Source organism: Pseudomonas sp. TH10, from assembly GCF_016651255.1.
Taxonomy (GTDB): domain Bacteria; phylum Pseudomonadota; class Gammaproteobacteria; order Pseudomonadales; family Pseudomonadaceae; genus Aquipseudomonas.
On the sequence record NZ_JAEKEG010000058.1, the window covers coordinates 1 to 49,379 of the forward strand.

Sequence of the window (49,379 nt, forward strand, 5' to 3'; positions counted from 1 at the left end):
GGTACTGCGCAGTGCTCAGCGCCGGGTGGTGATCGCCAACGCCTATTTTTTCCCGGGCTATCGCCTGCTGCGCGAGATCCGCAATGCGGCCCGCCGGGGCGTGGAGGTCAAACTGATCCTGCAAGGCCAGCCGGACATGCTGGTGGCCAAACTCGCTGCACGCATGACCTACGACTACCTGCTCAAGGCCGGCGTGCAGATCCACGAATACTGTCAGCGCCCGTTGCACGGCAAAGTCGCGCTGGTGGACGAAGAATGGAGCACCGTCGGTTCAAGCAATCTCGACCCGTTGAGCCTGTCGCTGAACCTGGAGGCCAACGTGCTGATCCGCGATCGCGCCTTCAATCAGCAATTGTTCGAGCGCCTCGAAGAACTCAGCCAAAACCACTGCAAAGCCATGGACGCCAGTCAATCACCGCGCGGGCGCATCTGGCACATGACCGTGGGCTTTCTGGTGTTCCACTTTCTGCGGCATTTCCCGGCAATGGCCGGTTGGCTGCCGGCGCACAAACCGCGCCTGAAATTGTTTACCCATTCAACCGGGAGTGATCGCCATGAGCAGCGCTGAAACACAGTCGGCGCCGCACGCCGAGAGCCCGGGAAAATCCCGCTGGAGTCGCTGGAAACGGCCACTGACGATGCTGTTTTTCCTGGCGCTGATCGTGCTGTTCACGATGCTCGCCCGCCGCATCGAATGGAATGAAGTGTTCGACACCCTGGCGGACTTCAAGGTACGCACCTTGATCATCGCTGCAGGGCTGACGCTGGTGAGCTTTCTGGTATACGCCTGTTTCGACCTGATTGGTCGCACCTACATACGCCAGGATCTGACCTGGAAACAGATCCTTCCGGTGGGCATCATCAGCTATGCATTCAACCTGAACCTGAGCGCCTGGGTCGGCGGCATCGCCATGCGTTATCGACTGTATTCACGGCTCGGCGTGAGCAAAGGCAACATCGCCAAAATCCTTGGGTTGAGCCTGGCAACCAACTGGTTCGGCTACATGACCATTGCCGGAGTGGTGTTCAGCAGCGGACTGGTGAGCATGCCGCCGGGCTGGAAGATCAGCACCACGGCGTTACAAGGTATTGGTGTGCTGTTGCTGCTGATCAGCGCCGGATATCTGGCGGCGTGCCAGTTCTCCAGGCGCCGTGAATGGTCGATCCGTGGCGTGGAAATCAACTTGCCGTCGCTGCGCATGGCGGTGTTACAGCTGTTGCTGGGCGCATTGAACTGGTCGCTGATGGCGGCGGTGATATTCACGTTGTTGCCGAGCAAACTCGACTATCCGTTGGTGCTAGGGGTGTTGTTGATCAGTGCGATTGCCGGGGTCATCACGCACATTCCGGCAGGGCTTGGTGTGCTCGAAGCCGTGTTCGTCGCGCTGCTGCAACATGAGGCATCGCGAGGCGGTCTGGTGGCCGGGTTGCTGGCGTATCGAGCGATTTATTTCCTGCTGCCGTTGTTGATTACGTTGGTGATGTATCTGCTGGTGGAGGCGAAGGCCAAGTCGTTGCGGATCGAGAAGAAACCGAGGCATTAAGATCAAGAGATCGCAGCCTGCGGCAGCTCCTACAGTTGGAATGTATGCTCTCTGTAGGAGCTGCCGCAGGCTGCGATCTTTTGATCTTCAAGACTGAATAATGCTCAACCGCTCACCCACAACCATCTCGGTAATCCAGTCCACCAGAATCGACGTATAGGCCTGCTGCGAAACCGGTTCACTCAACGCGTGATCGGCGCCGTCGATAATCCGGTGCGTCAGGGAATGCGTCTGCTGGCACGCAGCGCGGTAACTCATGATCGCCGCGTGGGGCACATAGTCATCGGTTTCCGATTCGACCAGCAGAACATCCCCGGTGAATTGCGAACACGCATGCAGCGCGCGATTGCTGTCGGCGCGCACCAGCGTGCTTCGGTAATCACGCAAGTCCGCCTTGTCCAGATCACGTTTGGGGGTGTGCCATTGTTCGTCGCGATACAGCGCCGGTACCCGCAGCGCCAGCCAGCGTACCGGGCGTAAAGAGGTGAGGATCGAAGCCAGATATCCGCCGTAACTGGTACCGACTACGGCAATCGCCGAGGTGTCCAGCGCCGGATGCGAGAGCAGGCGATCGTAGGCCGCCAGCAGATCGCGCAGATTGTCCTCGCGGGTCACCCGGGTCAAGGGAATGCCTGTGCCGCCAGTGTGCCCGCGCAAGTCGAAGGTCAGACACACGCACCCGAGACCGGCAATGCCTTTGGCCCGTTCAAGATCACGCTCCTGACTGCCGCCCCAACCGTGGACGAACAACACCCCCGGCACTTTCGATTTGGGACTGAGAAATGTCCCGCTCATCTGCTCATCATCAATGTCGATTTGAATGCTTTCGCTTCTAGCCGTCATAAGATTTGACCGTTACGTATTTGAGAAGAAATTCGCTGTTCTCGGCCGGGCCGCGGTACACCTCGATGGCATCCGCCGGCAGTGGCTGATCAACGTAGGTTTCCACCGACGACACGCGTATCGCGCGCATCCCCGGATCGTTGACGAAGGACTGCAGGCCCGCCACTTCGGCGCTGCTGGCGCCGCCCATGCGCCAGGATTGTTCGAGCACACCGCTGCGCACCTGCCCTTCTCTGTCCAGGCCTTGGGCGATATCGTAATTGCGCCGCGAAGCGTAGAAACCGGGGTAGGCCTCGTCGGCGGCGCTATCGAACACCTGGGCCTGGCGAATCGCCAGCCGCACATCTTCTGCCAACGGCAACTCGAGCAGGTCTTCGTAGTATCCCCGGACGACCAGCAGGTTTGAACCGCCGTAGACCTGCTCGCCGTGAGCATCCTCGGTCAGGTACTGATCACCGCAGTAGCTGAGCACCTGGTCGCCGATGAAGCTCTGGCCGACGCTGTGGGTGATGACATTTTGCAGATCCTGCTCCAGCACCACACCCTCGCTGAACAAGGACTGGGCATCGGGTCTGGCGAGAATGGTGTCAAATTGCTGGAGGGTTTTGACGACCTCCTGGCCACGACCGGCGCAGGCGTGCACCGGTTTTAACCGGATCGGGCCGCTTTGCAACAGATGCTCCGCTGCGGGACGGGCGTCTTCCAGGGAAAAGACAGTCAGACCGTCCAGCACCACGTTACGCACCCGCTCGGAAAACAACGGTGACCAGCCTTCAGGCGCATAGGCATCGCGACTGAATAAACCATGGCTGATGGCCTTGGTGCAGATGAAATCGTGGTCGACATAGCCGCCCCACAAATCCTCCGGTCCCCTCACCCCCAGTGCCCGAGCGGCCGCCACGCCTACCAGCGTCTGGGTTGGCAATAGATACAGCTCGCGACCGCCGTGTACGCTCGCGTCGTAACTGCCACCGAACTTGAGCCCGAGAATCTGCGCCAGCCAACGAGCCAGCGCGCGGTTGGTCTCCACCTCATGCTGAGGTGCCTGGGCCCGCACGGAGTGCGCGACGACCAGTTTCTTGCGGTTTGTTGGGGTCATGCATCCCCCTTCAATCTGCGCTTGGTGGATGTCGCAGGTCAGGGCTTCTGATCAAGCCTGGTGCCACCTGCTGGATGCCGCCAGTGAATCTTGCGGTTAATCACTCCGACATTCCCCCTGTTCGAGCGTTCAACTCTGGCCAGCGCCGACGCCGAAGCGACTGCGGTAATCACTCGGCGCCAGGCCGGTAATTTTCCTGAACGTGGACCGGAACGCACTCGGGTCTTGATACCCCACCGTCCAGGCAATGTGATCGATCGTGCCGTTGGTGAATTCAAGCATTTCCCGCGCCTTGCCGACGCGCAGATGCTGGCAGTACTCGGTCGGTTTGAGCCCGGTAGCGGCACGAAAACGACGCAGGAAAGTGCGTTCTTCCAGGCCCGCGCGTTGCGCCATTACGCTCAGGGATACCTCGGTCGCGCCTGTGCTTTGCAGCCAATGCTGAACCTTGAGGATCGCCGCGTCGCCATGACTGAGAATAGGTGAGAAGTTGCTGCCGCACTCGCTGGCACTGTCGCTGTGTTCGATCACCAGAAACCGTGCAGTGCCGGTGGCGATGCTCGGCCCGAGCAGCCGATCGACCATGCGCAAACCGAGTTCCGACCACGCCATCAATCCGGCAGTGGTGATCAGGTCGCCGTCATCGACGATGGGCGTATCGGCTTTCAGTTTGATCTGCGGATATTGCTCGGCGAAAGCCTTCGCCGACGTCCAGTGTGTGGTGGCACTGCGGCCATCGAGCAGACCACTTTCCGCCAACATCAGCGAACCGACGCAGACGCCGCCGAGCGTCGCACCACGGGCATGTTGATCACGCAACCACTGCGCAAGGCAGGCCGGCATTTGCGCCGGACTGAAGCCGCCAATTGATGGCGGAATCAACACCGCGAGCAAATCGCCTTCGGAGCCCGGAAGACTGTCGTAAACCCGCGCGGGCGGCTGCTCACCGTCGACCTGCCAATGACTGACCCGCAACACCGGCAATTGCGCGGCCTGATGCTCAGCGGCAATCCGGTTGGCGACTCCGAACAGATCGGTCAAGCCATGCACTGCCGCCATTTGCGCACCGGGGTAAATCAACACGCCCAGTTCAGCCACAGCGGCCCTTTCTGCGCCCATTGTCAGTTTTCCCCTGTCTATTGTCGGTGCGGCCAATCCTCGGAATGCCTGCCACACCCGATACTCCATTGCACACCCAAACACTTCAAGAGGAAACAGTCATGGCCAAGCAAGCACTCATCGTAGTCGATATCCAAAACGACTACTTTCCCCAGGGCAAGTGGCCGCTGGTCGGCGCCGACGCTGCTGCCGACAACGCCGTAAGACTGCTCAAGGCCTTTCGCGATGCCGGTGACTCGGTGGTGCATATTCGCCATGAGTTCACTTCCGACGAAGCGCCCTTCTTCACTCCAGGCTCCGACGGCGCGAAATTGCACCCCAAGGTTCTGAACCGCGCCGATGAACCGGTGGTGCTCAAGCACTTCGTCAACTCGTTCCGTGAAACCGAGCTGCAGTCGATCCTCGACGAGCAAGGTATCAGGGAACTGGTCGTGGTCGGCAGCATGAGCCACATGTGCATCGACGGCATTACCCGCGCCGCTGCCGACTTCGGCTACACCGTCACCGTGATTCACGACGCTTGCGCCTCACGCGACCTGGAGTTCAATGGCGTGACAGTGCCAGCCGCCCAGGTTCACGCCGCGTTCATGTCGGCCTTGGGCTTTGCTTACGCCAGCGTGATCTCGACTGACGAATTCCTCGCAGCCAGCCGCTGACCGTGAAAAGGGCCAGGCCGAATCCTCCGGCCGGCCCTTGCTTTGCCGGCTAAAACAGCCCGACGGGGGAGACTTACCGTTGAAATGCCGGATAATGGCGCCCATTCGTTTAGCCGTATTCTGGTAATCCCGCATGGAAATCAAGGTCAATTTTCTCGACAACCTTCGACTTGAAGCCAAGTTCGACGACTTCACGGTGATCGCCGATCAGCCCATTCGCTACAAGGGCGATGGCTCGGCACCGGGGCCGTTCGACTACTTTCTGGCGTCGTCGGCGTTGTGTGCGGCGTACTTTGTGAAGTTGTACTGCGACACGCGCAACATCCCCACGGAAAACATTCGCCTTTCGCAGAACAACATCGTCGACCCGGAAAACCGCTACAACCAGATCTTCAAGATCCAGGTCGAGTTGCCAGCGGACATCTCCGACAAGGATCGCCAGGGCATTTTGCGTTCGATCGATCGCTGCACGGTGAAGAAGGTCGTGCAGACCGGCCCTGAGTTCATCATCGAAGAAGTCGAAAACCTCGATGCCGATGCTCAGGCTTTGTTGATGCCGGTTGCCGGTTCGGACGCTGGCACTTTCATTGCGGGCAAGGACCTGCCGCTGGAGCAGACCATCGCCAACATGTCGGGCATTTTGGCCGACCTGGGGATGAAGATCGAAATCGCTTCGTGGCGCAACATCGTGCCCAACGTCTGGTCGCTGCACATCCGTGATGCGCATTCGCCCATGTGCTTCACCAACGGCAAGGGCGCGACCAAAGAAGGCGCACTGGCCTCGGCGCTGGGTGAGTTCATCGAGCGCCTGAACTGCAACTTTTTCTACAACGACCAGTTCTGGGGCGAAGAGATCGCCAATGCCGAGTTCGTGCATTACCCGAACGAGAAGTGGTTCAAACCGGGGCCAAAAGACGAACTGCCGAGCGAAATTCTCGACGAGTACACCCTGAAGATTTACAACCGCGACGGCGAGTTGCGCGGCTCCCATCTGATCGATACCAACTCGGGCAATGAAGAACGGGGCATCTGCTCGCTGCCTTACGTGCGGCGTTCGGACGGTGAAGTGGTGTACTTCCCTTCCAACCTGATTGAGAACCTGTTCCTGAGCAACGGCATGAGCGCCGGCAACACCCTGGCCGAAGCCCAGGTGCAATGCCTGTCGGAGATCTTCGAGCGCGCGGTCAAACGCGAAATCATCGAAGGCGAATTTGCCTTGCCTGATGTGCCGGCCGACGTGCTGGCGAAGTACCCGGGTATCCTGGCCGGCATTCAGGCCCTGGAGGAGCAAGGGTTCCCCGTTTTGGTCAAGGATGCATCCCTGGGAGGTGAATTTCCGGTGATGTGCGTGACCCTGATGAACCCGCGCACTGGCGGCGTATTCGCCTCGTTCGGCGCACACCCGAGCCTGGAAGTGGCACTGGAGCGCAGCCTGACCGAGTTGTTGCAGGGCCGCAGTTTCGAAGGTTTGAACGACTTGCCGCAGCCGACTTTGAAGGGCACGCGGTCACCGAGCCGAACAACTTTGTCGAGCACTTCATCGATTCCAGCGGTGTCGTGTCGTGGCGTTTCTTCAGCGCTGCAGCGGATTTCGAATTCGTCGAGTGGGACTTCTCCGGCCAAGGCGAAAACTCCAATGCCGAGGAAGCCGCCACCCTGTTCGGCATCCTCGAAGACATGGGCAAAGAAGTCTACATGGCGGTCTATGAGCACATCGGTGCCAAGGCCTGCCGGATTCTGGTGCCGGATTACTCGGAGATCTACCCGGTCGAAGATCTGATCTGGGACAACACCAACAAAGCCCTGCAATTTCGCGCCGACATCCTCAACCTGCATAACCTCAGCAAGGTCGGCCTGCGCAACCTCGCCCAAGGCCTGGAAAAAAGCGAGCAGGACGATTACACCGAGATCACCACGCTGATCGGCATCGAATTCGATGACAACACCGCTTGGGGTCAGTTGACGATCCTGGAGTTGAAGCTGCTGATTTATCTCGCCCTGCAGCAATATGAAGAGGCGAAAGAGGCCGTGGAAATGTTCCTGCAGTACAACGACAACACCGTTGAACGTGGCCTGTTCTATCAGGCAGTCAACGTCGTGCTGGAAATGAAGCTCGACGAAGACCTGGAACTGGAAGACTACGAGGCTAATTTCCGCCGGATGTTTGGCGACGAGCGAACGGATGCGGCGATTGGTTCGGTGGACGGCAGCGTGCGCTTCCATGGCTTGACGCCGACCAGCATGAAGCTGGAGGGGCTGGACCGGCACCTGCGGCTGATCGACAGTTACAAGAAACTGCACTCGGCGCGAGCCAATGTGACTGCTCTGTCACGTTAACCTTTTAACGGCGCCCACAAAAAAGCGAAGCCATATGGCTTCGCTTTTTTTATTTTGCGGTTCTGAACAAGCTGCGGATCAGAACGGAATATCGTCATCGAAGCTATCGAAATCCGGAGCTGGTTGCGGTGCGGCCTGCTGTGGAGCCGGGGCCGAACGCTGTTGCGGAGCCGACTGCTGCGGACGCGGAGCCTGCTGGCGTGGTGCCGGAGCGGACTGCTGGTAGTTGTTGCCACCGCCTTGTTGGTCGCCCTGTTGTGGACGGCCGCCGAGCAGTTGCATGGTGCCTTGCATGTCGACCACGATTTCGGTGGTGTAACGCTTGATACCGTCTTTTTCCCACTCGCGGGTCTGCAGTTTGCCTTCGATGTAGACCTGCGAACCTTTACGCAGGTATTCACCGGCGATCTCGGCCACCTTGCCGAACATCGACACACGGTGCCATTCGGTCTTCTCGACCTTCTGACCGGTTTGCTTGTCAGTCCATTGTTCGCTGGTTGCCAGACTCAGGTTGGTCACGGCGTTACCGTTAGGCAGGTAGCGAACTTCGGGATCCTGGCCGCAAGTGCCGACCAATATGACTTTGTTAACCCCACGGGCCATAACGTTCTCCTAAGCGCCGCAAGCAGCCTCGGCCGGGTTGTTCACCAGGCGTTCGAGGGTGTCGCGATCCACTAATTCTTTGTCCAGTTTGATGTAAACAGCCGCCTCATCAGCGACTATCACTGCATCTGTTACCCCCACGAGGGCCTTGAGGCGCTCGACCAGACCCGCTTCGCGGATCGCCTCGGGCGACAACGGCAAGCGCAGGCTCGTCACGTAGGGAGGTTCGCGCATGGTAACAGCAAAGGCCAGCCAGATGGCAGCCAGACCGGCGCATCCGAGGAACACAACCGACAGACCGCCATGCTGAAACAGCCAGCCGCCGAGTATCCCGCCGAGTGCCGAACCGAGGAACTGGCTGGTGGAGTACACGCCCATGGCCGTGCCCTTCCCGCCTGCCGGTGAAACCTTGCTGATCAGCGACGGCAATGAAGCCTCCAGCAGATTGAACGCGGTGAAAAACACCACCGTGCCGATCACCAGAGCCCGCAAGCTGTCACCGAACTGCCAGAAGAATAGCTCAGTCAGCATCAGCGTCATCACCGCGCCCAATAAAACTCGTTTCATTTTGCGTTTCTTCTCGCCGTAGATAATGAACGGGATCATGGCGAAGAAGGAAATCAGCAGCGCAGTGAGGTAAACCCACCAGTGCTGCTCCTTGGGCAGGCCGGCTTTTTCGACCAGTGCCAGGGGCAAGGCGACGAAGCTGGACATCAACATGGCGTGCAACACAAAAATGCCCAGGTCCAGGCGCAACAGGTCCGGATGCTTGAGCGTTGGCAGCAGCGCCTGGCGGGCCACACCGGATTCTCGATGCTGCAGCGGACCGGTGGCACGGGGCACCATAAACATCACGATGACGATGCCAAGCAGCGCCATGGCGCCAGTGGCCAGGAACAACCCGGAGAGGCCGAAGGCGCGTGTCAGCAGAGGGCCCACGACCATTGCGACGGCGAATGACAAACCGATGGTCATGCCGATCATGGCCATGGCTTTCGTGCGGTGCTGCTCGCGGGTCAGGTCGGACAGCAGTGCCATGACCGCAGCAGAGATCGCACCGGCACCTTGCAGGATTCGGCCGGCGATCACGCCCCAGATCGAATCGGCTTGAGACGCCAGGACGCTGCCGAGGGCGAAGACGATCAGGCCCAGGTAAATCACCGGCCGGCGGCCAATACGATCGGAGATGATGCCAAACGGAATCTGGAAAATTGCCTGCGTCAGGCCGTAAGCGCCGATTGCCAGGCCTATCAGGGCCGGGGTCGCTCCTGCCAGATCCATGCCGTAGGTCGCCAGTACCGGCAACACCATGAACATGCCAAGCATACGGAAGGCGAACACCAGGGCCAGACCGCTTGCTGCGCGGGTCTCACTGCCACTCATGCGTTCGCTGTGGGGATCGTGCATGGAAAAACCTCATGTGAACCGGCGGCGATTCTACCAGTCCCATCGATTGACAGGGTATATCGCGACGCTTTGCCGCGCATCACCTGACAGACTCTTCATGTAAGAGCAATAACCCGCTCGTTTGATAGTGTGCATCCATCCAGTATTTGCCCGTATACTCCTACGTTTTCGACGCCCGCCGAGCGAGGCCACTTTGGACAAGATCCTGATACGTGGGGCCCGTACCCACAACCTGAAGAACATCGACCTGACCCTGCCACGGGACAAACTGATCGTTATCACCGGCCTGTCCGGATCCGGCAAGTCTTCCCTGGCCTTCGACACGCTCTACGCCGAAGGTCAGCGCCGTTATGTCGAATCGCTGTCGGCCTACGCCCGGCAGTTCCTGTCGATGATGGAAAAACCCGACGTCGACACCATCGAAGGCCTGTCGCCGGCGATCTCCATCGAACAGAAGTCGACCTCGCACAACCCGCGTTCCACGGTCGGCACCATCACCGAAATTTATGACTACCTGCGCCTGCTCTATGCACGCGTCGGTACCCCGCGCTGCCCCGATCACGACATTCCGCTGGAAGCCCAGACCGTCAGCCAGATGGTCGACCTGGTGTTGGCGCAGCCGGAAGGCAGCAAACTGATGCTGCTGGCGCCAGTGATCCGCGAGCGTAAAGGTGAACACCTTTCGGTCTTCGAAGAATTGCGCGCGCAAGGTTTCGTTCGCGCCCGGGTCAATGGCCGGATCTGCGAGCTCGACGAGCTGCCGAAGCTGGATAAACAGAAGAAGCATTCGATCGACGTCATCGTCGACCGTTTCAAGGTGCGCGCCGATCTGCAACAGCGCCTGGCCGAATCGTTCGAGACCGCTCTGAAACTGGCCGACGGCATCGCGCTGGTCGCACCGATGGACGACGAGCCGGGCGAAGAGATGATCTTCTCCGCACGCTTCGCCTGCCCGATCTGCGGTCACGCGATCAGCGAGCTGGAACCCAAACTGTTCTCCTTTAACAACCCGGCCGGCGCCTGCCCGACGTGCGATGGCTTGGGGGTGAAGCAGTTCTTCGACATCAAGCGACTGGTCAATGGCGAGCTGACACTCGCAGAGGGCGCCATACGCGGCTGGGATCGGCGCAACGTCTATTACTTCCAGATGCTTGGCTCACTGGCCTCGCACTATGGTTTCAGTCTGGAAGTGCCCTTCAACGAACTGCCGGCCGATCAGCAGAAATTCATCCTGCATGGCAGCGGTTCGCAGAACGTCGACTTCAAGTACTTGAACGACCGTGGCGATATCGTCAAACGTTCGCACCCGTTCGAAGGCATCGTGCCGAATCTGGAGCGTCGCTACCGCGAAACCGAATCGGCGAGCGTACGTGAAGAGCTGGCCAAGTTCCTCAGCACGCAGTCCTGCCCGGATTGCCGCGGCACCCGCCTGCGTCGCGAAGCGCGCCACGTATGGGTCGGCGAGAAGACGCTGCCGGCGGTGACCAACCTGCCGATTGGCGATGCCTGCGAATACTTCGGTGCCCTGAAGATGACGGGGCGTCGTGGCGAGATCGCTGACAAGATTCTCAAGGAGATCCGCGAGCGCCTGCAATTTCTGGTCAACGTGGGTCTGGACTATCTGTCGCTGGATCGCAGCGCTGACACCTTGTCCGGTGGCGAGGCGCAGCGGATTCGTCTGGCCAGCCAGATCGGCGCGGGCCTGGTAGGCGTTCTGTATATTCTCGATGAACCCTCTATCGGTTTGCACCAACGTGATAACGATCGGCTGCTCGGCACCCTTAAGCACCTGCGCGATATCGGCAACACGGTGATTGTGGTCGAGCACGACGAAGACGCAATTCGTCTGGCTGACTACGTAGTGGATATTGGCCCTGGTGCCGGGGTGCATGGCGGGCAGATCGTCGCTGAAGGCACACCTGCCGAAGTCATGGCGCATCCGGATTCCCTGACAGGTAAATACCTGTCGGGCCGGGTGAAGATCGAAGTGCCGGCCAAGCGCACGCCGCGCAACAAGAAGCAGGTTCTGGCGCTCAAAGGTGCACGCGGCAACAACCTGCGCAACGTCGATCTGGAAATCCCGATTGGCCTGCTGACCTGCGTGACCGGTGTTTCCGGCTCAGGCAAATCGACGCTGATCAACAACACGCTGTTCCCACTGAGCGCCACGGCACTCAACGGTGCGACCACGCTGGAAGCGGCAGCGCACGACAGCATCAAGGGCCTGGAACATCTCGACAAAGTCGTCGATATCGACCAAAGCCCGATTGGCCGCACGCCACGCTCCAACCCGGCGACGTATACTGGACTGTTCACGCCGATTCGCGAACTGTTCGCCGGTGTGCCCGAGTCGCGCTCGCGTGGTTATGGGCCGGGACGTTTCTCGTTCAACGTCAAGGGCGGGCGCTGCGAAGCCTGCCAGGGCGATGGCCTGATCAAGGTGGAAATGCACTTCCTGCCGGACATCTATGTGCCGTGCGACGTGTGCAAGAGCAAGCGCTACAACCGTGAAACTCTTGAAATCAAATACAAGGGCAAGAACATCCACGAAACCCTTGAGATGACCATCGAAGAGGCACGGGTGTTCTTTGACGCGGTGCCCGCGCTGGCGCGCAAACTGCAAACGCTGATGGATGTAGGCCTGTCTTACATCAAGCTGGGGCAGTCGGCGACGACGTTGTCCGGCGGCGAGGCGCAGCGGGTGAAGTTGTCTCGCGAACTGTCCAAGCGCGATACCGGCAAAACCCTGTATATCCTCGATGAGCCGACTACCGGCCTGCACTTCGCCGATATCCAGCAATTGCTCGATGTGCTGCATCGCCTGCGCGACCACGGCAACACTGTGGTGGTGATCGAACACAACCTCGATGTGATCAAGACAGCCGACTGGTTGGTGGATCTTGGCCCAGAGGGCGGCTCCAAAGGCGGGCAGATCATTGCTACGGGCACGCCAGAGGAAGTGGCCGAGATGAAACAGTCTCACACTGGCCACTATCTCAAGCCGCTGCTGATCCGTGATCGGGCCTAAACGCCAGGCATGAAAAAGCCCCTGTCACTTCAGCAGTGACAGGGGCTTTTTTGTATCGGTTGCAATCAGGAAGTGTGAGATTGCAGGTAGTTCTCGAGACCAATCAGCTTGATCAGACCCAACTGTTTTTCCAGCCAGTAGGTGTGATCTTCTTCAGTGTCGTTCAGCTGAACGCGCAGGATCTCGCGGCTGACATAGTCTTTGTGCTGCTCGCAAAGTTCGATGCCTTTGCACAGCGCGGCGCGGACTTTGTACTCGAGGCGCAGATCCGCTTCGAGCATCTCCGGCACCGTGGTGCCTACATCCAGATCATCCGGACGCATGCGCGGTGTGCCTTCGAGCATCAGAATACGGCGCATCAACGCGTCTGCGTGACCTGCTTCTTCTTCCATCTCGTGGTTGATTCGCTCGTAGAGCTTGGTGAACCCCCAGTCCTCATACATCCGCGAATGAACGAAATATTGATCACGCGCGGCCAGTTCGCCGGTCAGCAACGTGTTGAGGTAATCGATTACGTCTGGGTGGCCTTGCATCGCCCTACATCTCCCTGCTTGAAAGGCTGTAGTTTGAACCAACATGACTGGAAGGTCACCCATTTCGCGCAATAAAAGTGAAGATATTCTGAGAAAAGCAGCCTAAATAACGCAAAAACCGCCCAAATGAGGGCGGTTCTGCTTCTCGTTTAGACTTCGTTAATCTGTACGTTGAGTGCCTTTGCGATTGCTTCTCCATACGCCGGATCGGCCTTGAAGAAATGTTGCAGCTGACGATCAACCACGTCGCTGGAAACACCCGACATCGCCGCGCAAATGTTGCTGACCAGCAAATGCTTCTGCTCGTCGCTCATCAGGCGAAACAGCGCACCGGCGTGACTGTAGTAGTCGGTGTCTTCGCGATGATCAAAGCGGTCAGCGGCGCCGCTCAGCTGCAGGGCTGGCTCGGCGTATCGAGGCGCCTGCTTAGGAGCGTCCACGTAGCTGTTGGGCTCATAGTTGGGTGCCGCACCACCATTGCTGCCAAATGCCATAGAGCCGTCGCGCTGGTAAGTGTTCACAGGGCTGCGAGGTGCATTCACCGGCAGATGCTGGTGATTGGTACCTATGCGGTAGCGGTGGGCATCCGCATAAGCGAATACACGGCCCTGGAGCATGCGGTCCGGCGACAAGCCAACACCTGGGACCATGTTGCTTGGCCCGAATGCCGCTTGCTCGACTTCAGCGAAGTAGTTCAGCGGATTACGGTTGAGCTCAAGCTCACCCACTTCGATCAGAGGAAACTCTTTCTGCGACCAGGTCTTGGTCACGTCGAAAGGATTCTCGTAATGAGCAGCCGCTTGGGCTTCAGTCATGATCTGAATGCAAACGCGCCATTTCGGGAAGTCTGCGCGCTCGATCGCTTCGAACAGGTCGCGCTGGGCGTAATCTGGATCGGTACCGGCCAGGCGTGCAGCATCTGCTGGCGCGAGGTTCTTGATCCCTTGTCGGGTTTTGTAATGCCACTTCACCCAGTGACGCTCGCCCTTGGCATTGAGCAGGCTGTAGGTGTGGCTGCCGAAGCCGTGCATGTGACGGTAGCCGTCAGGGATGCCACGGTCCGAGAACAGGATGGTGATCTGGTGCAACGCCTCAGGAGAGAGCGACCAGAAATCCCATACCATCTGTGCACTTTTCAGATTCGTTTGCGGCAGGCGTTTCTGGGTGTGGATAAAGTCCGGGAACTTCAGCGGGTCACGGATGAAGAACACTGGTGTGTTATTGCCAACGATGTCCCAGTTGCCTTCTTCGGTATAGAACTTCAAAGCAAAGCCACGCGGGTCACGCGCGGTATCCGCCGAGCCACGCTCACCGCCAACGGTGGAGAATCGAAGGAAGGTGGGTGTTTCTTTACCAACCGACTCGAACAGCTTCGCCCTGGTGTACTGGGTGATATCCCGGGTGACGGTGAATTTACCGTGAGCGCCCGAACCCTTGGCGTGTACACGACGTTCAGGAATGTTTTCACGGTTGAAATGCGCAAGCTTTTCGATGAGGTGAAAGTCATCGAGGAGCAACGGACCCCGAGGGCCGGCAGTGCGAGAGTTCTGGTTATCGGCAACGGGCGCGCCGCTGGCGGTGGTAAGGATGGTACTCATGCTCAATCTTCCTCAGGTCAGGCTAGGAACTGCCGGCAAATCGGCTTGGAGGGAGTATTGACCATCAAGATGACACCATCAAATGCATTAAGTCATGGACTTTGATAGAAAATAACTAATACAGAACCTCGACAGATAATGGCTGGTTTATTATAGAACCGGCAGCGAAGTAAGAAATATAGTCGGTTTTCCAGCGCCCACAAAAAACCGGGCACTAGGCCCGGTTCTTCGTTGCAGACTGTCGTCTTACTCGGCGCTTACAGCTTCGCCGGCAGTAGCACGATCAACCAACTCGACGTACGCCATAGGCGCGTTGTCGCCAGCGCGGAAACCGCACTTGAGGATGCGCAGGTAGCCACCCTCACGGGTAGCGTAACGCTTGCCCAGGTCGTTGAAGAGCTTACCAACGATAGCTTTCGAACGAGTACGGTCGAAAGCCAGACGGCGGTTAGCCAGGCTGTCTGTCTTGGCCAGAGTGATCAGCGGCTCAGCAACGCGACGCAGTTCTTTGGCTTTTGGCAGAGTAGTTTTGATCAGCTCGTGCTCGAACAGCGACACCGCCATGTTTTGGAACATGGCCTTGCGGTGCGAGCTGGTGCGGCTCAGGTGACGACCACTTTTACGATGACGCATGGTTCATTCCTTACCAAACACTACGTTCGGTGATTACGACGATCAGGCAGTCGCCTTGTCGTCCTTCTTAAGACTTGCAGGCGGCCAGTTGTCGAGGCGCATGCCGAGGGACAGACCGCGGGAGGCCAGAACGTCCTTGATTTCAGTCAAGGATTTCTTGCCCAGGTTCGGAGTCTTCAACAGCTCTACTTCGGTACGCTGAATCAGGTCGCCGATGTAGTAGATGTTTTCCGCCTTAAGGCAGTTAGCCGAACGTACAGTCAGTTCCAGATCGTCAACCGGGCGAAGCAGGATCGGATCGATCTCGTCTTCCTGCTCGACAACCACTGGCTCACTGTCACCTTTGAGGTCGACGAACGCAGCCAACTGCTGTTGCAGAATGGTTGCAGCGCGGCGGATAGCCTCTTCAGGATCCAGAGTACCGTTGGTTTCCAGATCAATAACCAGCTTGTCCAGGTTGGTACGCTGCTCGACACGGGCGTTTTCCACCACGTATGCGATACGGCGAACCGGGCTGAACGAAGAGTCAAGCTGCAAGCGACCGATGCTGCGGCTTTCGTCTTCATCGCTCTGACGCGAGTCGGCTGGTTCATAACCACGACCACGAGCTACAGTGAGCTTCATGTTCAGGGCGCCGTTAGACGCCAGGTTAGCGATTACGTGATCGGGATTAACGATCTCGACATCATGATCCAGCTGAATATCGGCAGCGGTAACCACCCCCGAACCCTTCTTCGACAAGGTCAGCGTAACTTCGTCACGACCGTGCAGCTTGATGGCCAGACCTTTAAGGTTCAACAGGATTTCAATTACGTCTTCCTGTACGCCTTCGATGGCGCTGTACTCGTGGAGCACACCGTCAATCTCGGCCTCGACTACTGCGCAGCCGGGCATTGAGGACAACAGGATGCGTCGCAGCGCGTTGCCCAGGGTGTGGCCAAAACCACGCTCGAGAGGCTCGAGAGTGATCTTGGCGCGGGTTGGACTGACAACCTGCACATCAATATGGCGGGGTGTCAGGAACTCATTTACCGAAATCTGCATGGATGCACCTATTTTCTAGCCCTTACTTGGAGTAGAGCTCGACAATCAGGCTTTCGTTGATGTCGGCGGACAGATCACTGCGAGCAGGAACGTTCTTGAAAACGCCCGACTTCTTCTCAGTGTCTACTTCTACCCATTCTACGCGGCCACGTTGGGCACACAGATCGAGAGCTTGGACAATGCGAAGTTGGTTTTTTGCTTTCTCGCGAACTGCAACCACGTCACCAGCACGAACCTGATACGACGGAACGTTTACGGTCTGACCGTTAACGCTGATCGACTTGTGCGATACCAGCTGACGGGATTCGGCACGAGTCGAACCAAAGCCCATACGGTATACAACGTTGTCCAGACGGCATTCGAGCAGTTGCAGCAGGTTTTCACCGGTTGCACCTTTCTTGCCAGCAGCTTCTTTGTAGTAGCCGCTGAATTGACGCTCGAGAACGCCGTAGATACGACGGACCTTCTGCTTTTCACGCAGTTGGGTGCCGTAGTCGGACTGGCGACCGCGGCGTTGGCCGTGGATACCAGGTGCTGCTTCAATGTTGCACTTCGATTCGATCGCGCGCACGCCGCTCTTCAGGAAGAGATCGGTGCCTTCGCGACGAGCGAGTTTGCATTTTGGACCAATGTAACGAGCCATTCTTTACAATCTCCTGGATTACACGCGGCGCTTCTTCGGCGGACGGCACCCGTTGTGCGGGATTGGCGTCACGTCGGTGATGCTGGCGATCTTATAGCCACAGCCGTTCAATGCACGGACAGCGGACTCACGACCTGGACCTGGACCTTTAACGTTAACGTCGAGGTTTTTCAGGCCATATTCCAGCGCAGCTTGACCAGCACGTTCAGCAGCTACTTGAGCAGCAAACGGCGTGGACTTGCGGGAACCGCGGAAACCCGAACCACCGGAGGTAGCCCAAGAAAGCGCGTTACCTTGACGGTCGGTGATGGTCACGATGGTGTTGTTAAAAGAAGCATGGATGTGGGCGATGCCATCAACCACTGTCTTTTTAACTTTTTTACGAGGACGAGCAGCAGGTTTTGCCATGATTAATTTCCTGTCGATTCGCGTGGGCGATTACTTGCGGATCGGCTTACGCGGACCTTTACGGGTACGCGCGTTAGTCTTGGTACGCTGACCGCGTACTGGAAGACCACGACGATGACGCAGACCACGGTAGCAACCGAGGTCCATCAAACGCTTGATTTTCATGTTGATTTCGCGACGCAGGTCACCTTCAGTGGTGAACTTCGCCACTTCGCCACGCAACTGCTCAATCTGCTCGTCGCTCAGATCTTTGATCTTTGCGGCTGGGTTTACCCCAGTCACTGCGCAAATTTTCTGCGCAGTAGTGCGACCAACACCATAGATGTAGGTCAGCGAGATAACAGTGTGCTTGTTATCTGGAATGTTAACGCCTGCAATACGGGCCATTCAGTGGGACTCCAATTGACAGCTACCTACGCCCCGGAAGCCAAGAAATAGGGCGCGAGATAATATCGCTGTAATAACAAATAATCAACCCGGCAGCGCACTAGCTGCCGGGCTTCAAGCGGATCACACTCAGCCTTGGCGCTGTTTGTGACGCGGTTCCGCGCTGCAAATTACTCGAACAACACCTTCGCGGCGAATAATCTTGCAGTTACGGCACAGCTTTTTCACCGATGCACGAACTTTCATCACCAACTCCTCGAACCTTATGGGTACTCAGCGCAACATGCCGCTGCCGTAACCCTTCAGGTTGGCTTTCTTCATCAGGGATTCGTACTGGTGCGAAACGAGGTGTGATTGTACTTGGGACATGAAGTCCATCACAACCACGACCACGATCAGCAACGAGGTCCCGCCAAGGTAGAACGGAACGTTTGCCGCAACCACCAGGAACTGGGGCAGCAGGCACACGGCCGTCATATATAGAGCACCGAACAGGGTCAAACGCGTCAGAACGCCATCAATGTAGCGCGCCGACTGCTCGCCTGGACGGATGCCCGGAATAAAGGCACCGGACTTCTTCAGGTTTTCCGCTACGTCTTTCGGATTGAACATCAACGCCGTATAGAAGAAGCAGAAGAAAATAATCCCTGCACTAAACAGCAGAATATTCAACGGCTGACCAGGAGCGATCGACTGCGAGATGTCCTGCAACCAGCCCATACCTTCAGACTGACCGAACCAGGCACCCAGCGAAGCCGGGAACAGCAAAATGCTGCTCGCGAAAATAGCCGGAATGACACCGGCCATGTTCACCTTCAGCGGCAAGTGGCTTGTCTGCGCAGCAAAAACCTTGCGGCCCTGCTGACGCTTGGCGTAGTGAACAGCAATACGACGCTGACCACGCTCAATGAACACCACAAAACCGATAATCGCTACTGCCAGCAAACCGATGGCAACCAGGGCGAAGATGTTGATATCACCCTGACGCGCAGACTCGAAAGACTGCCCGATTGCTCTCGGAAGACCGGCGACGATACCCGAAAAAATCAACATCGAGATACCGTTGCCTACACCACGCTCAGTAATCTGCTCACCCAGCCACATCATGAACATCGCACCAGCCACAAACGTGGATACCGCGACGAAATGGAAGCCAAAGTCACCAGTGAACGCAACGCCCTGCCCCGCCAGACCAATGGACATGCCAATAGCCTGAACGAGAGCGAGAACGACGGTGCCGTAGCGGGTGTACTGGCTGATCTTGCGACGGCCAGCTTCACCTTCCTTCTTCAACTGCTCCAGCTGCGGGCTGACGGCGGTCATCAGTTGCATGATGATCGATGCCGAAATGTACGGCATGATCCCCAATGCAAAGATGCTCATCCGTTCCAGCGCGCCGCCGGAGAACATGTTGAACAAGCTAAGAATGGTCCCCTCATTCTGTCGAAACAGGTCTGCGAGTCGGTCCGGGTTAATACCTGGAACCGGGATGTGTGCGCCTATTCGGTAGACGATAATCGCCAGGAACAGAAAACGCAGACGAGCCCAGAGTTCAGACATACCGCCTTTGCCGAGCGCAGAGAGAGCACCTTGCTTAGCCATTTATTCCTCGAACTTGCCGCCAGCTGCTTCGATAGCCGCACGCGCACCTTTGGTGGCGCCGATTCCCTTGCCGATAGTGACAGCGCGAGTCACTTCACCGGACAGCATGATTTTCACACGCTGTACGTTGACGTTGATCACGTTGGCATCTTTCAGGGACTGCACAGTGACGATGTCGCCTTCCACTTTAGCCAGCTCGGACAAACGCACTTCTGCGCGATCCATGGCTTTCAGGGAAACGAAACCGAACTTCGGCAGACGACGATGCAGCGGCTGTTGACCGCCTTCAAAGCCTGGAGCAATGGTGCCACCGGAGCGGGAGGTCTGACCTTTGTGGCCACGGCCACCAGTCTTACCCAAACCGCTACCGATACCACGGCCCGGACGATGCTTTTCGCGACGGGAACCCGGCGCTGGACTCAGATCATTGAGTTTCATCGATTAACCCTCGACACGCAGCATGTAGTAAGCCTTGTTGATCATCCCGCGATTCTCGGGAGTATCCTGGACTTCTACAGTGTGACCGATGCGACGCAGACCCAGACCCTTAACGCACAGTTTGTGGTTAGGGATGCGGCCGGTCATGCTTTTGATCAGCGTTACTTTAACGGTAGCCATGATCAGAAGATCTCCTTGACGCTTTTGCCACGCTTGGCGGCAATGGATTCAGGAGACTGCATAGCTTTCAAACCTTTGAAAGTGGCGTGAACCACGTTTACCGGGTTAGTCGAGCCGTAGCACTTGGCCAGAACGTTCTGAACGCCAGCAACTTCGAGGACAGCACGCATAGCGCCGCCAGCGATGATACCGGTACCTTCAGAAGCAGGCTGCATGTACACCTTCGAAGCGCCGTGAGCGGACTTCATTGCGTACTGCAGAGTGGTGCCGTTCAGATCAACTTGGATCATGTTGCGGCGAGCAGCTTCCATTGCCTTCTGGATCGCAGCAGGCACTTCACGCGACTTGCCACGGCCGAAGCCAACACGCCCTTTACCATCACCAACCACGGTCAACGCGGTGAAAGTGAAGATACGGCCGCCTTTAACGGTTTTGGCTACGCGGTTAACTTGAACCAGCTTCTCAATGTAGCCTTCGTCGCGCTTTTGGTCGTTATTTGACATAACTTAGAACTCCAGCCCAGCTTCACGAGCAGCATCAGCCAGCGCTTTAACGCGGCCATGGTACTTGAAGCCAGAGCGGTCGAAAGCCACTTGCGAGACGCCAGCGGCCTTAGCACGCGTAGCGACCAGCTGGCCAACCTTTGTGGCCGCGTCGATGTTGCCAGTGGCGCCATCACGCAGTTCTTTATCCAAAGTCGAGGCGCTTGCCAGGACTTTGTTGCCGTCGGCCGAGATGACCTGGGCGTAGATGTGCTGCGACGAGCGGAACACGCAGAGACGCACGACTTCGAGTTCGTGCATTTTCAGGCGTGCTTTGCGAGCGCGACGCAGTCGAGTAACTTTTTTGTCGGTCATTTGCTATGCCCTACTTCTTCTTGGCTTCTTTACGACGGACGACTTCGTCCGCGTAGCGCACACCTTTGCCTTTGTACGGCTCTGGTGGACGGAAGTCGCGGATCTCAGCGGCCACTTGACCTACCAGCTGCTTATCGATGCCCTTGATCAGGATATCGGTCTGGCTAGGAGTCTCAGCGGTGATGCCTTCCGGCAGTTCGTAATCCACTGGGTGCGAGAAGCCAAGGGCAAGGTTCAGAACCGTGCCTTTTGCTTGCGCTTTGTAACCAACACCGACCAGCTGGAGCTTACGCTCGAAGCCTTGGCTTACGCCTTGGACCATGTTGTTTACCAACGCACGCGTGGTACCGGCCATTGCGCGAGTTTGTTGATCGCCATTGCGAGCAGCGAAACGCAGCTCACCAGCTTCTTCAACGATCTCAACGGACGAATGGATGTTCAGTTCAAGAGTGCCCTTGGCACCCTTCACCGAAAGCTGTTGGCCTGCGAATTTTACTTCGACACCGGCTGGCAGCTTAACGGGGTTCTTAGCGACGCGAGACATGCTTATCCCCCCTTAGAACACAGTGCAAAGAACTTCGCCGCCGACACCGGCAGCGCGCGCAGCACGATCCGTCATCACACCTTTGTTGGTGGAGACGATAGACACGCCAAGACCGCCACGAACTTTCGGCAGATCTTCAACGGACTTGTACTGACGCAGGCCTGGACGACTAACGCGCTTCACTTCTTCGATAACCGGACGGCCTTCGAAGTACTTCAGCTCGATGGACAACGACGGCTTAGCGTCGGTGGTGATCTGAAAATCCGCGATGTAACCTTCGTCCTTCAGGACTTTTGCTACAGCCACCTTCAGCGTGGAAGACGGCATGCTTACGACAGACTTTTCAGCCATCTGGGCATTACGGATTCGAGTTAGCATGTCCGCTAACGGGTCCTGCATACTCATGGGCTAGACGCTCCTAATACAGAAAAATTAGCCTTGCGGCTACTACTTGTCGCCGAGAACTTCCGGGCATGAAAAACACGGGCTCAGGCGAGCCGGTCATTCTAGACACACCCCAGAAATGAATCAAGCCCCAAAAGGGGCTTGATTCAGATTCAAGGCCACCGATGGTCAGGTTCTTGCAAACCCGACCATCGAGACTTTGACAGCAATTACCAGCTGGCTTTAACCAGACCTGGTACGTCACCACGCATTGCAGCTTCACGCAGCTTGTTACGGCCAAGGCCGAACTTGCGGTAAACGCCGTGCGGACGACCAGTCAGGCGGCAACGGTTACGCATGCGCGAAGCGCTTGCGTCACGTGGTTGCTTCTGCAGAGCTACTGTAGCTTCCCAACGTGCTTCTGGACTTGCGTTCAGATCAACGATGATAGCTTTGAGCGCTGCACGCTTGGTGGCGTACTTGGCAACAGTGAGCTGACGCTTCAGCTCACGGTTTTTCATGCTCTTCTTGGCCATTTTCCTACTCCAATCAGTTGCGGAACGGGAATTTGAAAGCACGCAGCAGAGCGCGGCCTTCATCATCGTTCTTGGCAGTGGTGGTCAGGGTAATGTCCAGACCGCGGAGAGCATCGATCTTGTCGTAGTCGATTTCCGGGAAAATGATCTGCTCTTTCACGCCCATGCTGTAGTTACCACGACCATCGAAGGACTTGGCATTCAGGCCGCGGAAGTCGCGAACCCGAGGCAGGGAGATCGACAGCAGACGATCCAGGAACTCGTACATACGCTCACGGCGCAGGGTCACTTTGACGCCGATCGGCCATCCTTCGCGGACTTTAAAGCCAGCGATGGATTTACGAGCGTAGGTCACAACGACTTTCTGGCCGGTGATCTTTTCCAGGTCAGCAACAGCGTGCTCGATGACTTTTTTGTCACCGACCGCTTCGCCCAAACCCATGTTCAGGGTGATTTTTGTAACGCGTGGAACTTCCATCACGTTCGAAAGCTTAAGTTCTTCCTTAAGCTTCGGTGCGATTTCCTTCCAGTAAATCTCTTTTAGTCGTGCCATGGTCTTCTACCTAGCAGTGTTCAAGCATCAACCGCTTTTTGGGTCGACTTGAAGACACGAATTTTCTTGCCGTCTTCTACTTTGAAACCAACGCGGTCAGCCTTGTTGGTTTCGCCGTTGAAAATGGCGACGTTAGAAGCGTCCAGTGGAGCTTCTTTTTCGACGATACCGCCTTGCACGCCCGACATCGGGTTAGGCTTGGTATGACGCTTAACCAGGTTCAGACCGCTAATAACCAGACGGTTATTAGCAAGAACCTTAAGCACCTTACCGCGCTTACCTTTGTCTTTGCCGGCGATCACGATGATCTCGTCGTCACGACGAATCTTTTGCATGTCGGATCTCCTTACAGCACTTCTGGGGCGAGCGAGACGATCTTCATGAACTTCTCAGTACGAAGTTCACGGGTCACTGGCCCAAAGATACGGGTGCCGATCGGCTCTTGCTTGTTGTTCAGAAGAACAGCAGCGTTGCCATCAAAGCGGATAATAGAGCCATCAGCACGACGTACGCCGTGACGAGTGCGGACTACAACAGCAGTCATCACTTGGCCTTTTTTCACTTTACCGCGAGGAATTGCTTCCTTCACGGTAACTTTGATGATGTCACCGATACCAGCGTAACGACGATGGGAGCCACCCAGCACCTTGATGCACATAACACGGCGAGCGCCGCTGTTATCGGCCACATCGAGCATGGATTGAGTCTGAATCATATAATTTCTCCGACCCCTAGTCCTTAGACTTCCACAGCGCGTTCGAGAACATCAACCAGCGCCCAAGACTTGGTCTTGGCCAAAGGACGAGTTTCACGAATAGTGACTTTGTCGCCGATGTGGCACTGATTGGTTTCGTCGTGCGCGTGCAGCTTAGTCGAACGCTTAACGTATTTACCGTAGATCGGGTGCTTAACGCGACGCTCGATCAGTACGGTGATGGTTTTGTCCATCTTGTCGCTGACAACACGGCCAGTCAGCGTACGGACAGTTTTTTCGGCTTCAGCCATGATTACTTACCTGCCTGCTGGTTGAGCACAGTCTTCACGCGAGCGATGTCACGCTTAACTTGCGAGAGCAGATGAGACTGCCCCAACTGGCCAGTTGCTTTCTGCATACGCAGATTGAACTGGTCGCGCAGCAAGCCGAGCAGTTGCTCGTTCAGCTGCTGTGCGGATTTTTCACGAAGTTCATTCGCTTTCATCACATCACCGTCCGTTTAACAAAGGCGGTGGCGAGCGGCAGCTTTGCAGCAGCCAGGGCAAAAGCCTCACGCGCCAGCTCTTCAGAAACACCCTCGATTTCATACAGGACTTTGCCTGGCTGAATCTGGGCTACCCAGTATTCGACACTACCCTTACCTTTACCCATCCGAACTTCGAGGGGCTTTTTGGAAATCGGCTTGTCCGGGAATACACGGATCCAGATCTTGCCGCCACGTTTAACGTGACGGGTCAGTGCACGACGCGCTGACTCGATCTGACGAGCGGTGAGACGACCACGAGCTACAGACTTCAGCGCGAACTCGCCGAAGCTGACTTTGCTACCGCGCTGAGCCAGACCACGGTTGTGGCCTGTCATCTGCTTGCGGAACTTCGTACGCTTAGGTTGCAACATTTGGCGTACCCCTTACTTAGCAGCTTTTTTACGAGGCGCTGGTGCTTGTGGTTTCAGCTCTTCTTGGCGACCACCAATTACTTCGCCTTTGAAGATCCAAACCTTTACACCGATCACACCGTAAGTGGTGTGAGCTTCGTAGTTGGCATAGTCGATGTCGGCACGCAGGGTGTGCAATGGCACACGACCTTCGCGATACCATTCAGTACGTGCGATTTCAGCACCGCCGAGACGACCGCTCACTTGGATTTTGATGCCTTTGGCACCAATGCGCATGGCGTTCTGTACTGCGCGCTTCATAGCGCGACGGAACATTACACGACGCTCCAGCTGCTGAGCTACGCTCTGCGCAACCAGCATACCGTCGAGCTCCGGCTTGCGGATCTCTTCGATATTGATGTGCACAGGCACACCCATTTGCTTGGTCAGGTCCTGACGCAGTTTCTCAACATCTTCACCTTTCTTCCCGATAACGATACCTGGACGAGCGGTGTGGATGGTGATACGTGCAGTTTGGGCCGGACGATGGATATCGATACGGCTTACGGACGCGCTTTTTAGTTTGTCTTGGAGATACTCACGCACTTTCAGATCTGCGAACAAGTAGTCCGCATAAGTCCGACCGTCTGCGTACCAGACGGAGGTGTGCTCCTTGACGATTCCCAGGCGAATGCCAATGGGATGTACTTTCTGACCCATCTCTTCGACTCCGTTACTTGTCAGCAACCTTGACAGTGATATGGCAAGACCGCTTGACGATGCGATCAGCACGGCCTTTGGCACGTGGCATGATGCGCTTCAGCGAACGCCCTTCGTTGACGAAAACGGTGCTGACCTTCAGGTCATCAACGTCTGCGCCTTCGTTATGCTCGGCGTTGGCTACGGCCGACTCCAGCACTTTCTTCATGATCTCGGCGGCTTTCTTACTGCTGAAAGCCAACAAGTTGAGCGCTTCGCCCACCTTCTTCCCGCGGATCTGGTCGGCGACCAAGCGGGCTTTCTGGGCGGAGATTCGAGCGCCCGACAACTTAGCGGCTACTTCCATTTCCTAACCCCTTAACGCTTGGCTTTCTTGTCTGCCACGTGCCCACGATAAGTGCGGGTACCGGCGAACTCGCCCAGTTTATGGCCGACCATGTCTTCGTTCACGAGAACTGGGACGTGCTGACGACCGTTATGTACGGCGATGGTCAGACCGACCATCTGTGGCAGGATCATCGAACGACGCGACCAAGTCTTAATTGGTTTGCGATCGTTCTTTTCCGCCGCCACTTCGATCTTCTTCAGTAGGTGAAGATCAATAAAAGGACCTTTTTTCAGAGAACGTGGCACTGTCGTATCCCTCTATTTACTTGCGACGACGGACGATCATTTTGTCGGTACGCTTATTACCACGAGTCTTCGCGCCCTTAGTCGGGAAGCCCCATGGCGATACCGGATGACGACCACCAGAGGTACGACCTTCACCACCACCATGTGGGTGGTCAACCGGGTTCATGGCAACACCACGAACGGTTGGGCGAACGCCACGCCAGCGTTTGGCACCAGCTTTACCCAGCGAACGCAGGCTGTGCTCGGAGTTCGAGACTTCGCCCAGGGTCGCACGGCATTCAGCCAGGACTTTACGCATTTCACCGGAACGCAGACGCAGGGTAACGTAAACGCCTTCACGAGCGATCAGCTGAGCCGAAGCACCAGCGGAACGAGCGATCTGAGCGCCTTTACCTGGCTTCAGTTCGATGCCGTGTACGGTAGAACCGACTGGAATGTTGCGCAGTTGCAGAGCGTTGCCTGGCTTGATTGGAGCCAGAGCGCCTGCGATCAGCTGGTCGCCAGCACTCACGCCTTTAGGGGCGATGATGTAGCGGCGCTCGCCGTCTGCGTAGCAGAGCAGTGCGATGTGAGCAGTACGGTTTGGATCGTATTCGATACGCTCGACAGTGGCGACGATGCCATCTTTGTCGTTGCGACGGAAATCGACCATACGATAATGCTGCTTATGACCACCACCGATGTGACGCGTGGTAATACGGCCATTGTTGTTACGACCACCAGTCTTCGATTTTTTCTCGAGCAGCGGTGCGTGAGGAGCGCCTTTATGCAGCTCCTGGTTGACCACCTTGACCACAAAACGGCGGCCAGGGGAAGTCGGTTTGCATTTAACGATTGCCATGATGCACCCCTTCCTTACTCAGCACTGCTGCTGAAATCGAGATCTTGGCCTGGCTGAAGGGAGATAACTGCCTTCTTCCAGTCATTACGCTTGCCCAGACCGCGAGCAGTGCGCTTGCTCTTACCCAGAACATTCAGGGTAGTGACGCGCTCTACTTTCACGCTGAACAGGCTTTCGACGGCCTTCTTGATTTCCAGCTTGGTTGCGTCAGTAGCAACCTTGAAAACGAACTGGCCTTTCTTGTCTGCCAGAACCGTAGCCTTCTCGGAAACGTGCGGGCCAAGCAGAACTTTAAATACGCGTTCCTGGTTCATCCCAGCAGCTCCTCGAATTTCTTCACGGCCGACACGGTGATCAACACCTTGTCGTATGCGATCAGACTAACTGGATCGGAACCTTGAACGTCACGTACATCTACGTGCGGCAGGTTACGAGCAGCCAGGTACAGGTTCTGATCAACAGCGTCCGACACGATCAAAACGTCGGTCAGGCTCATGTTGTTCAGCTTGCCCAGCAGATCTTTGGTTTTCGGAGTTTCAACAGCGAAATCCTGAACCACGACCAGACGATCAGTACGCACCAGCTCAGCAAGGATGGAACGCATTGCTGCGCGATACATCTTCTTGTTCAGCTTCTGGGAGTGATCCTGTGGACGTGCTGCAAAAGTGGTACCGCCGCCACGCCAGATTGGGCTACGGATAGTACCGGCACGAGCACGGCCAGTACCTTTCTGACGCCATGGGCGCTTACCGCCACCACGAACGTCGGAACGGGTCTTTTGCTGCTTGGTACCTTGACGGCCGCCGGCCATGTAGGCCACGACTGCTTGGTGAACCAGCGTCTCGTTGAATTCGCCGCCAAATGTCAGTTCGGAAACTTCGATCGCTTGAGCGTCATTTACATTTAATTGCATGTCAGCTTCCCCTTAACCGCGAGCCTTGGCTGCTGGACGTACAACCAGGTTGCCGCCAGTAGCGCCAGGAACAGCACCCTTGACCAACAACAGATTGCGTTCAGCGTCCACGCGCACTACTTCCAGGGACTGCACGGTCACGCGCTCAGCGCCCATATGACCGGACATTTTTTTGCCCTTGAATACACGACCAGGAGTCTGGCACTGGCCGATAGAGCCTGGGACGCGGTGGGATACGGAGTTACCGTGGGTGTTATCTTGCCCGCGGAAATTCCAACGCTTGATCGTACCCTGGAAGCCTTTACCCTTGGACTGACCGGTTACATCAACCAGTTGACCAGCGGCGAAGATTTCAGCGTTGATCAGATCGCCAGCCTGGTACTCGCCTTCTTCAAGACGGAATTCCATGGTGGTGCGACCAGCGGCAACGTTCGCTTTAGCGAAGTGGCCAGCCTGAGCTGCTGTTACACGCGAAGCACGACGCTCGCCGACAGTGACTTGCACTGCACGATAGCCATCGGTCTCTTCAGTTTTGAACTGGGTGACGCGATTCGGTTCGATCTCAATGACCGTGACCGGAATGGAGACACCTTCTTCGGTGAAAATACGGGTCATACCGCATTTACGACCGACTACACCAATAGTCATGTTGTAAACCTCATGAGTGTACGGGGCTTTCACCCGCTATGGCCGCCCATTTCAGAGCGTTACACGACTAAGACCGAGTCTTAGCCGAGGCTGATCTGCACTTCCACACCGGCCGCAAGATCAAGCTTCATAAGAGCATCAACGGTTTTATCCGTTGGCTGGACGATGTCCAGAACGCGCTTATGAGTGCGGATTTCGTACTGGTCGCGCGCGTCTTTGTTGACGTGCGGAGAAACCAGAACGGTGAACCGCTCTTTACGGGTAGGCAGTGGAATTGGACCACGCACTTGAGCACCAGTACGTTTCGCGGTTTCCACGATTTCCTGGGTTGATTGGTCGATCAGGCGATGGTCGAAAGCCTTCAACCTGATACGGATTTGCTGATTTTGCATTGGATTTCAGACTCCGGCTGCTATTCCCACCGAGCGCAATACGCCCGTTAAAAGGAGGCGCAATTCTATAGACGCCCCATATAGGTGTCAACCCAATAAAAAAGCCCCCGCTGAGCGGAGGCTTTTTCAAAGCATCAGGCAATCTCTATAAAAGAGAATTACGCGATGATTTTGGCTACGACGCCAGCGCCGACGGTACGACCGCCTTCACGGATAGCGAAACGCAGACCGTCTTCCATTGCGATGGTTTTGATCAGGGTAACAGTCATCTGAATGTTGTCACCTGGCATTACCATTTCAACGCCTTCTGGCAGCTCGCAGTTACCAGTCACGTCAGTAGTACGGAAGTAGAACTGTGGACGGTAGCCTTTGAAGAACGGAGTGTGACGACCGCCTTCTTCCTTGCTCAGAACGTAAACTTCTGCAGTGAAGGTGGTGTGCGGCTTAACCGAACCCGGCTTAACCAGTACCTGACCACGCTCAACGTCGTCACGCTTGGTGCCACGCAGCAGAACGCCGCAGTTCTCGCCAGCACGACCTTCGTCGAGCAGCTTGCGGAACATTTCAACACCGGTGCAAGTAGTAACGGTGGTGTCACGCAGACCAACGATTTCCAGCGGATCCTGAACGCGAACGATACCGCGCTCGATACGACCAGTCACAACAGTACCGCGACCCGAGATCGAGAATACGTCTTCGATTGGCATCAGGAACGGCTTGTCGGTAACACGTACTGGTTCTGGGATGTAGCTGTCCAGAGTCTCAACCAGTTTCTTGACGGCAGTGGTGCCCATCTCGTTGTCGTCTTTGCCTTCCAGCGCCATACGAGCCGAACCGATGATGATTGGAGTGTCATCGCCCGGGAAGTCGTACGTGGACAGCAGGTCGCGAACTTCCATCTCAACCAGTTCCAGCAGCTCAGCGTCGTCTACCAGGTCAGCCTTGTTCAGGAAAACCACGATGTACGGAACGCCTACCTGACGGGACAGCAGGATGTGCTCACGGGTTTGTGGCATCGGACCATCAGCGGCCGAGCAAACCAGAATAGCGCCGTCCATTTGAGCAGCACCGGTGATCATGTTCTTCACATAGTCAGCGTGACCTGGGCAGTCAACGTGAGCGTAGTGACGGATCTTCGAGTTGTACTCAACGTGAGCGGTGTTGATGGTGATACCGCGTGCTTTTTCTTCTGGTGCACTGTCGATCTTGTCGAAGTCAACGATTGCGGAACCGAAAACTTCGGAGCAAACACGAGTCAGAGCAGCAGTCAGAGTGGTTTTACCGTGGTCAACGTGACCAATGGTGCCAACGTTGACGTGCGGTAGGGAACGATCAAATTTTTCTTTAGCCACGACAATTAACTCCTAGCCTAAAGGGGCTTAATCAGCCTTGTTTTTTGGTTACGGATTCGACGATGTGCGTCGGAGCCGTATCGTATTTTTTGAATTCCATAGAGTAGCTTGCGCGACCCTGGGACATGGAACGAACGTCGGTCGCATAACCGAACATCTCACCCAGTGGAACTTCGGCACGAATTACTTTGCCGGACACTGTGTCTTCCATACCCTGGATCATGCCGCGACGACGGTTAAGGTCGCCCATCACATCACCCATATAGTCTTCAGGCGTAACAACCTCTACAGCCATGATCGGCTCAAGCAACTCACCACCGCCCTTCTGGGCCAGTTGCTTGGTCGCCATGGAGGCAGCCACTTTAAACGCCATCTCGTTGGAGTCGACGTCGTGGTAAGAACCATCGAACACGGTAGCCTTCAGGCCGATCAGCGGATAGCCGGCAACAACGCCGTTCTTCATCTGCTCTTCGATACCCTTCTGGATAGCCGGGATGTATTCCTTAGGAACCACACCACCTACAACTTCGTTCACGAATTGCAGACCTTCCTGACCTTCGTCAGCAGGAGCAAAACGGATCCAGCAATGGCCGAACTGACCACGACCGCCGGACTGACGAACGAACTTGCCTTCGATTTCGCAGTTCTTCGTGATGCGCTCACGATAGGAAACCTGAGGCTTACCGATGTTGGCTTCGACGTTGAACTCACGGCGCATCCGGTCAACCAGGATGTCCAGGTGCAGCTCGCCCATGCCGGAGATGATCGTTTGACCAGTCTCTTCATCAGTCTTGACGCGGAAAGACGGGTCTTCCTGAGCAAGCTTGCCCAGAGCGATACCCATTTTTTCCTGGTCATCCTTGGTCTTAGGCTCTACGGCAACCGAAATAACCGGCTCCGGGAAGTCCATACGAACCAGGATGATTGGCTTGTCAGCGTTGCAGAGGGTTTCACCAGTGGTGACGTCCTTCATGCCGATCAGGGCCGCGATGTCACCAGCGCGTACTTCCTTGATCTCTTCACGGGCGTTTGCGTGCATTTGCACCATACGACCCACGCGCTCTTTCTTGCCTTTAACCGAGTTGATCACACCGTCGCCGGAGTTCAACACGCCCGAGTAAACGCGGACGAAGGTCAAAGTACCCACGAATGGGTCAGTGGCAATTTTAAATGCCAGAGCGGAGAACGGTTCTGCGTCGTCTGCATGACGCTCCAGCTCGATAGTCTCGTCATCCGGGTCAGTACCCTTGATGGCAGGAATATCAGTTGGAGCAGGCAGGTAATCGATAACGGCGTCGAGAACCAGGGGAACGCCCTTGTTCTTGAAGGAAGAACCGCAAACAGCCAGGACGATTTCGCCAGCGATAGTACGCTGACGCAGAGCGGCCTTGATTTCCACGTTGGTGAGTTCTTCACCTTCGAGGTACTTGTTCATCAGCTCTTCGTTGGCTTCGGCAGCAGCCTCAACCATGTTGTTGCGCCATTCGTCAGCCAGTTCCTGCAGTTCAGCAGGGATAGGCTTGCGAACAGGAACCATACCTTTGTCAGCATCGTTCCAGTAAACAGCTTCCATGGTCAGCAGATCGATCTGACCCTGGAAATTGTCTTCGGAACCGATAGCCAACTGGATTGGCACTGGAGTGTGACCCAGGCGCTGCTTGATCTGACCGATCACGCGCAGGAAGTTGGCACCAGCACGGTCCATCTTGTTTACGTAAACAAGACGTGGAACGCCGTATTTGTTGGCTTGACGCCATACGGTTTCCGACTGAGGCTCAACACCCGAGGTACCACAGAACACAACGACAGCGCCGTCGAGTACGCGCAGGGAACGCTCAACTTCAATAGTGAAGTCTACGTGGCCCGGGGTATCGATTACGTTGAAGCGATGCTCGTCTTTGTACTGCTTCTCGGAGCCTTTCCAGAAGGCGGTAATAGCAGCAGAAGTAATGGTAATACCACGCTCCTGCTCCTGAACCATCCAGTCTGTGGTCGCGGCGCCATCATGCACCTCGCCCATTTTGTGACTTTTGCCGGTGTAAAAAAGGACGCGCTCGGTGGTGGTGGTTTTACCAGCATCCACGTGAGCGACGATACCGATGTTACGGTAGCGACTAATCGGAGTAGTACGAGCCATAAAGCCCTCGCAAAATTAGTGAAGCTAAAATTAGAAGCGGTAGTGCGAGAAAGCTTTGTTGGCTTCAGCCATACGGTGCACGTCTTCACGCTTCTTAACAGCAGCACCTTTACCTTCAGCAGCATCCAGCAGCTCGCCAGCCAAACGCAGAGCCATAGACTTCTCGCCACGCTTACGGGCGAAGTCTACCAACCAGCGCATTGCCAGAGCGTTACGACGGGACGGGCGAACTTCGACCGGAACCTGGTAAGTAGCACCACCAACGCGGCGCGACTTCACTTCGACCAGCGGAGCGATGGCGTCGAGTGCTTTTTCGAAGAGTTCCAGGGGATCGGTGCCAGCCTTACGGGTCGCAACGGTTTCCAGGGCACCATAAACGATACGCTCGGCAACGGCTTTCTTGCCGCTTTCCATAACGTGGTTCATGAATTTGGCGAGGATCTGGCTTCCGTATTTCGGATCGTCCAGAATCTCACGCTTTGCTGCTACGCGACGTCTTGGCATGATAAGCCCTCAAGCGGTCTTCAGGTTAGCTCGGGACAGATCCAATGGATGCGTGCCCGACCTTACTCTTATCGACTCAATAAAATAAAAATCTGCAAAACGGCCGATTACTTCGGACGCTTGGTACCGTACTTCGAGCGACCTTGGTTACGACCTTTAACGCCGGAAGTATCCAGGGAGCCGCGAACGGTGTGGTAACGAACACCTGGCAAGTCTTTTACACGACCGCCGCGGATCAGTACCACGCTGTGCTCTTGCAGGTTGTGGCCTTCACCGCCGATGTACGAGGAAACCTCGAAACCGTTGGTCAGACGCACACGGCATACTTTACGCAGTGCCGAGTTAGGTTTTTTCGGCGTGGTGGTGTACACACGGGTGCACACGCCACGACGTTGCGGGCAGTTCTGCAGCGCAGGTACGTCGGATTTCTCGACGATACGCTTACGCGGCTGACGTACCAGCTGGTTGATAGTTGCCATCTACTAGCTCCACTGTTGTCTTGCGACGCTATTGTCTTGCAAGAAAAGCAAAATGGCAGGAACGAATTCCCGCCAAATTTAGGGGATCAAGAGTCTAAAGAGGATCTTGTCCCCAGTCAAGGCAAGGCCCCGACCTCCCCGCCCCTCGAACCTCGACAAAATGTCTCGATTCGACGAACGGAGTGATCAGGGCCTTAGCTCATTTTTCGCAGAACTCAGTTACCGCTCGAGTTCAACGCTTCGGTCAGTGCAGCTTCCACTTCACTGGCGCTCACGCGCAACGGCTTGTCTGCTTCACGACGACGCTTGCGCTCGCTGTGATAAGCCAAACCGGTACCCGCCGGGATCAAACGACCCACGACCACGTTTTCTTTCAGGCCGCGCAGGTAATCGCGCTTGCCGGTGACTGCCGCTTCGGTCAGTACGCGGGTGGTTTCCTGGAAGGAAGCCGCCGAGATGAACGATTCGGTGGACAACGACGCCTTGGTGATACCCAGCAGAACGCGAGTGTACTTGGAGACAAACTTGTCTTCGCCGCCCAGACGCTCGTTCTCTACCAGTACGTGAGTCAGTTCCATCTGGTCGCCCTTGATGAAACTCGAATCGCCGGATTCAGCGATTTCAACTTTACGCAGCATCTGACGCAGGATGGTCTCGATGTGCTTGTCGTTGATCTTCACGCCTTGCAGACGGTAAACGTCCTGGATCTCGTTCACGATGTACTTGGCCAGCGCACTCACACCCAACAGACGCAGGATGTCGTGTGGATCGCTTGGACCGTCGGAGATAACTTCGCCGCGGTTTACCTGTTCGCCTTCGAACACGTTCAGGTGACGCCACTTCGGAATCAGCTCTTCGTACGGATCGGTACCGTCGTTCGGGGTAATGACCAGACGGCGCTTGCCTTTGGTTTCTTTACCGAACGCGATGGTGCCGCTGACTTCAGCCAGAATCGACGCTTCTTTCGGACGACGAGCTTCGAACAAGTCGGCAACACGCGGCAGACCACCGGTGATGTCTCGAGTTTTCGAAGTTTCTTGCGGGATACGCGCGATAACATCACCGATCGCGATCTTCGCACCATCCGCAACACCGACCAGGGCGTTGGCTGGCAGGAAGTACTGAGCGATAACGTCAGTGCCTGGCAGTAACAGATCCTTGCCGTTGTCGTCGACCATCTTCACTGCCGGACGAATTTCTTTGCCCGCAGCTGGACGATCTTTCGCATCGAGTACTTCAATGTTGGTCATACCGGTCAATTCGTCAGTCTGACGCTTGATCGTGATGCCTTCTTCCATGCCCACGTAGGTCACGGTACCTTTCATTTCGGTAACGATTGGGTGAGTGTGCGGATCCCACTTGGCCACGATTGCGCCAGCGTCGACCTTGTCACCTTCTTTAACCGAAATCACAGCACCGTACGGCAGCTTGTAACGCTCACGCTCACGACCGAAGTCATCAGCGATTGCCAGCTCACCGGAACGGGATACAGCAACCAGATGGCCATCCACTCGCTCAACGTGTTTCAGGTTGTGCAGACGGACGGTACCGCCATTCTTCACCTGAACGCTGTCGGCTGCGGAAGTACGGCTAGCCGCACCACCGATGTGGAACGTACGCATCGTCAGCTGTGTACCCGGCTCACCGATGGACTGGGCAGCGATAACGCCGACCGCTTCACCGATGTTCACCTGGTGACCACGAGCCAGATCACGGCCGTAGCACTTGGCGCAAATGCCGTAGCGGGTTTCGCAACTGATCGGCGAACGCACGATCACTTCGTCGATGCTGTTCAGCTCGATGAATTCGACCCACTTCTCGTCTACCAGAGTGCCGGCAGGAACGATAACGTCCTCGGTACCTGGCTTGAACACGTCACGAGCGATAACACGACCCAATACGCGCTCACCCAACGGCTCTACAACGTCACCGCCTTCAATGTGCGGAGTCATCAGCAGACCGTGTTCGGTGCCGCAATCGATCTCGGTTACAACCAGATCCTGCGCAACGTCTACCAGACGACGAGTCAGGTAACCGGAGTTCGCAGTTTTCAACGCGGTATCCGCCAGACCTTTACGAGCACCGTGAGTCGAGATGAAGTACTGAAGTACGCTCAAACCTTCACGGAAGTTCGCAGTAATCGGCGTTTCAATGATGGAACCGTCTGGCTTGGCCATCAGACCACGCATACCGGCCAGCTGACGAATCTGTGCTGCGGAACCCCGCGCACCCGAGTCAGCCATCATGTACATCGAGTTGAAAGACTCTTGATCGACTTCAACGCCGTGACGGTCAATAACCTTCTCTTTCGAGAGGTTGGCCATCATTGCCTTGGAAACTTCGTCGTTCGCTTTCGACCAAAGGTCGATCACTTTGTTGTACTTCTCGCCCTGGGTTACCAGGCCGGAGGCGTACTGGCTCTCGATCTCTTTCACTTCGTCGGTGGCAGCACCGATGATGCGGGCTTTTTCATCCGGGATAACGAAGTCGTTAACACCGATGGAAACGCCGGAGATGGTCGAGTAAGCGAAACCGGTGTACATCAACTGGTCAGCGAAGATCACGGTCTCTTTCAAACCAACCACGCGGTAGCACTGGTTGATCAGCTTGGAGATCGCCTTTTTCTTCATCGGCAGGTTGACGACGTCGTACGACAGACCTTTTGGCACAACCTGGAACAGCAGCGCACGGCCGACAGTAGTGTCGACAATACGGGTACCGCTCACGCTGTTGCCGTCACGGTCATTGACGGTTTCGTTGATACGTACTTTAACCTTGGCGTGCAGTGCGGCTTCGCCGGCACGGAACACACGGTCAACTTCCTGCAGATCCGCGAACACACGACCTTCGCCTTTGGCGTTGATCGCTTCACGAGTCATGTAGTACAGACCCAATACAACGTCCTGCGACGGAACGATGATTGGCTCACCGTTGGCTGGCGACAGAATGTTGTTGGTCGACATCATCAACGCACGCGCTTCGAGCTGGGCTTCCAGCGTCAGCGGTACGTGCACGGCCATTTGGTCGCCGTCGAAGTCGGCGTTGTACGCGGCGCAGACCAGAGGGTGCAGCTGGATAGCCTTACCTTCGATCAGTACCGGTTCAAACGCCTGGATACCCAGACGGTGAAGGGTCGGTGCACGGTTGAGAAGAACCGGGTGTTCGCGAATCACTTCAGCAAGAACGTCCCAAACCTCTGGCAGCTCGCGCTCGACCATTTTCTTGGCCGCTTTGATGGTTGTCGCGAGACCACGCATTTCGAGCTTGCCGAAAATGAACGGTTTGAACAGCTCGAGAGCCATCTTCTTCGGCAGACCGCACTGATGCAGACGCAGGGTCGGGCCTACGGTAATTACCGAACGACCGGAGTAGTCAACACGCTTACCGAGCAAGTTCTGACGGAAACGACCTTGCTTACCCTTGATCATGTCAGCCAGGGATTTCAGAGGACGCTTGTTCGAACCGGTGATAGCGCGGCCACGACGACCGTTGTCGAGCAGAGCATCGACAGCTTCCTGCAACATACGCTTTTCGTTGCGCACGATGATGTCCGGAGCGGACAGATCAAGCAGGCGCTTCAAACGGTTGTTACGGTTGATCACTCGACGATACAGATCGTTGAGGTCGGAAGTCGCGAAACGACCGCCATCCAGCGGGACCAGTGGACGCAGATCTGGCGGCAGAACCGGCAGAACGGTCAGCACCATCCATTCTGGAAGGTTGCCGGAACCCTGGAAGGCTTCCATCAACTTCAGACGCTTGGACAGTTTCTTGATCTTGGTTTCGGAGTTGGTTTGCGGAATTTCTTCACGCAGGCGGCCAATCTCGTGCTCCAGGTCGATAGCGTGCAGCAGTTCACGGACAGCTTCAGCACCCATGCGGGCATCGAAATCGTCGCCGAACTCTTCCAGCGCTTCGAAGTACTGCTCGTCGTTCAGCAGCTGACCTTTTTCAAGGGTGGTCATGCCTGGATCGATAACGACATAGCTCTCGAAGTAGAGAACGCGTTCGATATCACGCAGGGTCATGTCCATCAGCAGGCCGATACGGGACGGCAGCGATTTCAGGAACCAGATGTGGGCAACCGGCGAAGCCAGTTCGATGTGCGCCATGCGCTCACGACGAACCTTGGCCAGTGCAACTTCAACGCCGCACTTCTCGCAGATCACACCACGATGCTTCAAGCGCTTGTACTTACCGCACAGGCACTCGTAATCCTTTACCGGGCCAAAGATCTTGGCGCAGAACAGACCGTCGCGCTCAGGTTTGAACGTACGGTAGTTGATGGTTTCCGGCTTTTTAACTTCACCGAACGACCATGAGCGGATCATCTCAGGCGAGGCCAATCCGATACGGATGGCGTCGAACTCTTCGACTTGACCCTGGTTTTTCAGCAAATTCAGTAGGTCTTTCAAGGCCTTTCCTCCTGGCGGAGCAGAGAGCGGGCAATCCTGCCCCGCTCTCGATTCGCGTCACGTGTTATTCGGTTTCCAGATCGATATCGATGCCGAGGGAACGAATTTCCTTGATCAACACGTTGAAGGACTCGGGCATGCCCGGCTCCATACGGTGATCGCCATCCACGATGTTTTTGTACATCTTGGTACGGCCGTTCACATCGTCCGACTTCACTGTGAGCATTTCTTGCAGAGTGTAAGCAGCACCGTATGCTTCCAGTGCCCAGACCTCCATCTCCCCGAAACGCTGACCACCGAACTGTGCCTTACCACCCAGCGGCTGCTGGGTAACCAGGCTGTACGAACCGGTAGAACGCGCGTGCATCTTGTCGTCTACCAAGTGGTTCAGCTTCAGCATGTACATGTAGCCAACGGTAACTGGACGCTCGAACTTGTTGCCGGTACGGCCGTCGGTCAGCTGCATCTGGCCGCTTTCTGGCAGGTCAGCCAGTTTCAGCATGGCCTTGATTTCGCTTTCCTTGGCGCCGTCGAACACTGGAGTGGCCATTGGAACGCCGCCACGCAGGTTCTTCGCCAGATCCAGGATTTCCTGATCGGAGAAGCTGTCCAGATCTTCGTTACGACCGCCGATCTGGTTGTAGATCTCGTCCAGGAAGGTACGCAGTTCAGCGACTTTACGCTGCTCTTCGATCATCCGGTTGATCTTCTCGCCCAGACCTTTGGCCGCGAGGCCCAGGTGGGTTTCAAGGATCTGACCAACGTTCATACGCGAAGGTACGCCCAGCGGGTTGAGGACGACGTCGACCGGGGTGCCATTGGCATCGTGCGGCATGTCTTCAACCGGCATGATCACGGAGACCACACCTTTGTTACCGTGACGACCGGCCATCTTGTCGCCCGGCTGGATGCGACGACGGATTGCCAGGTAAACCTTGACGATTTTCAGCACACCTGGAGCCAGGTCATCGCCTTGCTGCAGTTTGCGCTTCTTGTCTTCGAACTTGTCGTCCAGCAGACGGCGGCGATCAACGATGTAGGCCTGTGCCTTCTCGAGCTGCTCGTTCAGAGCATCTTCAGCCATGCGCAGTTTGAACCACTGACCATGCTCAAGACCGTCGAGTACTTCGTCGGTGATGTCCTGACCTTTCTTCAGACCTGCGCCGCCTTCAGCCTTGTGGCCTACCAGAGCGGAACGCAGACGTTCGAAAGTCGCGCCTTCAACGATACGGAACTCTTCGTTCAGATCCTTGCGGATCTCGTCGAGCTGAGTCTTCTCGATCGACAGTGCACGAGCATCACGCTCAACGCCGTCGCGGGTGAAGACCTGTACGTCGATGACAGTACCTTTGGTACCGGTAGGTACACGCAGGGAAGTGTCTTTAACGTCGCTGGCTTTTTCACCGAAGATTGCACGCAGCAGTTTTTCTTCCGGAGTCAGTTGGGTCTCGCCTTTCGGAGTGACCTTACCCACCAGGATGTCGCCTGCGCCTACTTCAGCACCTACGTAAACGATACCGGCTTCGTCCAGCTTATTCAGTGCAGCTTCACCCACGTTAGGGATGTCCGCAGTGATTTCCTCTGGGCCAAGCTTGGTGTCACGAGCCACACAGGTCAGTTCCTGAATGTGGATCGTGGTGAAACGGTCTTCCTGAACAACACGCTCGGACAGGCAGATGGAGTCTTCGAAGTTGAAGCCGTTCCATGCCATGAACGCGATGCGCATGTTCTGACCCAGCGCCAGCTCACCCATGTCGGTGGACGGGCCGTCGGCCATGATGTCGCTACGCTGAACGCGATCACCCTTACGCACCAGCGGACGCTGGTTGATGCAGGTGTTCTGGTTCGAGCGAGTGTATTTGGTCAGGTTGTAGATGTCGACACCAGCTTCGCCGGTTTCAACTTCGTCATCAGCAACACGAACCACGATACGGCTGGCGTCAACAGAATCGATCACGCCGCCACGGCGAGCCACGACGCAAACGCCGGAGTCACGGGCTACGTTACGCTCCATGCCGGTACCTACCAGCGGCTTGTCAGCGCGCAGGGTTGGTACAGCTTGACGCTGCATGTTCGAACCCATCAACGCACGGTTGGCGTCGTCGTGCTCGAGGAACGGGATCAGCGACGCTGCAACCGAAACTACCTGCTTCGGCGAAACGTCCATCAAGGTGACTTCTTCAGGCGCCTTGACGGTGAATTCGTTCAGGTGACGTACGGCTACCAGTTCGTCGATCAGGACTTTCTGGTCGTTCATGGTCGCCGAAGCCTGCGCGATCACGTGGTCGGCTTCTTCAATGGCAGACAGGAACACGATCTCGTCGGTGACCACACCCTCTTTCACCACACGGTACGGGCTTTCGAGGAAGCCGTACTGGTTGGTGCGAGCGTACGCAGCCAGGGAGTTGATCAGACCGATGTTCGGACCTTCCGGCGTTTCAATCGGGCATACACGGCCGTAGTGAGTCGGGTGTACGTCACGGACTTCAAAGCCTGCGCGCTCACGAGTCAGACCGCCAGGGCCGAGTGCAGAGACACGACGCTTGTGGGTAATCTCGGACAGCGGGTTGTTCTGGTCCATGAACTGCGAGAGCTGGCTGGAACCGAAGAACTCTTTCACCGCCGCAGCCACTGGCTTGGCGTTGATCAGGTCTTGCGGCATCAGGCCTTCGCTTTCAGCCATCGACAGACGCTCTTTGACCGCACGCTCAACACGTACCAGACCAACGCGGAACTGGTTCTCGGCCATTTCGCCTACGCAGCGAACACGACGGTTACCCAGGTGGTCGATGTCATCGACGATGCCTTTACCGTTACGGATGTCGACCAGAGTCTTCAGTACCGCGACGATGTCTTCCTTGCACAACACGCCCGAACCTTCGATCTCGGTGCGACCGATACGACGGTTGAACTTCATCCGGCCGACCGCAGACAGGTCATAGCGCTCAGGGCTGAAGAACAGGTTGTTGAAAAGAGTTTCGGCAGCGTCTTTGGTTGGCGGCTCGCCTGGACGCATCATGCGATAGATCTCGACCAGCGCTTCCAATTGGTTGCTGGTGGAGTCGATCTTCAATGTGTCGGAGACGAACGGACCGCAGTCGATGTCGTTGGTGTACAGAGTTTCGATGCGAACAACGCCGGACTTGGCAATTTTCGCCAGGACTTCGGTGTTCAGCTCGGTGTTGCACTCTGCCAGGATTTCGCCAGTAGCCGGGTGCACGATGACCTTGGCGGTAGTGCGACCGAGGACGTAGTCCAGAGGCACTTCCAGGGTCTTGATGCCGGCTTTTTCGATCTGGTTGATGTGGCGCGCAGTAATACGGCGGCCCGCTTCAACGATAACCTTGCCCTTCTCGTCCTGAATATCCAGAACCGCAATTTCACCACGCAGACGCGAAGCAATCAGTTCCAGGCTGAGGGTTTCGCCGCTCAGATGGAAAACGTTGGTGGTGTAGAAAGCGTCGAGCACTTCTTCAGTGGTATAGCCGAGCGCACGCAGCAGTACCGATGCCGGCAGCTTGCGACGACGGTCGATACGCACGAACACGCAGTCTTTCGGGTCGAACTCGAAGTCCAACCACGAACCGCGGTAAGGAATGATGCGCGCGGAGTACAGCAGTTTGCCGGAGCTATGCGTCTTGCCGCGGTCGTGGTCAAAGAACACGCCCGGGGAACGGTGCAGCTGGGAAACGATTACACGCTCGGTACCGTTGATTACGAAGGTACCGTTCTCAGTCATCAGGGGAATTTCACCCATGTAGACTTCTTGCTCTTTGATGTCCTTGATCGCTTTGTTCGACGATTCTTTGTCGAAAATGATCAGGCGCACTTTTACCCGCAAAGGTACGGCGAAAGTTACACCGCGCAATACGCATTCTTTGACATCAAATGCCGGTTCGCCCAGGCGATAACCGACGTACTCCAGCGCAGCATTGCCGGAGTAGCTGATGATCGGGAAAACGGATTTGAAGGCCGCATGCAGGCCCACGTCGCGGAACTGATCTTTAGTCGCTCCCGCTTGCAAGAATTCACGATACGAATCCAGCTGGATGGCCAGGAGGTAAGGCACATCCATGACGTCCGGCAACTTGCTAAAGTCCTTGCGGATACGTTTTTTCTCAGTATATGAGTAAGCCATCAGCGTTCCCCAGCTTGGTCACCTGCTTGTTTGGCCCCTCCCGACGGGAGCAGCCAGAAAATCGTGCAAACCCCATGGTTTGCGCCACCGCATCGGGTGGTTACAGCGCCTTTATCAGCACCGACCCAGTCGGCTGCCAATAACGGAAAAAGGCCGGTGGCAAGAGCCACCAGCCATCAGCCTGTCGCTTGACGCTCGGGCTGGAGGAGCAAAGTCGATGCTTACTTCAGCTCGACTTTAGCGCCTGCTTCTTCCAGCTTCTTCTTGGCGTCTTCAGCAGCTTCTTTCGAAACGCCTTCAGCTACAACCTGAGGAGCGGTGTCTACTTTCTCTTTGGCTTCTTTCAGGCCCAGACCGGTCAGTTCACGAACTGCCTTGATCACGTTAACCTTCTTCTCGCCAGCTTCCAGCAGAACAACGTTGAACTCGGTTTGCTCTTCAACAACAGCGGCAGCAGCAGCTGGACCAGCAGAAGCAGCGGCAGCGGATACGCCGAACTTCTCTTCCATTGCCTTGATCAGCTCAACGATTTCCAGAACCGATTTTTCGCCGATTGCGTCGATGATTTGTTCGTTAGTCAGAGACATGACTTATTTCCTGAATTGGGGGATAGCCTGCAGGCCATCGAAATAAACAAAAATACGCGAGAGAGGAAACGCTCAGCCTCAGGCTGCAGCAGCTTCTTTCTGGTCGCGAAGAGCCGCCAGAGTACGAGCCAATTTGCTGGTAGCGCCTTGAATCACGCTCATCAGCTGGGAAATTGCTTCGTCACGGGTCGGCAGGCTTGCCAGAACGTCGATCTGATTAGCTGCGAGGAACTTGCCCTCGAACGCAGCTGCCTTGATCTCGAACTTTTCCTGACCTTTAGCGAACTCTTTGAACAGGCGAGCAGCAGCGCCCGGGTGTTCGTTGGAGAATGCGATCAAGGTCGGGCCGGTGAACACGTCGTTGAGAACACTGTATTCAGTGTCAGCAACAGCGCGCTTGAGCAGGGTGTTACGTACAACACGTACGTAAACGCCAGCTTCACGAGCCTCTTTACGGAGTCCGGTCATTGCGCCTACTGTTACGCCACGTGCATCAACCACGACAGCGGACAGAGCGACTTTGGCAGCCTCGTTGACTTCAGCGACGATGGCCTTCTTGTCTTCGAGATTAATTGCCACGGGTTTAACTCCTGCTTGTTACCGTTTCATCCAACCGAGGCCGGATGTCGTTTTGGTGTCTGATTCGGTAAGGAACCGGGAGCACCATCTGCGTAGGCTTGAGGTTTAAGACTTGCGTCGCCTACGGTCTTGGATAGCCCCCGCCAGGCAGGGACCCCAATCTTTCAATTAGCGCGAATATTCGCGCCAATTTTTGTCTTACGCGTCCAGCGAGCTCTGGTCGATAACCAGACCTGGGCCCATAGTGGTGCTCAGGGTAACGCGCTTGACGTAGATACCTTTCGAGGAAGCTGGCTTGATACGCTTCAGATCAGCGATCAGGGCTTCAACGTTTTCCTTCAGCTTGACGGCGTCGAAGCCCATCTTGCCAACGGAGGTGTGAATAATGCCGTTTTTGTCGGTGCGATAACGAACCTGACCAGCTTTAGCGTTCTTAACCGCAGTAGCTACGTCTGGAGTTACAGTACCAACCTTAGGGTTAGGCATCAGACCACGTGGACCGAGGATCTGACCCAATTGACCTACAACGCGCATTGCATCCGGGGATGCGATCACTACGTCATAGTTCAGGTCGCCGCCTTTCATTTCGGCAGCCAGGTCATCCATACCTACACGGTCAGCGCCGGCAGCCAGAGCGGCCTCAGCAGCAGGACCCTGGGTGAACACAGCAACGCGAACGGTCTTGCCAGTGCCGTGTGGCAGCACAGTAGCGCTACGAACAACCTGGTCAGATTTACGCGGGTCAACACCCAAGTTTACAGCAATGTCGAACGACTCGCTGAACTTGACAGTCGACAGCTCAGCCAGCAGAGCGGCGGCATCTACAAAGTTGTAGGCCTTGCCTGCTTCGATTTTGCCGGCGATAGCCTTTTGACGCTTGGTCAGCTTAGCCATTACACACCCTCCACGTTAAGGCCCATGCTACGAGCAGAACCGGCGATAGTACGCACGGCTGCATCCATATCAGCTGCAGTCAGATCCGCGTTTTTGGTTTTCGCGATTTCTTCCAGCTGAGCACGGGTAACAGTGCCAACCTTAACGGTGTTCGGACGAGCGGAACCGCTGGTCAGACCAGCCGCTTTCTTCAGCAGAACCGAAGCAGGGGTGGATTTTGTTTCGAAAGTAAAGCTACGGTCGCTGTAGACAGTGATGATCACTGGAGTCGGCAGACCAGCTTCCAGACCCTGAGTACGGGCGTTGAAAGCCTTGCAGAATTCCATGATGTTCACGCCGTGCTGACCCAGTGCAGGACCAACAGGTGGGCTTGGGTTAGCCTGAGCGGCCTTCACTTGCAGCTTGATGTAAGCGGTAATCTTCTTGGCCATGAGGCACTCCAATTACGGGTTCAAACGCCTCGAAAGGCTCCCCGGTTACTTGCGCGTTTATCCCAGTGACGACAAAACCCCACAGCCTATGGCTGCGGGGTTGGGATGCTTTTTCAGCTAGACCTTTTCGACCTGACTGAACTCCAACTCTACCGGAGTAGAGCGACCGAAAATGAGCACTGCCACTTGGATCCGGCTCTTTTCGTAGTTAACTTCTTCAACAACGCCATTGAAATCAGCGAATGGACCGTCATTGACTCGCACCGTTTCACCTGGCTCGAAGAGAGTCTTCGGCTTCGGCTTGTCACTACCATCAGCAACACGACGCAGAATCGCTTCTGCCTCTTTATCGGTGATTGGCGCAGGCTTATCAGCAGTACCGCCGATAAAACCCATCACCCGAGGAGTGTCCTTGACCAAGTGCCAAGTACCCTCATTCATATCCATCTGAACCAGCACATAGCCTGGAAAGAACTTACGTTCGCTTTTGCGCTTCTGGCCATTACGCATTTCAACCACTTCTTCAGTGGGAACCAGAATTTCGCCAAAGCCATCTTCCATGCCAGCCAGCTTTACGCGCTCGACCAGCGAGCGCATCACATGCTTCTCGTAACCCGAGTAAGCATGCACAACATACCAACGCTTAGCCACGGGACACCCTTAGCCGACAATCAAGGAAACAAGCCAACCGAGCAGGGAATCAAGCCCCCACAACAGCAACGCCATAACCAGGACAACAGCCACCACAATAAGGGTGGTCTGCGTGGTTTCTTGACGAGTTGGCCACACGACTTTACGAATCTCGGTGCGAGCTTCCTTAACCAGTACAAAGAAAGACTTGCCCTTCGCAGTCTGCAGGCCTACAAAGGCAGCTACAGCAGCGATGACAAGCAAAGCGAGTACACGGTACAGGATCGGCGAAGCAGAATAATACTGATTGCCAACAACGCCAACAACCACCAAAGCGACAACTACAAGCCACTTGAGCAGATCGAAGCGAGAGCCTTGAGCTTCAGCCTTAGGAGTCATCTATGAAGATCCTGTGAAAAGAAAGCCAGACACACCAAGTGAATCTGGCAGGTCAGGAGGGAATCGAACCCCCAACCTACGGTTTTGGAGACCGTCGCTCTGCCAATTGAGCTACTGACCTAAAACAAAATCAGGCCGACCATTATGCCGGCCCGAAAAATACATTGCAACCACTTACTCGATGATTTTGGCTACGACACCAGCGCCGACGGTACGACCGCCTTCACGGATAGCGAAACGCAGACCATCTTCCATCGCGATGGTTTTGATCAGGGTAACAGTCATCTGAATGTTGTCACCTGGCATTACCATTTCAACGCCTTCTGGCAGCTCGCAGTTACCAGTCACATCAGTAGTACGGAAGTAGAACTGTGGACGATAACCTTTGAAGAACGGAGTGTGACGACCGCCTTCTTCCTTGCTCAGAACGTAAACTTCTGCTGTGAACTTGGTGTGCGGCTTGACCGAACCCGGCTTGACCAATACCTGGCCACGCTCAACATCATCACGCTTGGTACCACGCAGCAATACGCCGCAGTTCTCACCTGCACGACCTTCGTCGAGCAGCTTGCGAAACATCTCTACACCAGTGCACGTGGTCTTGACCGTGTCACGCAGACCAACGATCTCAACCTCTTCCTGTATGCGAACAATGCCACGCTCAACACGACCAGTCACAACAGTACCGCGACCGGAGATCGAGAACACATCCTCGATCGGCATCAGGAACGGCTTATCAATAGCACGCTCAGGCTGCGGAATGTAGCTATCCAGAGTCTCGACCAGCTTCTTGACGGCAGTGGTGCCCATCTCGTTGTCGTCTTGACCATTCAACGCCATTAACGCCGAACCAATGATGATTGGAGTGTCATCACCTGGGAAATCGTAAGTGCTCAACAGGTCTCGCACTTCCATCTCAACCAACTCAAGCAGCTCCGCATCATCTACCATGTCAGCCTTGTTCAGGAAGACAACGATGTACGGAACGCCTACCTGGCGCGACAGGAGAATGTGCTCACGGGTTTGCGGCATCGGACCATCAGCGGCCGAGCAAACCAGAATCGCACCATCCATCTGTGCAGCACCGGTAATCATGTTTTTTACGTAGTCGGCGTGACCAGGGCAGTCAACGTGTGCGTAGTGACGCACGGCCGAATCGTACTCAACGTGAGCGGTGTTGATGGTAATACCACGAGCTTTTTCTTCCGGGGCGCTGTCGATCTTGTCGAAGTCAACGATTGCCGAACCGAAAACTTCGGAGCAAACGCGAGTCAGAGCAGCAGTCAAAGTGGTTTTACCGTGGTCAACGTGACCAATGGTCCCAACGTTGACGTGCGGCAGGGAACGATCAAATTTTTCCTTAGCCATCGATATCACCCTTAACAGAAGAATTAAGCAAACGATACAAGCCATTAAAACAAAGGCAGATATTTTCATATCTGCCTTGTTATATGGAGCTCTTGAGCGGATTTGAACCGCTGACCTCACCCTTACCAAGGGTGTGCTCTACCAACTGAGCTACAAGAGCAAAACACTTTGCACAACCTGCAAACTTGGAGCGGGTAGCGGGAATCGAACCCGCATCATCAGCTTGGAAGGCTGAGGTTCTACCACTAAACTATACCCGCGGAGCCTGCAGCTCACGCTTAAATCTGGTGGAGGGAGAAGGATTCGAACCTTCGAAGTCGTAGACGTCAGATTTACAGTCTGATCCCTTTGGCCGCTCGGGAACCCCTCCTAATCAGGCCGGCATTCTATATCATGCCAGCCTTCTGTCAAGCATTTTCTCATTTAAAAACCTGAGGTTAGCTGCATTGACAACACCCTACTGCTAGAACCTCTTCAGGTCTTCGCTGTGGAGCGGGCGCCATTCTATGCAAACTATTCGACAGGTGCAACCCCCTCGCACAGCATTATTTTATGTTTTAACTCATTGAATTCCTTGGAAAGGTTCTGCAATTGCACATCCCCCAGCCAGCGTCGGCTTTCAGGTGCGATCCGCACCCAGTAACCAGGCGCATCCGGGAGGTCGCGCGGCAAAGCTTGAAACTTGATCTCCATGCCAGTCAACCTTCGCTCGACAGCCTGAGCTACGTCCTGCCGCGAATAACCCCCTACATACAGGCACCCGCTATCTGGCTGAACAGCCTTGGCCTTGTCCCGCGCGGCATCAGTGGATTCGCTCAGCAGGCGAATATCCTGCTGCGAACCACGATACAGGCTCAAAGGCGTGACATCCTTGGCCCGCAAGGGCGCTTCTTGTTGATGCCAGATGTAATAGAAAACATTGAGCACTAGCAGTAGCAGGAACAACCAACGCATAAATACCTCAACTCAAAGGGCACGCCATCGCCAGACCCACGAACACCAGATCTGGAACCACGCGGGCTTCAGGGACGACGCCCGAGACAAGACTTGCGTCGCCACCCGTGAGAAAAACCACAAAGTCTTCACCCCAGTAACTGCGCGCCATCTCCAATTGCGTAAGCACGAATCCCCTGAGCATCAACGAGCATCCGCGCTCTACCGCTTCGACGGTGGTGCGACCAGGAGCAAGGCTTTCCAGCGCGCGCTCGGCTGCGATGTCGCCATACCGTATCTTGCGCGTGTGGGTGCGCAGCTGATGGCGCATCAAGGGCATCCCCGGACAGATGAAGCCACCGAGATGCGCGCCGTCGCTGCCTATGAAGTCAGCGGTAACAGCTGTACCGAAGTCGAGCACAAGACACGAGCCCGACGCCAGATGGAATCCACCCAGCATCGCCAGCCAGCGATCGAGCCCCAAGCGCTCGTATTCTTCATAGCCGTTACGAACACCGGACATTTCGCGAGAGGGCGCAGCGCAGGCAACTGACACGCCATAAGCGCTCTTGAGCAAGGCGGTCAATGCACCGGTTTCTTCGGTGGTCCTGACGCTTACCAGCCGGCAATAGGTCAATGACAGGCTCACGATGGCATTCAGGCTCTCGAGCAACGCCAGATCCGAGTCAACGACCCCCTCTCCCACCGTCATACCGCCGCCCGCACCCAGCACGCGCCATTTGATAAAACTGTTTCCGCAGTCGAGCTCAAGAATCATCACGCAACCTCAGGCTGAGCTCACCACCGCTAAAGACTTTTTCCACACCACCCACCTTCAAGCGCAAAGCACCTTGCTTATCGATACCCAGCACTTCGCCATCTATCTGGTTGACCCCGGCAATCAGCGATACGGCGCGCCCCTGCCACAGATGATTCTGCTCCCACTCCGACTGGATGGCAGCAAACCCATCGGTCTGATGACGGTGCAAATAACCCTGCAGCTTCACACCCAGGGCTGCGACCAGATGATTGCGATCGAACACCTTGCCAGTCTCGAGACGCATCGACGTCCATTGCTGATCAACCTCATCAGTCATCTGCATGTTTACATTGATTCCAACGCCTAGCACTACGTGGCATACGTCAGCGGGATCGCCCACCAGCTCCAGAAGTATGCCGGCGATTTTTTTCTGCCCGACCAATACGTCGTTTGGCCATTTAAGACCAGCAGTCGACACTCCGAGCTCGCGCAGGGCCTGCATCACTGCCAGGCCTACAACCAGACTGAGACCTTCCAGCTGCCGCATTCCACCGTCGATGCGCAACACCAGGCTGTAATAGACGTTTTCGGCAAAAGGGCTGACCCACTTGCGTCCGCGCCGCCCTCGCCCGGCCGTCTGCCGTTCGGCAACCACCAGAAATGGTGCGGCCTGGCCACGCTCGATCGCGCGCAAGGCCTCGGCATTTGTCGAGTCTATGGAGTCGAAGACCAGGGTGGGCCATTCGCAGGAAGGAGCCGCCTCGCGGATGCTGACAGGATCGAGCAGCGTCAATGGCGCAGCCAGTTGATAACCGCGGCCGCGCACTTTGTGGATGGATAAGCCCAACTCAGCTTCCAGGAGCTGGAGCTGTTTCCAAACCGCACTACGACTGACACCCAGGGCGATGCCCAGGGCCTGGCCAGAATGGAACCGGCCATCCTTAAGAAGCTTCAACAACGTCAGCATGCAAGTCTCGCCTCACAATGAGGCCCGCATGATAGCCATGCACCGAGCGATTGCATAGAAACACGAGGGCCTGAAGTTTCTTGCGGACAAAA

At 56.0% G+C, this 49,379-nt stretch carries 55 protein-coding genes, 4 tRNA genes and 1 pseudogene; 5 read left to right on the forward strand and 55 right to left on the reverse strand.

Going from position 1 to position 49,379, the window contains the following annotated elements:
* Together clsB and JFT80_RS09030 are read left to right on the forward strand one after the other, a co-directional pair.
* On the forward strand, positions 1–568 hold a 568-nt coding region (gene clsB, locus JFT80_RS09025), incomplete at its 5' end, for a cardiolipin synthase ClsB (RefSeq protein ID WP_201147646.1).
* The gene (locus JFT80_RS09030; RefSeq protein WP_201147647.1) at positions 555–1,544 is read left to right on the forward strand and encodes a lysylphosphatidylglycerol synthase domain-containing protein; all 990 of its coding nucleotides are present in this window, start codon (positions 555–557) and stop codon (positions 1,542–1,544) included. The genes clsB and JFT80_RS09030, both read left to right, overlap by 14 nt.
* Before the next feature lie 87 nt (positions 1,545–1,631).
* Here JFT80_RS09030 and JFT80_RS09035 read toward each other — a convergent pair whose 3' ends face one another.
* The 3 genes from JFT80_RS09035 to JFT80_RS09045 form a co-directional block, all read right to left on the reverse strand.
* Positions 1,632–2,387, reverse strand: a complete 756-nt coding sequence (locus JFT80_RS09035; protein ID WP_201147648.1) for a S9 family peptidase — start codon at positions 2,385–2,387, stop codon at positions 1,632–1,634.
* On the reverse strand, positions 2,377–3,486 hold the full coding sequence (locus JFT80_RS09040; protein WP_201147649.1) for a DUF3182 family protein: 1,110 nt from the start codon (positions 3,484–3,486) through the stop codon (positions 2,377–2,379). Before JFT80_RS09040 ends, JFT80_RS09035 begins: the two co-directional genes overlap by 11 nt.
* 129 nt (positions 3,487–3,615) lie before the next feature.
* Positions 3,616–4,605 (reverse strand): GlxA family transcriptional regulator, encoded by a 990-nt coding sequence (locus JFT80_RS09045; protein WP_201147650.1) that lies wholly within the window; start codon positions 4,603–4,605, stop codon positions 3,616–3,618.
* Between the two features lie 101 nt (positions 4,606–4,706).
* On the opposite strand from JFT80_RS09045, the gene JFT80_RS09050 reads away from it, so the two are divergent.
* Together JFT80_RS09050 and JFT80_RS09055 are read left to right on the forward strand one after the other, a co-directional pair.
* A complete protein-coding gene (locus JFT80_RS09050; protein WP_122838848.1) occupies positions 4,707–5,261 on the forward strand; it encodes a cysteine hydrolase family protein in 555 nt (184 codons plus the stop codon).
* 133 nt (positions 5,262–5,394) lie between these two features.
* Positions 5,395–7,598 (forward strand): annotated as a pseudogene (locus JFT80_RS09055) (OsmC domain/YcaO domain-containing protein).
* Positions 7,599–7,676: 78 nt separating this feature from the next.
* Here JFT80_RS09055 and JFT80_RS09060 read toward each other — a convergent pair.
* Positions 7,677–8,201: a single-stranded DNA-binding protein gene (locus JFT80_RS09060; protein ID WP_008081898.1), complete on the reverse strand. Its 525-nt coding sequence runs from the start codon at positions 8,199–8,201 to the stop codon at positions 7,677–7,679.
* Positions 8,202–8,210: 9 nt separating this feature from the next.
* The gene (locus JFT80_RS09065; RefSeq protein ID WP_201147651.1) at positions 8,211–9,608 is read right to left on the reverse strand and encodes an MFS transporter; all 1,398 of its coding nucleotides are present in this window, start codon (positions 9,606–9,608) and stop codon (positions 8,211–8,213) included.
* A 193-nt stretch (positions 9,609–9,801) separates the two neighbouring features.
* Here JFT80_RS09065 and uvrA point away from each other — a divergent pair, with 193 nt between their 5' ends.
* Positions 9,802–12,636, forward strand: coding sequence for an excinuclease ABC subunit UvrA (gene uvrA, locus JFT80_RS09070; protein WP_201147652.1), 2,835 nt, complete (start codon positions 9,802–9,804; stop codon positions 12,634–12,636).
* A 65-nt stretch (positions 12,637–12,701) separates the two neighbouring features.
* Here uvrA and bfr read toward each other — a convergent pair whose 3' ends face one another.
* The 50 genes from bfr to birA all read right to left on the reverse strand — a co-directional run bounded on the left by bfr (position 12,702) and on the right by birA (position 49,287).
* Positions 12,702–13,169 (reverse strand): bacterioferritin, encoded by a 468-nt coding sequence (bfr, locus tag JFT80_RS09075; protein ID WP_007918444.1) that lies wholly within the window; start codon positions 13,167–13,169, stop codon positions 12,702–12,704.
* A 149-nt stretch (positions 13,170–13,318) separates the two neighbouring features.
* Positions 13,319–14,767 carry a catalase gene (locus JFT80_RS09080; RefSeq protein ID WP_374091339.1) on the reverse strand — a complete coding sequence of 483 codons (1,449 nt, stop codon included), beginning with the start codon at positions 14,765–14,767 and terminating at the stop codon, positions 13,319–13,321.
* A 246-nt stretch (positions 14,768–15,013) separates the two neighbouring features.
* Positions 15,014–15,400 (reverse strand): 50S ribosomal protein L17, encoded by a 387-nt coding sequence (rplQ, locus tag JFT80_RS09085; RefSeq protein WP_003176402.1) that lies wholly within the window; start codon positions 15,398–15,400, stop codon positions 15,014–15,016.
* A 42-nt stretch (positions 15,401–15,442) separates the two neighbouring features.
* Positions 15,443–16,444 carry a DNA-directed RNA polymerase subunit alpha gene (locus JFT80_RS09090; RefSeq protein ID WP_003186012.1) on the reverse strand — a complete coding sequence of 334 codons (1,002 nt, stop codon included), beginning with the start codon at positions 16,442–16,444 and terminating at the stop codon, positions 15,443–15,445.
* 22 nt (positions 16,445–16,466) lie between these two features.
* Positions 16,467–17,087: a 30S ribosomal protein S4 gene (gene rpsD / locus JFT80_RS09095; RefSeq protein ID WP_003176404.1), complete on the reverse strand. Its 621-nt coding sequence runs from the start codon at positions 17,085–17,087 to the stop codon at positions 16,467–16,469.
* 18 nt (positions 17,088–17,105) lie between these two features.
* Positions 17,106–17,495 carry a 30S ribosomal protein S11 gene (gene rpsK, locus JFT80_RS09100; protein WP_002555466.1) on the reverse strand — a complete coding sequence of 130 codons (390 nt, stop codon included), beginning with the start codon at positions 17,493–17,495 and terminating at the stop codon, positions 17,106–17,108.
* A 30-nt stretch (positions 17,496–17,525) separates the two neighbouring features.
* Positions 17,526–17,882: a 30S ribosomal protein S13 gene (rpsM, locus tag JFT80_RS09105; RefSeq protein WP_003186020.1), complete on the reverse strand. Its 357-nt coding sequence runs from the start codon at positions 17,880–17,882 to the stop codon at positions 17,526–17,528.
* Positions 17,883–18,011: 129 nt separating this feature from the next.
* Positions 18,012–18,128 carry a 50S ribosomal protein L36 gene (gene rpmJ / locus JFT80_RS09110; protein WP_002555468.1) on the reverse strand — a complete coding sequence of 39 codons (117 nt, stop codon included), beginning with the start codon at positions 18,126–18,128 and terminating at the stop codon, positions 18,012–18,014.
* Between the two features lie 27 nt (positions 18,129–18,155).
* Positions 18,156–19,484 (reverse strand): preprotein translocase subunit SecY, encoded by a 1,329-nt coding sequence (gene secY, locus JFT80_RS09115; RefSeq protein ID WP_201147654.1) that lies wholly within the window; start codon positions 19,482–19,484, stop codon positions 18,156–18,158.
* Positions 19,485–19,922 (reverse strand): 50S ribosomal protein L15, encoded by a 438-nt coding sequence (gene rplO / locus JFT80_RS09120; protein WP_003228720.1) that lies wholly within the window; start codon positions 19,920–19,922, stop codon positions 19,485–19,487.
* Positions 19,923–19,925: 3 nt separating this feature from the next.
* A complete protein-coding gene (rpmD, locus tag JFT80_RS09125; protein WP_003176408.1) occupies positions 19,926–20,102 on the reverse strand; it encodes a 50S ribosomal protein L30 in 177 nt (58 codons plus the stop codon).
* A gap of 2 nt (positions 20,103–20,104) precedes the next feature.
* Entirely contained in the window at positions 20,105–20,605 is a 501-nt protein-coding gene (rpsE, locus tag JFT80_RS09130; protein ID WP_003186035.1) for a 30S ribosomal protein S5, read from the reverse strand.
* Between the two features lie 3 nt (positions 20,606–20,608).
* Positions 20,609–20,959: a 50S ribosomal protein L18 gene (gene rplR / locus JFT80_RS09135; RefSeq protein WP_003186037.1), complete on the reverse strand. Its 351-nt coding sequence runs from the start codon at positions 20,957–20,959 to the stop codon at positions 20,609–20,611.
* Between the two features lie 10 nt (positions 20,960–20,969).
* Complete coding sequence (gene rplF, locus JFT80_RS09140; RefSeq protein ID WP_003176412.1) at positions 20,970–21,503, reverse strand: 50S ribosomal protein L6; 534 nt, start codon at positions 21,501–21,503, stop codon at positions 20,970–20,972.
* Positions 21,504–21,515: 12 nt separating this feature from the next.
* Positions 21,516–21,908 (reverse strand): 30S ribosomal protein S8, encoded by a 393-nt coding sequence (gene rpsH, locus JFT80_RS09145; protein ID WP_007918458.1) that lies wholly within the window; start codon positions 21,906–21,908, stop codon positions 21,516–21,518.
* Between the two features lie 209 nt (positions 21,909–22,117).
* A complete protein-coding gene (gene rpsN / locus JFT80_RS09150; RefSeq protein ID WP_003228726.1) occupies positions 22,118–22,423 on the reverse strand; it encodes a 30S ribosomal protein S14 in 306 nt (101 codons plus the stop codon).
* Positions 22,424–22,436: 13 nt separating this feature from the next.
* Complete coding sequence (rplE, locus tag JFT80_RS09155; RefSeq protein ID WP_003176415.1) at positions 22,437–22,976, reverse strand: 50S ribosomal protein L5; 540 nt, start codon at positions 22,974–22,976, stop codon at positions 22,437–22,439.
* 20 nt (positions 22,977–22,996) lie between these two features.
* On the reverse strand, positions 22,997–23,311 hold the full coding sequence (rplX, locus tag JFT80_RS09160; protein ID WP_008081905.1) for a 50S ribosomal protein L24: 315 nt from the start codon (positions 23,309–23,311) through the stop codon (positions 22,997–22,999).
* Between the two features lie 11 nt (positions 23,312–23,322).
* Positions 23,323–23,691, reverse strand: a complete 369-nt coding sequence (rplN, locus tag JFT80_RS09165; protein WP_002555479.1) for a 50S ribosomal protein L14 — start codon at positions 23,689–23,691, stop codon at positions 23,323–23,325.
* 23 nt (positions 23,692–23,714) lie between these two features.
* Positions 23,715–23,981: a 30S ribosomal protein S17 gene (rpsQ, locus tag JFT80_RS09170; protein WP_003176419.1), complete on the reverse strand. Its 267-nt coding sequence runs from the start codon at positions 23,979–23,981 to the stop codon at positions 23,715–23,717.
* A 2-nt stretch (positions 23,982–23,983) separates the two neighbouring features.
* Positions 23,984–24,175, reverse strand: coding sequence for a 50S ribosomal protein L29 (gene rpmC / locus JFT80_RS09175; protein ID WP_002555481.1), 192 nt, complete (start codon positions 24,173–24,175; stop codon positions 23,984–23,986).
* Positions 24,175–24,588, reverse strand: coding sequence for a 50S ribosomal protein L16 (gene rplP / locus JFT80_RS09180; protein WP_007896757.1), 414 nt, complete (start codon positions 24,586–24,588; stop codon positions 24,175–24,177). The genes rpmC and rplP overlap by 1 nt, the downstream gene beginning before the upstream one ends.
* A 12-nt stretch (positions 24,589–24,600) precedes the next feature.
* Positions 24,601–25,287, reverse strand: coding sequence for a 30S ribosomal protein S3 (rpsC, locus tag JFT80_RS09185; protein ID WP_003176422.1), 687 nt, complete (start codon positions 25,285–25,287; stop codon positions 24,601–24,603).
* Positions 25,288–25,300: 13 nt separating this feature from the next.
* Positions 25,301–25,633 carry a 50S ribosomal protein L22 gene (rplV, locus tag JFT80_RS09190; RefSeq protein WP_003103908.1) on the reverse strand — a complete coding sequence of 111 codons (333 nt, stop codon included), beginning with the start codon at positions 25,631–25,633 and terminating at the stop codon, positions 25,301–25,303.
* An 11-nt stretch (positions 25,634–25,644) separates the two neighbouring features.
* Positions 25,645–25,920 (reverse strand): 30S ribosomal protein S19, encoded by a 276-nt coding sequence (gene rpsS, locus JFT80_RS09195; RefSeq protein ID WP_003228731.1) that lies wholly within the window; start codon positions 25,918–25,920, stop codon positions 25,645–25,647.
* A 16-nt stretch (positions 25,921–25,936) separates the two neighbouring features.
* A complete protein-coding gene (gene rplB, locus JFT80_RS09200; RefSeq protein ID WP_003228734.1) occupies positions 25,937–26,761 on the reverse strand; it encodes a 50S ribosomal protein L2 in 825 nt (274 codons plus the stop codon).
* Positions 26,762–26,775: 14 nt separating this feature from the next.
* Entirely contained in the window at positions 26,776–27,075 is a 300-nt protein-coding gene (gene rplW / locus JFT80_RS09205; protein WP_002555488.1) for a 50S ribosomal protein L23, read from the reverse strand.
* Positions 27,072–27,674, reverse strand: coding sequence for a 50S ribosomal protein L4 (gene rplD, locus JFT80_RS09210; RefSeq protein WP_007918468.1), 603 nt, complete (start codon positions 27,672–27,674; stop codon positions 27,072–27,074). The genes rplW and rplD overlap by 4 nt, the downstream gene beginning before the upstream one ends.
* Before the next feature lie 12 nt (positions 27,675–27,686).
* Positions 27,687–28,322: a 50S ribosomal protein L3 gene (gene rplC / locus JFT80_RS09215; protein ID WP_003228738.1), complete on the reverse strand. Its 636-nt coding sequence runs from the start codon at positions 28,320–28,322 to the stop codon at positions 27,687–27,689.
* Between the two features lie 80 nt (positions 28,323–28,402).
* Positions 28,403–28,714: a 30S ribosomal protein S10 gene (rpsJ, locus tag JFT80_RS09220; protein ID WP_003186070.1), complete on the reverse strand. Its 312-nt coding sequence runs from the start codon at positions 28,712–28,714 to the stop codon at positions 28,403–28,405.
* Positions 28,715–28,872: 158 nt separating this feature from the next.
* The gene (gene tuf / locus JFT80_RS09225) at positions 28,873–30,066 is read right to left on the reverse strand and encodes an elongation factor Tu (RefSeq protein ID WP_007918472.1); all 1,194 of its coding nucleotides are present in this window, start codon (positions 30,064–30,066) and stop codon (positions 28,873–28,875) included.
* A gap of 31 nt (positions 30,067–30,097) precedes the next feature.
* Positions 30,098–32,203, reverse strand: coding sequence for an elongation factor G (gene fusA, locus JFT80_RS09230; RefSeq protein WP_201147655.1), 2,106 nt, complete (start codon positions 32,201–32,203; stop codon positions 30,098–30,100).
* Between the two features lie 30 nt (positions 32,204–32,233).
* Positions 32,234–32,707, reverse strand: a complete 474-nt coding sequence (rpsG, locus tag JFT80_RS09235; protein WP_007916467.1) for a 30S ribosomal protein S7 — start codon at positions 32,705–32,707, stop codon at positions 32,234–32,236.
* Positions 32,708–32,814: 107 nt separating this feature from the next.
* Positions 32,815–33,186, reverse strand: coding sequence for a 30S ribosomal protein S12 (gene rpsL / locus JFT80_RS09240; protein ID WP_003186084.1), 372 nt, complete (start codon positions 33,184–33,186; stop codon positions 32,815–32,817).
* Positions 33,187–33,401: 215 nt separating this feature from the next.
* Positions 33,402–37,601: a DNA-directed RNA polymerase subunit beta' gene (rpoC, locus tag JFT80_RS09245; RefSeq protein ID WP_007916472.1), complete on the reverse strand. Its 4,200-nt coding sequence runs from the start codon at positions 37,599–37,601 to the stop codon at positions 33,402–33,404.
* Positions 37,602–37,665: 64 nt separating this feature from the next.
* A complete protein-coding gene (gene rpoB / locus JFT80_RS09250) occupies positions 37,666–41,739 on the reverse strand; it encodes a DNA-directed RNA polymerase subunit beta (protein ID WP_008081909.1) in 4,074 nt (1,357 codons plus the stop codon).
* 221 nt (positions 41,740–41,960) lie between these two features.
* Positions 41,961–42,326, reverse strand: a complete 366-nt coding sequence (rplL, locus tag JFT80_RS09255) for a 50S ribosomal protein L7/L12 (protein WP_201147656.1) — start codon at positions 42,324–42,326, stop codon at positions 41,961–41,963.
* 78 nt (positions 42,327–42,404) lie between these two features.
* Entirely contained in the window at positions 42,405–42,905 is a 501-nt protein-coding gene (gene rplJ / locus JFT80_RS09260; protein ID WP_201147657.1) for a 50S ribosomal protein L10, read from the reverse strand.
* Between the two features lie 198 nt (positions 42,906–43,103).
* The gene (rplA, locus tag JFT80_RS09265) at positions 43,104–43,799 is read right to left on the reverse strand and encodes a 50S ribosomal protein L1 (protein ID WP_201147658.1); all 696 of its coding nucleotides are present in this window, start codon (positions 43,797–43,799) and stop codon (positions 43,104–43,106) included.
* The gene (gene rplK, locus JFT80_RS09270) at positions 43,799–44,230 is read right to left on the reverse strand and encodes a 50S ribosomal protein L11 (RefSeq protein WP_003228756.1); all 432 of its coding nucleotides are present in this window, start codon (positions 44,228–44,230) and stop codon (positions 43,799–43,801) included. Before rplK ends, rplA begins: the two co-directional genes overlap by 1 nt.
* A 117-nt stretch (positions 44,231–44,347) precedes the next feature.
* Complete coding sequence (nusG, locus tag JFT80_RS09275; RefSeq protein ID WP_007916492.1) at positions 44,348–44,881, reverse strand: transcription termination/antitermination protein NusG; 534 nt, start codon at positions 44,879–44,881, stop codon at positions 44,348–44,350.
* Between the two features lie 9 nt (positions 44,882–44,890).
* Positions 44,891–45,259: a preprotein translocase subunit SecE gene (secE, locus tag JFT80_RS09280; protein WP_007916493.1), complete on the reverse strand. Its 369-nt coding sequence runs from the start codon at positions 45,257–45,259 to the stop codon at positions 44,891–44,893.
* A 45-nt stretch (positions 45,260–45,304) separates the two neighbouring features.
* A tRNA-Trp gene (locus JFT80_RS09285) sits at positions 45,305–45,380 on the reverse strand.
* A 53-nt stretch (positions 45,381–45,433) separates the two neighbouring features.
* Positions 45,434–46,627: an elongation factor Tu gene (tuf, locus tag JFT80_RS09290; RefSeq protein WP_201147659.1), complete on the reverse strand. Its 1,194-nt coding sequence runs from the start codon at positions 46,625–46,627 to the stop codon at positions 45,434–45,436.
* Positions 46,628–46,711: 84 nt separating this feature from the next.
* Positions 46,712–46,787 (reverse strand) — tRNA-Thr (locus tag JFT80_RS09295).
* 26 nt (positions 46,788–46,813) lie between these two features.
* A tRNA-Gly gene (locus JFT80_RS09300) sits at positions 46,814–46,887 on the reverse strand.
* 25 nt (positions 46,888–46,912) lie between these two features.
* Positions 46,913–46,997, reverse strand: a tRNA-Tyr gene (locus tag JFT80_RS09305).
* 143 nt (positions 46,998–47,140) lie between these two features.
* Entirely contained in the window at positions 47,141–47,581 is a 441-nt protein-coding gene (locus JFT80_RS09310) for a hypothetical protein (RefSeq protein WP_201147660.1), read from the reverse strand.
* A gap of 7 nt (positions 47,582–47,588) precedes the next feature.
* Positions 47,589–48,338 (reverse strand): pantothenate kinase, encoded by a 750-nt coding sequence (locus JFT80_RS09315; RefSeq protein ID WP_201147661.1) that lies wholly within the window; start codon positions 48,336–48,338, stop codon positions 47,589–47,591.
* A complete protein-coding gene (gene birA, locus JFT80_RS09320; RefSeq protein ID WP_122838839.1) occupies positions 48,328–49,287 on the reverse strand; it encodes a bifunctional biotin--[acetyl-CoA-carboxylase] ligase/biotin operon repressor BirA in 960 nt (319 codons plus the stop codon). Before birA ends, JFT80_RS09315 begins: the two co-directional genes overlap by 11 nt.
* Positions 49,288–49,379: the final 92 nt, after the last annotated feature.

Coding starts and splice junctions, on each gene's coding strand:
- JFT80_RS09030 (WP_201147647.1), top strand. CDS start 555: ATGAGCAGCGCTGAAACACAGTCGGCGCCGCACGCCGAGAGCCCGGGA.
- JFT80_RS09035 (WP_201147648.1), bottom strand. CDS start 2,387: ATGACGGCTAGAAGCGAAAGCATTCAAATCGACATTGATGATGAGCAG.
- JFT80_RS09040 (WP_201147649.1), bottom strand. CDS start 3,486: ATGACCCCAACAAACCGCAAGAAACTGGTCGTCGCGCACTCCGTGCGG.
- JFT80_RS09045 (WP_201147650.1), bottom strand. CDS start 4,605: ATGGGCGCAGAAAGGGCCGCTGTGGCTGAACTGGGCGTGTTGATTTAC.
- JFT80_RS09050 (WP_122838848.1), top strand. CDS start 4,707: ATGGCCAAGCAAGCACTCATCGTAGTCGATATCCAAAACGACTACTTT.
- JFT80_RS09060 (WP_008081898.1), bottom strand. CDS start 8,201: ATGGCCCGTGGGGTTAACAAAGTCATATTGGTCGGCACTTGCGGCCAG.
- JFT80_RS09065 (WP_201147651.1), bottom strand. CDS start 9,608: ATGCACGATCCCCACAGCGAACGCATGAGTGGCAGTGAGACCCGCGCA.
- bfr (WP_007918444.1), bottom strand. CDS start 13,169: ATGCAAGGCCACCCAGACGTAATCGATTACCTCAACACGTTGCTGACC.
- JFT80_RS09080 (WP_374091339.1), bottom strand. CDS start 14,767: ATGAGTACCATCCTTACCACCGCCAGCGGCGCGCCCGTTGCCGATAAC.
- rplQ (WP_003176402.1), bottom strand. CDS start 15,400: ATGCGTCATCGTAAAAGTGGTCGTCACCTGAGCCGCACCAGCTCGCAC.
- JFT80_RS09090 (WP_003186012.1), bottom strand. CDS start 16,444: ATGCAGATTTCGGTAAATGAGTTCCTGACACCCCGCCATATTGATGTG.
- rpsD (WP_003176404.1), bottom strand. CDS start 17,087: ATGGCTCGTTACATTGGTCCAAAATGCAAACTCGCTCGTCGCGAAGGC.
- rpsK (WP_002555466.1), bottom strand. CDS start 17,495: ATGGCAAAACCTGCTGCTCGTCCTCGTAAAAAAGTTAAAAAGACAGTG.
- rpsM (WP_003186020.1), bottom strand. CDS start 17,882: ATGGCCCGTATTGCAGGCGTTAACATTCCAGATAACAAGCACACTGTT.
- rpmJ (WP_002555468.1), bottom strand. CDS start 18,128: ATGAAAGTTCGTGCATCGGTGAAAAAGCTGTGCCGTAACTGCAAGATT.
- secY (WP_201147654.1), bottom strand. CDS start 19,484: ATGGCTAAGCAAGGTGCTCTCTCTGCGCTCGGCAAAGGCGGTATGTCT.
- rplO (WP_003228720.1), bottom strand. CDS start 19,922: ATGAAACTCAATGATCTGAGTCCAGCGCCGGGTTCCCGTCGCGAAAAG.
- rpmD (WP_003176408.1), bottom strand. CDS start 20,102: ATGGCTACCGTTAAAGTAACGCTGATCAAAAGCATGACCGGCCGCATC.
- rpsE (WP_003186035.1), bottom strand. CDS start 20,605: ATGTCAAATAACGACCAAAAGCGCGACGAAGGCTACATTGAGAAGCTG.
- rplR (WP_003186037.1), bottom strand. CDS start 20,959: ATGACCGACAAAAAAGTTACTCGACTGCGTCGCGCTCGCAAAGCACGC.
- rplF (WP_003176412.1), bottom strand. CDS start 21,503: ATGTCTCGCGTCGCTAAGAACCCCGTTAAGCTGCCAGCCGGTGTCGAA.
- rpsH (WP_007918458.1), bottom strand. CDS start 21,908: ATGAGTATGCAGGACCCGTTAGCGGACATGCTAACTCGAATCCGTAAT.
- rpsN (WP_003228726.1), bottom strand. CDS start 22,423: ATGGCCAAGAAGAGCATGAAAAACCGTGAGCTGAAGCGTCAGCTCACT.
- rplE (WP_003176415.1), bottom strand. CDS start 22,976: ATGGCACGACTAAAAGAGATTTACTGGAAGGAAATCGCACCGAAGCTT.
- rplX (WP_008081905.1), bottom strand. CDS start 23,311: ATGCAAAAGATTCGTCGTGACGACGAGATCATCGTGATCGCCGGCAAA.
- rplN (WP_002555479.1), bottom strand. CDS start 23,691: ATGATTCAGACTCAATCCATGCTCGATGTGGCCGATAACAGCGGCGCT.
- rpsQ (WP_003176419.1), bottom strand. CDS start 23,981: ATGGCTGAAGCCGAAAAAACTGTCCGTACGCTGACTGGCCGTGTTGTC.
- rpmC (WP_002555481.1), bottom strand. CDS start 24,175: ATGAAAGCGAATGAACTTCGTGAAAAATCCGCACAGCAGCTGAACGAG.
- rplP (WP_007896757.1), bottom strand. CDS start 24,588: ATGTTGCAACCTAAGCGTACGAAGTTCCGCAAGCAGATGACAGGCCAC.
- rpsC (WP_003176422.1), bottom strand. CDS start 25,287: ATGGGTCAGAAAGTACATCCCATTGGCATTCGCCTGGGAATCGTCAAG.
- rplV (WP_003103908.1), bottom strand. CDS start 25,633: ATGGAAGTAGCCGCTAAGTTGTCGGGCGCTCGAATCTCCGCCCAGAAA.
- rplB (WP_003228734.1), bottom strand. CDS start 26,761: ATGGCAATCGTTAAATGCAAACCGACTTCCCCTGGCCGCCGTTTTGTG.
- rplW (WP_002555488.1), bottom strand. CDS start 27,075: ATGAACCAGGAACGCGTATTTAAAGTTCTGCTTGGCCCGCACGTTTCC.
- rplD (WP_007918468.1), bottom strand. CDS start 27,674: ATGCAATTAAATGTAAATGACGCTCAAGCGATCGAAGTTTCCGAACTG.
- rplC (WP_003228738.1), bottom strand. CDS start 28,322: ATGACTATTGGTGTAGTCGGTCGTAAATGCGGTATGACCCGTATTTTC.
- rpsJ (WP_003186070.1), bottom strand. CDS start 28,714: ATGCAAAATCAGCAAATCCGTATCAGGTTGAAGGCTTTCGACCATCGC.
- fusA (WP_201147655.1), bottom strand. CDS start 32,203: ATGGCTCGTACTACTCCGATTAGTCGCTACCGTAACATCGGTATCGTC.
- rpsG (WP_007916467.1), bottom strand. CDS start 32,707: ATGCCAAGACGTCGCGTAGCAGCAAAGCGTGAGATTCTGGACGATCCG.
- rpsL (WP_003186084.1), bottom strand. CDS start 33,186: ATGGCAACTATCAACCAGCTGGTACGTCAGCCGCGTAAGCGTATCGTC.
- rpoB (WP_008081909.1), bottom strand. CDS start 41,739: ATGGCTTACTCATATACTGAGAAAAAACGTATCCGCAAGGACTTTAGC.
- rplL (WP_201147656.1), bottom strand. CDS start 42,326: ATGTCTCTGACTAACGAACAAATCATCGACGCAATCGGCGAAAAATCG.
- rplA (WP_201147658.1), bottom strand. CDS start 43,799: ATGGCTAAGCTGACCAAGCGTCAAAAGGCTATCGCCGGCAAAATCGAA.
- rplK (WP_003228756.1), bottom strand. CDS start 44,230: ATGGCCAAGAAGATTACCGCTTACATCAAGCTGCAAGTGAAGGCCGCT.
- secE (WP_007916493.1), bottom strand. CDS start 45,259: ATGACTCCTAAGGCTGAAGCTCAAGGCTCTCGCTTCGATCTGCTCAAG.
- tuf (WP_201147659.1), bottom strand. CDS start 46,627: ATGGCTAAGGAAAAATTTGATCGTTCCCTGCCGCACGTCAACGTTGGG.
- JFT80_RS09310 (WP_201147660.1), bottom strand. CDS start 47,581: ATGCGTTGGTTGTTCCTGCTACTGCTAGTGCTCAATGTTTTCTATTAC.
- JFT80_RS09315 (WP_201147661.1), bottom strand. CDS start 48,338: ATGATTCTTGAGCTCGACTGCGGAAACAGTTTTATCAAATGGCGCGTG.
- birA (WP_122838839.1), bottom strand. CDS start 49,287: ATGCTGACGTTGTTGAAGCTTCTTAAGGATGGCCGGTTCCATTCTGGC.